The sequence below is a fragment of the Streptomyces sp. A18 genome, from assembly GCF_059026065.1.
In genome coordinates, this window is sequence record NZ_JBWLKL010000032.1 from 1 (window position 1) to 52,480 (window position 52,480).

Here is a 52,480-nt window from a genome sequence, read left to right on the forward strand (position 1 = left end):
GCGTGGGAGCCGCTGCGCGGTGACAGCAGGGCGGCGGCCGCGCTCTACATCACCGTCTACACCTTCCACATGCCCGCGTTCATCGTCATCTCCGGCTATTTTTCGCGGAGTTTCGACGCGAGCCCCGGCCGCCTCAAGCGCCTGGTGACGGGCATCGCGGTCCCCTACGTCCTCTTCGAGGTCGCGTACACCTTCTTCAAGCGCTGGGCGGACGACGACCCGACGTACCCGATCAGCCTGCTCGACCCCTGGTACCTCACCTGGTTCCTGGGCGCGTTGTTCGTCTGGCGGCTGACCACCCCGCTGTGGAAGGTCATGCGCCGGCCGCTGCCGATAGCGCTGGCCATCGCCGTGCTCGCGTCCGTGTCGCCGGACATCGGCGACGACCTGGACCTGCAGCGGGTGCTGCAGTTCCTGCCGTTCTTCGTCCTCGGCCTCGTCCTGAAGCCCGAGCACTTCCAGATCGTGCGCCGCAAGGAAGCCCGCATCCTGGCGCTGCCGGTCTTCGCGGGAGCCCTGCTGTTCGCGTACTGGGCGGCGCCACGCATGAACGCCGCCTGGTTCTACCGCCGGGACAGCGCACAGGAGTTGGCCGCGCCCGGCTGGTCCGGGGCCGTGATGACCCTCGCGATGTTCGGCTGCTCGGCGATCCTCGTCGCGTGCTTCTTCGCCTGGGTCCCCGGCCGCAGGCTCTGGTTCACCGCGCTGGGTGCGGGCACGCTCTACGGCTATCTGCTGCACGGGTTCATCGCCAAGGGCTCCCGCTTCTGGGACTGGTACGACCTCGACTGGCTGCACACACCGCTCGGTGAGATCACGGTCACCCTCGGCGCGGCGGCCCTCATCACCGCGCTCTGCACGCCGCCGGTGCAGCGCCTCTTCCGGTTCGCGATGGAGCCCGACATGGAGTGGGCCTTCAAGAAGGACGCGAAGGCGGTGGCACGAGGCCGAGGCATGCACCGGCGGCGCTGACAGGCCTGGATCAGGCTGACAGGCGTGGATCAGGCAGTGGTCAGCTCGTAGAAACCTCTGCCGAACGTCGCGGCCACCAGGCGGTGGTTCCCCGCGTCGTACTCGATGTCGTCCACCGGCACCGCGGGCATCCCGCTGCCCAGGCGCGCCCAGTGGCCTCCCTTCGAGCCGGAGGTGAACACCCCCTGGTCGGTGCCGATGTGGAGCTTGCCGCCCCGTGCGATGACGAGGTCGTTGACGGGCGCGTCCGGCAGGTCGCCCGACAGGTTCCTCCAGTGCGCGCCGCCGTCCGTGCTGCCGTAGACGTGCGGCGTGCCGGAGCCGGAACGGTAGGCGGAGTGGGTGGTGTACACGCGGTCGGCGTCACGCGGGTCGACGACGATGCGGGTCACCCAGGGGAGCCCCTCGGCGAGCTTCGTCCAGTGCGCGCCCCGGTCCTTCGTGACCCAGACGCGGCCGTCGTCCGTGCCGGCGTAGATGCTGCGGCCGTCCGCGGCCGGGGCGATCGAGGTGATCGTGCCGTAGTTGGTGTAGATCGGGTCGGGGCCGGGGCCGCCCGACAGGTCGGGGCTGATGGCCTGCCAGGTGGCACCGCCGTCCGTGGAGCGGTTGAGCACCTCGGAGCCGTAGTAGAGGATCTTCGGATCACGGGGGTCGAAGACGACCGGCGTGAACCAGTTCCTGCGCTGGAACGTCGTCTTGTCCGCGAAGTACGTGAGAGTGTCGCCGCCGTCGGTGGAGCTGAAGCAGTTGCCGTACTGGTAGCAGGCGTAGACGTTGTCCACGTCGGTCGGGTTGATCAGGTTCTCCTCGCCGTCACCGCCGAGGTATTCGTTGAAGCGGTCGCCGCCCCAGGAACGTATCGAGCCGTTGTCCTGTGAGCCGCCGGAGATCCGTGAGGTGTCCTGGGGAGATATCGCCGCGCTGTAGAGCTGGGTGTACGGCTCGTGGCGCGCCTTGACCCAGCCACCGTCGCCTTTCGCGTCGGAGCGGTAGACGCCGCCGTCGTTGCCCAGGTAGACGCGGCCGGGGTGGCGCGGGTCCCAGATCATCGCGTGCTGGTCGACGTGGATGCTGGTGTCGTCGGCCGTCCAGGTGGCGGCGCCGTCCTTCGACGTCATCAGCGGGACTCCGGCGACGTGCACGTGCTCGGCGTCGCGGGGGTCGGTCCAGATCTTGCCGAACCACCAGCCGAACGTGGACTGCGAGTCGGTGAGGTTCTTGTCGGCCGGGGTCCGCTTCCAGGTGTCGCCCGCGTCCGTCGAGGCGTAGAAGCCCTCGAAGGGGCCGTCCGTCTTGTTGACGATGGCGTAGGCGCGCTCCCCCGCGACGGCGAGACCGATCCGTCCCACGTCCGGACCCTGCGCGGGCAGGCCCCCGCCGAGCCGCTTCCACGTCTTGCCGTCGTCGCCGGAGCGGAAGATGCCGGAGCCCTCACCGCCGTAGGTACGGCGTTCCGGCGTGCGGCGGTGGTCCCACAGCACGGCGTACAGCTTCTTGCCCTGGACGACGATCTCGGTGGCGCCGGTGAACTCGTTCGCGCCGGTGAGGATGCGCTGCCAGGTCCTGCCGCCGTTCTCCGAGCGGTAGACGCCGCGGTCGCCGCCGCCGTTGTAGAGCGAACCGGCCGCGGCCACGTAGATGCGCCGGGGGTTGGCCGGGTCCACCGTGATGGCGCTGATCGCGCCCGAGTCGCGCAGCCCGGACCGCTTCCAGTGCTTGCCGCCGTCGGTGCTGCGGTAGAGGCCCGTTCCTTCGTACGTGATGCTGCCGCCGCCGGGGTTGGGCTCGCCGGTCCCCGCGTACAGGGTGCCGTCGGGTCCCGTGGCGAGCGCGCCCATCGACTGCGTCCAGCTGTCGGGCCACGCGGACTTGAAGGTCTGCCCGGCGTCCGTGCTGCGCCAGACGCCGCCGCTGGCCGCGGCTGCGTACAGGGTGTCAGCGCGCTTGGGGTCGAGGGCGAGGGAGACGACGCGCCCGCCGATGTTGGTCGGCCCCACTGACTTCCACCGGCCGCCGGTGGTGGGGAGTTCGCGGGCCTGCGCGGCGGCGTCCTCGTGCGCGTGGCGCGGAATCGACTCTCCCGGGACGGTCTTTTGCAGATAGCGGTACTCGGCGGGCGCGGCCGGGCCGCGTACGGGGCGGTACACGTCCCCCGGTGGCGGGGGCGCCGCGGAGGCCGGCGCCGTGACCAGCAGGACACCCGCGAGCGGGGCGAGGACCAGGTGAAGCAGGCGTCTGCGCATGGGCTCCCTCTTCTTCCTTCTTCGTCCTTAGTCATGGCCACTTCAAGCGGTGCTGACGTTAGGGGAGGGAAGGGAGGAGCAGTAGGTCGCAACCAGGCCGTTGTGGCTGAACTAGTCCGGTGCGGGCCCGAACCGGCGCCGGTACGCCGAGGGGGTAAGCCCTGTCTCGCGGCGCATGAGGGCGCGCAGATTGGCGGTGGTGCCGAGCCCGCTGCGCCGCGCGACCGTTTCGAAGGGCGCCACGCCCCGCTCGATCAACCGGCAGGCCAGCGCGAGACGTTCGCCGGTGAGCCAGGCCAGGGGAGTGGTGCCGAGCTGGGCCTGGAAGCGGCGGTGCAGGGTCGCGGGGCTGAGCGCGGCGCGTGCCGCGAGGTCCGGTACTGAGAGGGGTGAGTCGAGCCGTTCCTGGGCCCAGGCGAGGACCGGCGCAAGCGACTCGTCGGGCACATCCGGCACCGGCCGTTCCACGAACTGCCGCTGACCGCCGTCCCGGTGGGCGGCGAAGACGAGGCGCCGGCTCACCGCGTTGGCGACCTCGGCTCCGTGGTCGCGGCGGACCAGATGCAGCCCGAGGTCGAGGGCTGCGGCGCTGCCCGCGGCGGTGAGGATGTCGCCGTCGTCGACGAAGAGCACGTCCGGTTCGAGCTGTACGCCGGGGAAGCGGGCCCGGAAGTCGTCCGCCCACTGCCAGTGCGCGGTGGCCCGGCGCCCGTCGAGGACACCGGCCTCGGCGAGTGTGAAGGCACCGCTGCAGAACCCGACGAGCCGAGCCCCGCGGGCATGCGCCCGGCGAACCGTGTCTAGGACGGCAGGGCGCCGGGGAACCTCGATGTCGGGCCGATTGGGCACGATCAGGGTGTCCGCGGAGTCCGCCGCGTCCAGTCCCGAGACGCCGGTGAGCGTGAAGAAGCCGTCCCGCATCAGGGTGCGCGGCTCGGGCGAGCACAACGCGAACTCATAGATCTCACGCCCGAGTTCGGGCCTGCGTAGGCCGAATACTTCGGTGGCGCACCCGAGCTCGAAGGGATTGGAGTTGGCGTCGACGATCACGACGACGCGGTGCAGCTCCCCTTCCTCTGGGCCCTGAGAGGATTCTTGCGACATACGCCATTTCTACCACTCACGACAGTGGAGGCGACCGCCGGAAGCTGGACACATGAACAGCCAACCGAACGAACCGATCGCCCTCAGCAAGGCCCTGGCCTCTTTCGACGCCCTGTGGAGCCCCCGCATCGTCACCCGCGTCAACGACTACGACGTACGCGTGGCCAAGGTCGAGGGCGACCACCTCTGGCACGTCCACGACGACACCGACGAGTTCTTCCTGGTCCTGGAGGGCGAACTGCGCATCTCCCTGCGCGAGCCGACCGGCGAACGCACGGTCACCCTCCCCAAGGACGCCGTCTTCACGGTCCCGCACGGCACGGAACACAAGCCGTCCGCCCCGTCCGGCGCCAGGATCCTCGTCTTCGAACCCACAGGCACCCCGACGGTGGGCGACCGCCACGACGAGATCCCGGCCCACGTCGACGCGACGACGGGCCACAGCCTCGAACTCTGAGGGCGGCCCGCCGACCTTCTGGGCAGCGGCACAGATCAGCGGTATGCCAGGTGTTGACCCGTCAACGACGAGAGGGTGGGCCAGACATGTGGACCGCTGGATTCTGGAAGGCCACCGCGGAGCGTGCGCTCCGTACCTTCGCGCAGTCGCTCGCCGCCGTCCTGGTCGCCGGGGCGACCACCCTCCTGGACGTCGAGTGGAAGGCGGCGCTCGCCACCGCGGGGATGGCGACGCTGCTCGCGGTGCTCACGGCGGTCGGCGCCGCGAACGTCGGGGGGCGCGGGCCCGGCATCATGGAGACGCCGTCCGCCCGCGGGGGGCAGGCGGGAGTCTGACGACCGGTCCTAGGGGCTGACCACCCGGCCGGACTCCACCGAAAGCCGCTCGCCCCGGAACCGCTCCCGCAGCCTCCGGTCGTGCGACACCACGACCAGCGTGCCGCGATATCCCGCCAGTGCCTCGTCGAGCTCCTCGACCAGTGCGGGGGAGAGGTGGTTCGTCGGCTCGTCGAGGAGCAGGAGGTCGGCCGGGCGGGTCACCAGGCGGGCCAGCGCCAGGCGTCGGCGCTGGCCCACCGAGAGTCCCTTCACCGGGACCTCCAGGTCCTCCTCGCGGAAGAGGCCGAGGGAGAGGAGCCTCTGGGCGTGGTCCTCGGGCAGGCCCGCCAGGCCCGCCGCGAAGGCGTCGAGCAGGGGCCTCGTCGTGTCCTCGTCGGTGATGTACTCGATCTCCTGCGGCAAGTAGCCGATGCGGGCCGGTAGTTGGGCCTCGCCGTGGTCCGGTGGAAGGACCCCCGCCAGGACGGCGAGCAGTGTCGACTTGCCGGCGCCGTTCGTCCCGGTCACCAGCGTGCGCGAACCGGGATCGAGGAGCAGGCGGTCGACCGTGAGGCGTCCGTCGACCGCGACCTCCGTCAGCGCGACCGGGTGTACGAAGGGGTGGTCGCCGCCCTCGATGCCCTCACCGGGCGTGAAGTGCAGCGGGTCGGGCGGGCGCGGGACCGGATCCGCGTGCAGTCTGCGCAGCCGCTCGCGCGCGTTGCGGACGAGGCCGGAGATCTGCCCCTCCACCGATCGCTGATGGCCCGCGAAGCGGGGACTCTCGCTCATCCGCCAGCCCGTCGCGAGACGGTCGGAACCGCTCTCCGCGAGACGCTCCTGGCGCGCGACCTCCTCGCTCCACTCCCGGTAGCGCTCCTCCCAGCGGCGCCGGGCCGTGGCGCGCTGCTCCAGGTAGCCGTGCCAGCCGCCGCCGAAGCGGGCCACGGACCTGCGGTCGCCGTCGACCTCGACGATCACCTCGGCGACCCGGTCGAGGAAGACCCGGTCGTGGGTGACGGCGACGACCGTGCCCCGGTGGGCGCGCAGCCGCTCCTCCAGCCAGCCGAGCGCCTGATCGTCCAGGTGGTTCGTCGGCTCGTCCAGGAGGAGCAGTTCGGGCTGCGGGGCCAGGACGCAGGCGAGCGCGAGGCGCGCGGCCTCGCCGCCGGAGAGCGAGCCCAGGGGTCGGGAGCGCTCCAGATGCGGTACGCCGAGGCCGTGCAGGGCGGCTTCGAGGCGCGCGTCGGCGCGGTAGCCGTCACGTGCCTCGAAGGCGGCGATGAGGTCTCCGTACGCGGCAAGACCGTCCGGCCCAGCCGAGCCGAGCGAGTCCTCCGCCTCCCGGATCCGCCGCTCCAGGTCCCGCAGTTCGGCCAGCGCGTCGTCCACCGCGTCCTGCACGGTGGCGTGCGGAGGCAGGCGCAGGGTCTGCGCGAGATAGCCGGTGCCGCCCTCCGAGACGACGGCCACCTCGCCGTCGGCGGGCACGAACTCGCCCGCCGTCAGACGCAGGAGCGTCGACTTCCCCGAGCCGTTCTCACCGATGACGCAGGCCTTCTCGCCGGGCCGCACCGCCAGGGAGACCCGTTCCAGGACGGGCCGGTCCGGATAGCCGTACGACACGTCACGCAGGACGAGTTGACTCACGGCGCGCTTCCCCCTCGCTTCAGAACGGCAGCTTCAGTATCGCTTTCAGGCGGGCTGGCCGAACAGCTCCCGCAGTACGTCCTCCATCGTGACCATGCCGGCCAGCCTGCCGTCGGAGCCGAGCACCGCCGCCACGTGCGTGCGGCTGCCGCGCATCGCGGTCAGGACGTCGTCCAGCGGTGTGGTCTCGCGGACCTGGGCGATCTTCCGCATGTCCGGCACCCGGAACGGCAGGTCGCGCGGCATCCGGTCGAGCGCGTCCTTGACGTGCAGATAGCCCACGATGCGACGGCCGTCGTCCACGACGGGGAAGCGCGAGAAGCCGGACTCCGCAGAGAGCCGCTCCAGTTCCTCGGGCGTCACGCCCACCCGGGCGTAGACCACGCTCTCCAGCGGGAGCACCACATCCCTGACGGGACGGCGGCCCAGCTCCAGGGCGTCATGCAGCCGCTCCTGGGCCCGGTCGTCGATCAGACCCGCTTCGCTGGAGTCCCTGACCATCCGGGCCAGCTCGTCGTCCGAGAAGCTCGCGCTCACCTCGTCCTTCGTCTCGACCCTGAGCAGTTTCAGCAGGCCGTTGGCGAACGCGTTGATCGCGAAGATGACCGGGCGAAGCGCCCGCGCGATCGCGACCAGCGGCGGGCCGAGCAGCAGCGCCGTGCGCACTGGCTCGGCCAGCGAGATGTTCTTGGGGATCATCTCGCCGAGCAGCATGTGCAGATACGTCGCGAGCGCCAGGGCGATCACGAACGAGATCGGGTGGACCAGACCGTGCGGCACCCCTACTCCGTCGAACATCGGCTCGAGGAGATGCGCGATGGCCGGTTCGGCGACGATGCCGAGCACCAGCGTGCACAGCGTGATGCCGAGCTGCGCCGCGGCGAGCAGCGCGGAGACGTGCTGCAGACCCCACAGCACGCTCTTGGCCCGCCGGTCGCCGTCCTCGGCGTACGGCTCGATCTGGCTCCTTCGTACGGAGATGAGGGCGAACTCGGCGCCCACGAAGAAGGCGTTGACGACGAGGGTCGCCAGGCCGATCAGCAACTGGACGGCGATCATCGCTCCTCCTCCAGGTGGTCGTCGTGCAGGGGCGCGTGCAGCAGCACGCGGGCCGCGCGGCGGCCACGGGCGTCCACGACGTCGAGCCGCCAGCGGTCCACCTCGACGCTGTCGCCCTTGGCCGGGATGCGGCCCAGCTCGGTCGCGACGAGTCCGGCGAGCGTCTCGTACGGTCCGTCCGGCGCGCGCAGGCCGACGCGGGCCAGCTGGTCGGTGCGGGCCGAGCCGTCGGCGGAGTACGTGGTCCGGCCGTCCTCGTCCGTGCCGGCCGCGGCGATGTCGGGCGTCTCGTGCGGGTCGTGCTCGTCCCGCACCTCGCCGACGACCTCCTCGACGATGTCCTCCAGGGTCGCGACGCCGGCCGTGCCGCCGTACTCGTCGATGACCACGGCCATCGTGCGCTTCCCGGAGAGCCGGTCGAGCAGGCGGTCGACGGTCAGCGACTCCGGTACGAGGAGGGGCTCGCGCATCAGCTCCGCGACGGGGAAGCGGGCCCTGCGCTCGGCCGGGACGGCCAGGACGTCCTTGATGTGCGCGACACCGACGACGGAGTCGAGGTTGCCGCGGTAGACGGGGAAGCGGGACAGGCCCGTCGCCCGGGTGGCGTTCGCGACGTCCTCGCAGGTGGCCATCACGTCGAGCGCCATGACCTGGACGCGCGGCGTCATCACGTTCTCCGCACTGAGGTCGGCGAGGTTCAGGGTGCGGACGAACAGCTCGGCGGTGTCCGCCTCCAGGGAGCCCTCCTTGGCGGAGTGCCGGGCGAGCGCGACCAGCTCCTTGGGGCTGCGCGCGGAGGCCAGCTCCTCGGTGGGCTGGATGCCGAAGCGGCGTACGGAGCGGTTCGCGGTGTTGTTCAGATGCGCGATGAAGGGGCGGAACAGGGAGCTGAACAGGCGCTGCGGTGTCGCCACCCGCTTGGCGACGGCCAGCGGTGACGAGATCGCCCAGTTCTTGGGGACCAGCTCGCCGACGACCATCAGGAAGACGGTCGACAGGGCCGTGCCGATCACCAGGGCGATCGATGAGGCCGCAGAACTGGGGATGCCCATGGCGCGCAGCGGGCCCGAGATCAGCTTGGCGATGGAGGACTCGGAGAGCATGCCGACGACCAGGTTGGTGACGGTGATGCCCAGCTGGGCCCCGGAGAGCTGGAAGGTGAGGTTCTTGACGGCCTTGAGGGCGCCCGCGGCGCCGCGCTCGCCCCGTTCGGCGGCGCGCTCGAGCTCGCTGCGCTCGACCGTCGTGAGGGAGAACTCGGCCGCGACGAAGACCCCGCAGGCCAGCGAGAGCAGCACCGCCACGAGGAGCAGGAGCACTTCGGTCATCGGGTCACCTCCGTCCCATGATCGGGCAGGGACCGGGGGAATGCGCGATGGCGGGTACTGGGAGGCTCGCCCATGGGCGGACGCTCACACCTTTCGTTGACGTTCGAGTGGTCCATCCATATTAAAGGACCTGCAAAGTCCACTCCTGCGGGCTGTCCGCGGGTACCCGCGGCTCGGCCGTTCAGTCGGCGAGGTGCTTCACCCAGCGGCTCCACTGCGGCTGGGGAGCGTAGCCCGCAGCGTGCCACGTGTGGTGCGCCGGCTCATTGCGGTCCAGGACCATGGCGTCGCCGCGGCGCCCGCCGAGGTCCACGAAACGCTCCTCAGCCGCGGCGAGCAGCGCCGAGCCGATGCCCTGGCGGCGGTGGTCCGGGTGTACGGCGAGGCGGTAGAGGTGGCAGCGCCAGCCGTCGAAGCCGGCTATCACGGTCCCGGCGATCCGGCTGTCGCGCTCCGCCAGCAGCAGGGCCTCGGGGTCCCGTGCGACGAGACGGGCCACTCCGGCGTGGTCGTCGCTGATGCTGGTGCCCTCTGCGGCTTCGTGCCAGAAGCGCAGCACGGCGTCGATGTCGGACGGGGTCGCGCAGCGGATGTGGAGATCGCTCATGTGGTGGAGATCGCTCATGGGGAGATGCTGGCGCAAAGTCTGCGCCGAAAGAATTTCTAGAAAATGGCTCTAGAAACAGGGGTGCTTGGTTCAGAATCTGAATCATGGTCAATCCTGAGTCAGAGCCGGTGCACCGACCGGTGCCCGGCCACCCGTACGCCCAGCGACCGCCCTCCGCGGGCCCCAGGCGGAGGTTCGGCGTGGCCCTCGGTGCCGGCGCTGTCGCCCTGGTCCTGATCGGCGTGGGCCTCTACGCCGTCACGCGGGCGGACGGAGAGGGGAGCGGTTCCCGCGAACCCGTCGCGGCGGGGTCGAGCAAGGCGCCGGAGGGCAGGCGGGATTCGGCCCCTGGGGACATGGAGTCCGGCCGGAAGGGTGACGGGAAGGACGGCGGGGCGCCCGGCGACGCCCGGTGAGGCGCCCGGTGAGGCGCCCGGCGGGGTGCCTCAGATGCCATGCCCCCCATGCCCCCACCGCCGGTGACACCCCGGCCGAGCAGCAGACACCCCTACCCGCACCAGCAGTGGAGCCACGATGACGCAGCCCCCGCCGCCCCCTGGGCAGTCCCCGCAGCCCCCTCAGGGCCCCGTGCCTTCGCAGGGAGCCTTTGGCCCGCCCCCGCAAGGCGCCTTCGGCCCGCCTGAGCAGGGGCGGACACCGGGCTTCGGCCCTCCCGTCGGCCCGCCGCCCGGCGGCTTCGGCCCTCCCCACGCCCACCAGCCGATACCGGCGCCCCTCCCGCCGGCGGGCGGAGGAGGCGGACGGCCGGGCCGCCGCACCGCGATCGTCGTCTCTGTCGTCGCCGCGATCGCCCTGATCGTCGGCGGCGGAGTCTGGTACGCCGGCTCGTCCGGCGACGGGTCGAAGGGCAAGACCGCGGCCAGGCCTGGCGGCGACGGCGCGGGGCCCAAGTATGAGAAGCCCAAGGAGAAGGTGCCGAGGGACCCCAAGACCTTCTTCACGACCAAGGCCGTGCAGCCGAAGTTGCCGAAGGGGGAGACCACTTGGAAGGCAGAGGGGTCCTGGCTCACCGACCAGGTGTACGCGAAGGCCTCGGTCGAAGCGATCGTCGGCGTCGACGCCACGTCGGGAAAGGGGCTCTGGCGCCTGCCGAAGCCGGGGGAATCGTGCGCGGGCTCCCCGGACCTGGGCAAGGGCAACATCGCCGTCGTCGTCACGGGGGCGAAGGTGCACGACGACAAGGGCTTCAAGGACGCGTGCACCGAGGTCACCGCCTTCGACGTGGACACCGGCGAGAAGCTCTGGGCCAAGTCGATCACCATCGGCCACCAGAAGGAGAAGACCGTGTTCAACCAGGTCACCATCAGCGGTGACACGGTGGCGGTCGGTGGTCTGTACGGCGGCGCGGCGTTCGACCTGCGCAGCGGGAGGATCCTGTGGGAGCCGAAGCAGGGGGAGAAGTGCCACGATGTCGGCTACGGCGGCGGCGAGCGTCTCGTGGCGGTCCACTCTTGTGGTGATTTCGGCTCGGAGCGCTACCGGGTCGAGGTCTTGGACTCGCGGACGGGTGCGTCGAAGGTGAGCCACAAGCTCCCCGACGGCGTCACCTCACCCAGTGTGATCTCCGCCGATCCCCTGGTCGTCGCCGTCGACTCCGGAAAGATCAGCGGATCGGGTGCGACGGACGTCTTCGCCTTCGACGAGCGCACCAAGCGGCATACGAGGATCGCGCTGCCCGACGACAAGTACCTGCACGAGTGCGGCACCGCGTCCATCGTCCAGGACTGCCGGGGCATCACGGTGGGCAACGGCAAGCTGTACGCCGCTACCGAGGAACGCGACGGGACGAAGAAGTACTCCAGGACGAACGACGTCGTCGCCTTCTCCCTGGCCACGGGGAAGACCACGGGGGAGCGGGCCTCGTCGGGCGACAGCGCGCCGATCTTCCCGATCCGCATGGACGGCGGGGACGTCCTCGTCTACAGGAGCTCCCCGGGCACGCAGGTGGTCTCCCTCGACGGCAGGACCCTGAAGCAGGAGAAGGTGCTGTTGGAGTCCACGACCCGGCCCAGCACGCTGCCGGCCCTGCGGTCCGAAATCGTCTTCACCCACAACAAGCTGTTCGTCAGCTCCGATCTGCTCGCCCAGTACTCCGGGAGCAAGGAAACGATCATGATGTACGGCTTCGCCGCCAAGTAGTCCGCCGGACAGCTCCTACTCGCCGTGCAGCTCCTCGATGACCGGGCCGAACGCCTCGAAGTACGGTTCGAGGGCGGTGAGGTACGACAACCCGAACCGCTCCCGGGAAGGGGCGAGCCATGAACTCTCCTCACGCGTACAGCAGTTGCTGACGACCGCCCCAGTCCATCACTCGTGCGCGATGGCCGCCAGGACATTCATGCGCGATGCGCGCAGCGCGGGCAGCAGTGCCGCCGCGAGGCCGACGACCACCGACCCGATGAGCACCGCGATCACCGTCGTCCAGGGGATCGCGAACGCCGTCATGCCCTGCAGCGCGAGCACCTGCTGCGCGGCGACGCCCCACACCAGACCGAGGGCGAGCCCGAGCAGCGCGCCGAACACCGCGATCACCACCGATTCCAGGCGGATCATCCGGCGCAACTGCCGTCGTGCGAGCCCGATGGCGCGCAGCAGACCGATCTCGCGGGTGCGCTCGACGACCGACAGGGCAAGGGTGTTGATGACGCCGAGGACCGCGATGATGATCGCCAGGCCGAGGAGCGCGTAGACGAGGTAGAGCATCACGGCGATCTGCTCGCGGATCAGTTCCTTGTAGTCGGCCTGGTCGCGGACCTGCACCTGCGGATACGGGTCAAGGGTCTTTTCGAGCCGGTCGCGCAACGTGTCGGCTCCCGTGCCCGAGGCCGCGTTCACGTACACCGCGGAGTCCTGACCGCCCGGCACGAACTCCTCGACAGTCTCCATGCCGAAGAAGAGCCCGCCCTCGAGGCCGAAGCCCTCGGATCCCGGCTGGTCGGTGAGCGCGCCCACTGTCAGCTCGGTCTTGCGACCGCCGGGGAACTCCACCGGCAGCTTGGAACCCACGCGCGCCTTGTGGTCCCGCGCGAAGTCCCGCTGCATGGCGATGTTTCCGGGCGCGAGCGCTTCGGTGGTGCCGCCTTCGACGTACGTGACGCGGGCGACGTCGTCGAGGCGCTCGTCGTAGCCCGCCGCGGTCGTCTCCACGCTCTTGCCGTCCGGCATGGACACCTTCACGGGCGCGAAGCGCTGGCGCACGACGAGCCCGGCGCCCCCGGTGTCCCGCACCTTCTCGGTGATCTCCTGCGAGAACGGCATGAAGTTGCTGTTCTGTACGACGAAGTCGGCGCCCAGCGTCTTGTCGATCTGTTCGTCGAACGACTTGGTCATCGACGCGCTCGCCACCGACATGCCGCTCACCAGGGCCAGGCCCACCATCAGCGCGGCGGCCGTGGCGCCCGTGCGGCGCGGGTTGCGCAGCGCGTTGCGCTGGCTCATCCGGCCGATCGAGCCGAACAGGGCGGGGAACGCGCCGCCGAGCACCCGGATCACCGGGCGGACCAGGAGCGGTCCCGCGATCACGGTGGCGATGAGGGTGAGGACCAGGCCGAGGCCGAGCAGGGACGCGGCCGATGACGTCTTCTCCGCGGTGGCGCAGCCCACGAGAGCGGCGACCCCGGCGGCACCCACGACCAGGCCGATCGCGGCCCGGATCTTCAACGGCCGTCCCACACCCGCGATCTCGGCATCCGCGAGCGCGGCCATCGGCGAGACCTGGGCCGCGCGACGGGCCGGGAGGTACGCCGCGACGAACGTGACGCCGACCCCGACGACGTACGAGGCCACGGGAGTTCCCCACCCGATGACCATTTCGGTGGACTTCAGGTTCATCCCGAGCAGGCCCATCAGTTCGATGAGCCCGGCCGCGAGTCCGATGCCCGCCGCTAGGCCGACCGTCGAGCCGACCACGCCGAGCAGGACCGCCTCGGTGAGCACGGAGCGGCGCACCTGCCTGCGGTCGGCGCCGAGAGCGCGCAGCAGGCCCAGTTCGCGGGTGCGCTGCGCGATCAGCATCGAGAAGGTGTTGACGATCAGGAAGATGCCGACCAGGACGGCGATCCCGGCGAAGCCCAGCATCACGTACTTGATGACGTCGAGGAATCCGCCGAGTTCGGACGCCGCCGATTCGGCCTGTTCGTCGGCGGTCTTGAGGTCGTAGCCCGAGCCCAGTTCGGCGGTGATACGGCGCTTGAGCTCGGTGTCGCTCACTCCGGCCGCGGCGTCCACCGAGATGCCCGTCGCCGCGTCCTTGTCGCCCAGGAGTTCACGCTGGGCGGTCGGGGTGTCCAGGAAGACCAGGGCCGCGCCGGGGTTGGTGGTGGTGAAGGTGACGATGCCGACGATCTCGACCTTGAACGAGCCGGGCGCGGCGAGCACCGTGAGGGTGTCGCCGATCGCCACGTCCTTCTTGTCGGCCGTGTCCGCGTCGAGCAACGCCTGGTTCTCGCCGCGCGGGGGTTGTCCCGAGGTCAGCTCGACGGGGCTGCGGTCGGTCACGTACCAGTTGGTGGCGATGGTGGGGGCGCCGGTGGTGGGGCCCACCGGGTCGTTCTTGCTGTCGACGACCGTGATGTTCTCGACGGCCGTGTCGACACGGGTCCTCGCGACCCCGTTGATCTCGGCGATGCGGTCGGCGAGTTTCGCGGGGATCGTCGGGGTCTGCCCCGAAGGCACCGCCTCGTCGAGGTCCTCCTTCGGCTCGACGGTCACGTCGGCGGACGTCGAGGCGAAGAGCCGGTCGAACGTGCGGGACACGGTGTCCGAGAAGATGAGGCTGCCCGCGACGAACGCGACCGAGAGGATCACGGCGAGGGCGGAGAGCAGCAGCCTGCCCTTGTGTGCGAGGAAGCTCCTGAGCGTCGCCTTCAGCATGGCCGCGGACCGCCTAGTCCCGGCCCGGTGTGCTGTCGGCGTCCGGACCGGCGTCGGGTTCGGCCCGGCTCTCGTGCGGCAGTGCGTGGATCACGTCGAACCGCTTGAGGCGTTCGAGGACCGACTCCGCCGTCGGGCGCGGCATCTCGTCGACGATCCGGCCGTCGGCGAGGAAGAGCACCAGGTCGGCGTGGGCGGCGGCGCCCGGGTCGTGGGTCACCATGACGACGCTCTGCTCCAGCTTGTCGACGGCCTCGCGCAGGAAGCCGAGCACTTCCAGGCCCGCGCGCGAGTCGAGGTTGCCGGTCGGCTCGTCCGCGAAGATCAGCTCGGGGCGCGAGGCGAGCGCCCGCGCACAGGCCACGCGCTGCTGCTGGCCGCCGGAGAGCTGGGCGGGCCGGTGCTTGAGGCGGTCGCGCAGGCCGAGCGTGTCGATGACGTGCTCCAGCCACTTCCGGTCCGGTCGCTGGCCCGCGATGTCCATCGGGAGGGTGATGTTCTCGATGGCGTTGAGGGTGGGGATGAGGTTGAAGGACTGGAACATGAATCCGATGCGGTCCCGCCGCAGCTGCGTCAGCTCCCGCTCCTTGAGCCCGGTGATCTCGGTGTCGCCGAGCCAGACCTGCCCCGCGGAGACGGTGTCGAGGCCCGCGAGCAGATGCATGAGTGTGGACTTTCCGGAGCCGGACGGGCCCATGACCGCGGTGAATCGGCCGCGTGCGATGTCCACGTCGACCGAGTCGAGGGCGAGCACGGTGGTCTCGCCGGAGCCGTATGCCTTGGTCAGACCGCGTGCGCGCGCGGCGATCTTGGTGGGCTCCGCGAGACCGGTGACCGGTGCCGAAGCAGGTGTGGACAAGGCCGCCTCCTGGGTCGTGGCCGTTCCAACTCCCGTAATCCTGCCGAGAGTAGAGGGTCGGGACGGGCGCCGGTATCCCTCCAAGGTCGTGAACCGGATACGCATGTAAGGGGCACAGGACGGGCTCCTCTCCAGTGCGCCCCGCACGCTCCCATGCCCTCTTGCCGGTGCTAGCGCCGCAGCGCTAGCTTGAGGGCATGGCGAAGACCCAGCTGAACGTACGGGTGGACGAAGACACCGCTCGGGCCGCGCGCGAGCGCGCGCTGGCCCGCGGGATGAGCGTCAACCGCTACATCGAGGAACTGGTCAAACAGGACGCCGGCGAGGTCGGCCACACATTCGTCGAGGCCGCGGCCGACTTCATGAAGCAGTACGAATCCGTCTTCGCCGAAGAGTTCGGTGCCGAGCGCGAGGGTCGTCGTTGAGCCCTTGAACCTCAGAATCGATCTTGCCTGGCTGTTGATGATCGCCGAACACAAGACGCCCGGAGACCCGCAGGTCACCGACTGGGGTGCCCTGGTGGCCGCCGTCAGCCGGCACGAGGCGGAGATATTCGGCGTGCCCGTCTACGAAAGCCCGTACGACCGGGCCGCGGCCCTGCTCCAGGTCCTGCTGCACATCCCGGCCCTGGAGCGCTCCAACGCCCTCTTCGCCTCGTCCGTCGCGTACGCCTATCTGGTCGCAAGCGGCCTGAAGGTCGTCACCTCGCCCGAGCAGGTGCGCGAACTGGCACGCCTGGTGAAGGAGGACGGGGCGGGCGTGCGCGCCATCGCGGACGAGCTGCGCAAGTGGAGCCTGTAGCTCAAGTGGAGCCTGTAGCTACAGGTCGGTGGCCCGCGGGTGGCGCGGCTCGTACAGGCCGACCTCGCCGCCGCCCGGCAGCCGGAAGCGGGTGAGCAGGCCCCAGCCGGCGTCCGTGACCGGTTCGGTGAACTGCACGCCCTTGGCGGTCAGTTCACGCACCGTCCCCTCCACGTCGTCGCACATCAGATAGAGCTCGTGCGACCCAGGACCCGCCGTGGGATGGACCGCGGCCTCGGCCGGCGGCAGCTTGAAGATCAGCCAGCCGCCGCCCGCGTCGACGTGGGGGTACTCCAGTACGTCGCGGAAGAACGCTCGGTCGGCTTCGGCGTCGTTGCTGTAGATGATGAGGTGTGCGCCATTGATCATGCGGCGAGGATAAGTTCGGCAGGAGAGAGCCGCACGCCGGGCCGCACGCCGGGCCGCACCTCAGGAGGACGCCATGCCAGCCGCCATCCAGCCGATGATCATCACTCCTGATCTCGACCGCCTGCTGCGGTTCTACCAGGAACTGCTCGGCGCCAAGGAGGTGTCGAGGACCCCGGAGGACGGACCCGCGTTCTTCGTGGACCTGCGCATCGGTGACGCGGAGCTCGGCGTCGTCTCGGACACGAGTATCCCGCTCGGCACGCCGCAGCGGATTCTGCTGAGCGTGGCGGTGGAGGCGGTGGACGACCTCCTCGAGCGGGTCGAATCCCTGGGCGGCGAAGCGCTTGGCCCCGCCAACGACATGCCGTGGGGGCAGCGTGTCGCGCACATCAAGGACCCGGACGGCAACGCGGTCAACCTCACGCAGGTCATCTGACGTTCCTGCCCGCCGCTGTCGTCAGTCGCTCTTCGGCCGCCGGGCCGTGCCGAGCACGCAGTACGAGGTGGGCAGCTTCGGGCCCCTCGGAGGCACCAAAAGACGACGGTACGGGCCGAGTTCGAAGCCCGCGGCGCGCAGGGCGGCCACCGTGTCCCGTGCGACGTGACAGCCGCCGAAGAGCAGGGGCCAGACGGTGCGGTCCAGGGCGCGCTGCGCCCTTGCCATGCCCGCGCCCGGAGCCACGCCGTGCTCGAAGAACCGCAGCTCGCCGCCGGGCCGCAGGACGCGACGCAGCTCGCCCAGGGCGCGGGGCACGTCCCGCACGCTGCACAGCACCAGCGAGGCCACGGCGCCGTCGAAGGCCTCGCTCTTGACGGGCAGCGCCTCGGCGGCGCCGGGCACGACGTCGACCGGTACGTCGGCCCGCACGGCCGCGGACGCGGCCAACTGCCGCAGAGTGCGCTCGGGTTCGATGGCCACGACCTCGGAGACCGCTTCCGGGTAGTGCGCGAAGTTCAGCCCGTTCCCCGCGCCGACCTCGATCACGCGCCCGGAGAGACCGGCGAGGAGTTCCTTGCGGTACGCGGCGACAACGCGCTCGGCGGCCACGCTCTGACGGGCGTAGAAACGGGCGAATACGGGGTGGTGCACGGCGTCCCGGGACGCTGCCTTGGCGGAACGAGGTGACATGGGCCCTCCTCGACGGGGCGAGCGGATACCGCAATGGTGCCCCGGCACGGCGGTTTTTCCCCACGCCGACGCGAACGACTGGCGCCGGACGGCCCGGAACCGCCCCACCTACGGGGCGTTCGGCCTCCGCGAGTCCCGATCCGGAGCCCTCAGTGCGTCGATCCCACCCCAGACCCATCCGGCACCTCGCGCGCAGCGAACGCCGCTCCGTCCCACGTGCCGCCCAGTTCCGGGCCGAGCCAGCTTCCCGCCCGGGTGCGGAAGGCGGTGCGCGGCAGGGAGCCCGCCCCCTCTGGTACCGCCCCCAGCAGGGGTGCGCCCGCGGCCTCCGGGAGGTCCGCCAGGTTGCAGTGGGCTGCCAGGTCCGGTGTGGTGGGCCAGCTGCCGATCGTGACGCCGAGGGGGGTCAGGTCGCGGGCCCGTAGTGCTTCCGTGGTGAGTGCCGTCGCGTTCAGTGTGCCCAGGCCCGCCGGCGCCACCACCAGGACCGGCGCATCGAGGAGGCGCGCGGCGTCGGCGAGGGTGGCGCCCTCGTCGTCGTAGCGGACGAGCAGGCCGCCCGCGCCCTCGACGAGGACCAGGTCGTGCTCCGTCGCGAGTTTCTGCGCCGCCTCGGCCACCTCGTACGGGCGCACCGGCGCCATGCCCGCCCGCCGCGCCGCGGTGTTCGGCGCCAACGGCTCCGGAAAGCGGGCGAGTTCGAGGGTGGTGATCTCGTCGCCCGCCAGACGCGTCACCTCCTGCGCGTCGCCAGGCTCGCCGGGCGCCACCCCCGTCTGCGCGGGCTTGAGCACCGCGACGCTGCGCCCCGCGGCGAGCGCGAGGGCGGCCACGGCGGCCGTGGTCACCGTCTTGCCGATCTCGGTGCCCGTCCCGGACACCACGATGACCGTCATGTCTGCTCAGCCCTCCCTTGCCGCCGCGCACACCGCGCGCCCGATCCGTGCCACGTCGTCGTCGCTCGTGACGAACGGCGGCATCGTGTAGATGAGGTCGCGGAACGGCCGCACCCACACCCCCTCGCGTGTCGCGGCACGCGTGGCCGCCGCCATGTCCACGTCGTGGTCGAGCTGTACGACGCCGATCGCGCCGAGCACCCGTACGTCCCGCACGCCCGGCAGCCCCGCCGCCTCGGCGAGGGTGTCGCGCAGGCCCGTCTCGATGCGCTTGACCTCGGTCTGCCAGTCCTGCCCGATCAGCAGCTCGATGGAGGCGCAGGCCACCGCGGCGGCGAGCGGATTGCCCATGAACGTCGGGCCGTGGGCCAGGACGGGCACCTCGCCCCGCGAGATGCCGTCCGCGACCCGCGCCGTGCACAGCGTGGCCGCCAGCGTCATATAGCCGCCGGTCAGCGCCTTGCCCAGGCACATCACATCGGGCGTGACGCCCGCGTGGTCCGCGGCGAACAGCGTGCCGGTGCGGCCGAAGCCCGTGGCGATCTCGTCGAACACGAGCAGCACGTCGTGCTCGTCGCAGGCCTCCCGCAACACCCGCAGGTACGTGGGGGAGTGGAACCGCATGCCGCCGGCGCCCTGCACCACCGGCTCCACGATCACGGCGGCCAGCTCGTCGGCGTGGCGCCCGATCAGCTCCCGGAGGTGCTCGGCGTACGCGTCGTCGTACGCCTCATAACCCGTCGGCGGTGCCTGTGCGAACACCTGCACGGGCAGCGCCCCCTGCCACAGCTCGTGCATGCCGCCCTCGGGGTCGCACACCGACATGGGCTGCCAGGTGTCCCCGTGGTAGCCGCCCCGCCAGGTCAGCAGCCGCCGCTTGGCCGGGCGGCCCAGCGAGCGCCAGTGCTGCAGGCACATCTTGACCGCGACCTCGACCGACACCGAACCCGAGTCCGCGAGGAAGACGTGCTCGAGGCCCTCCGGCGACACGTCGACAAGGTGCTTCGCCAGGCGGACGGCGGGCTCATGGGTGAGCCCGCCGAACATGACGTGGCTCATCTTGTCCAGCTGACCGCGCACCGCGTCGTTGAGCACGGGGTGGTTGTAGCCGTGGATCGCCGACCACCAGGACGACATGCCGTCGACCAACTCGCCCGCGTCGCCCGCGAGTCGGAGCCGCACGCCGCTCGCCGACTCGACGACCAGAGGCTCCTGGCGGCCGGGCATGGGACCGTACGGGTGCCACACGTGACGGCGGTCGAGGTCGAGCAGTTCGGGCACGGAGAGGTCAGGCATTGGGCGCGAGATCCGTTCCCGCGCCCCGACGGCGTACCGCCACCAGGTCCGTGCGCGCCTCGGAAACCTCAACGACCTCCGAAACCTCAACAACCTCGGAAACCTCAGCCGTCTCAGCGGACGGCTCGGACGGCGTGGAAGAACCGCAAGGCCCGCACCCGCCACCGCTGTCCCCGTGGGATCCGCACCCCGCCGCGGCGAGCGCGTCCGCGCGGTGCTCCGGCAGCGTGACCGTGTCCGTGCCCTCGACCTCGAAACCGGCGTCAGCGATCATCTCCAGGTCGGTCTTGCCCGCCTGGCCCTCGCTGGTCAGGTAGTCGCCCAGGAAGATCGAGTTGGCGAGGTGCAGCGCCAGGGGTTGCATCGTGCGCAGGTGCACCTCGCGTCCGCCCGCGATGCGTACCTCCACGTCGGGGCAGACGAAGCGGACCATCGCCAGGATGCGCAGGCAGCGCTGCGGGGTGAGGTTCCACTCCTTGGCCAGCGGGGTGCCCTCGAAGGGGATCAGGAAGTTGACCGGCACCGAGTCGGGGTCGAGGTCGCGCAGCGCGTAGACCACGTCCACGAGGTCCTCGTCCGTCTCGCCCATGCCCGCGATCAGACCCGAACAGGCGGAGAGGCCCGCGGCCTGCGCCTGCTGCACGGTGTCCACGCGGTCGGCGTACGTGTGGGTCGTGGTGATCTCGCCGTACGTCGCCTCGGACGTGTTGAGGTTGTGGTTGTACGCGTCCGCGCCCGCCGTGCGCAGTTTGTCCGCCTGGCCCGCGGAGAGCAGGCCCAGGCATGCGCACACCTCGACGCCTTCGTTGCTCTCCTTGATCGCCTCGATGGTCTTCGAGACCCGGTCGACGTCGCGGTCGGTCGGCCCGCGTCCGCTGGCCACCAGACAGACCCGCTTGGCTCCGCCCGCCACCCCGGCCGCCGCGGCCTGCGAGGCCTCGTCGGGCTTCAGCCAGGTGTACTTGAGGATGCCGGCCGTCGAGCCCAGACGCTGCGAACAGTACGAACAGTCCTCCGGGCAGAGACCCGACTTGAGATTGACCAGATAGTTGAGTTTCACCCGCCGCCCGAACCACTGCCGCCGTACCTTCCCGGCGGCGGAGACCACGTCGAGAAGCTCGTCGTCGGAGGTGGCCAGCACGGCCAGCGCCTCGTCACGGGTCGGCAACTCGCGCCGAAGCCCCTTGTCCACCAGCGTGTTCAGCAGATCCATGGCGCTGATCCTTACGTAAGACAGCCTCCCTTTCCAAGGAGAGTTCGCACAACAGAAACGCTGAGAGGTGTGGGTATTGCCACATCCTGGCCCGGTGGCCCGACGGCTAGGGTCTGTGCACTGTCTACAAACCGGCCACCGATGACGCCCCGGAGGAACCCTCATGGCGAGCTCGCCGTTCGACTGGATCGACGAGCAGGCGAGCCTGCGCGCCAGGGCCGGGCTCGTCCGCACCCTGCGGCCCCGCCCCGCCGACGCCGGCGGCCTCCTCGACCTGGCGAGCAACGACTACTTGGGCCTGGCCAGGCACCCTGAGATCACCGCCGGCGCGGCGGACGCGGCCCGGCGCTGGGGCGGCGGGGCGACCGGCTCCCGCCTGGTGACGGGCTCCACCGAACTGCACGCGGAACTGGAACGCGAGCTCGCCGAGTTCTGCGGCTTCGAGGCCGCCCTCGTCCTCTCCTCCGGATACGCGGCGAACCTCGCCGCCGTCACCGCCCTCGCCCCGCACGGCTCGCTGATCGTCTCGGACGCGGGCAATCACGCCTCGCTGATCGACGGCTGCCGTCTCGCGCGCGGCACGACGCAGGTGGTGCCGCACGCCGACATCGAAGCGGTGCGCAAGAGCCTTGACGGGCACGCCGGTCCCGCGGTCGTGGTGTCGGACACGGTCTTCTCGGTCGACGGCGACGCGGCTTCACTGACCGAACTCTCTTCCGTTTGTGGGGAGTTCGGTGCCGGGCTCGTCGTCGACGACGCCCATGGCCTCGGTGTGCTCGGCGACGGCGGACGAGGCGCCCCGCAGGCGGCCGGGCTCGCCGGCTCCGCCCACACCGTGGCCACGGTCACCCTGTCGAAGTCCTTCGGCAGCCAGGGCGGCGCGGTCCTCGGCCCCGCCAAGGTCATCGACCACCTGGTCAACACGGCCCGAACGTTCATCTTTGACACCGGTCTCGCCCCCGCCGCCGCCGGCGCGGCACTGGCGGCCCTGCGGCTCCTTCGCAGGGAGCCCGAGCGCGCCGCACGGGCCCGCGCGGTCGCTGCCGAGCTGCAGATACGTCTCACGGCGGAAGGCCTCTCCGCCGTACGTCCCGACGCCGCCGTCGTCTCCGTGCGCGCGCCGTCACCGGAAGCCGCCGTGCGGTGGGCCGCCGACTGCCGGGGCGCGGGCCTCGCCGTCGGCTGCTTCCGTCCGCCGTCGGTGCCCGACGGCATCTCACGGCTGCGGCTGACCGCCCGTGCGGATCTCACCGACGCACAGATCGCCGATGCCGTACGAGTGATCAGCCGCAGCGCACCCCGACAGTCATCGGAGGCCGTGGACGAAGGCCCCCCATGTGACGGGTGAGAAGAGCAGGGCGGGCCCTGCGGTGTTCTTCGAATCGCGCACGGCGAGCAGCCCTTGCTTCGGCCCTGAAGCGAGCGGGGCTGTCTCCACACAGTTGTTCATGCCGTTGCTGCGGCTGCTGCGGTGCCACTGGGCGCCGTGCAGAGATGTGCTGGAAGGTACGTGTCGAGGCAGTGCAGGCATGGTGCCCCCTTACGCGCCGTCACCTATCCCGGCGATGTGATCCGTTGATTCCTCGGGCGAAAGTGCCTTTCCTTGAAGGGAGTTGAAGGCCTCCGTGTATGCCTGAAGGTCTTCTCTCCGTTCGAGGTAGAGGCTACTCGTCAAGTGGTCTAGAACAACCACATCCAGATCAGCAATGTTCGGAAATGAGAAAATAACGAAAGATCCGATGAGGCCGACATGCTCTCCGGCGGCGAATGGCAGCACCTGAAGTCGCACATGGGGCAGCTGCGAGGCCTCAAGTAACCGTTTCAACTGACCCGTGAGCACCTGACTGCCGCCCACCGGCCGGTGCAGCACCGCCTCGTCCAGGATCACGCTCAGTCGCAGCGGCGGCGCCGCGCGCAGCACGTCCTGACGCGCCAGACGCACCTCGACCAGTGTGTCCACCTGGTCGTCCGGCAGTCCGTCGAGCGCGGCCCGCGTCACCGCACGCGCGTAGTCCGGGGTCTGCAGCAGGCCGGGCACGACGTTGGTCTCCAGGGTGCGCATCCGACAGGCCTGTGATTCCAGGCTGATGAAGTCGCGGTAGGCCGGCGGCAGCAGCTCGCGATAAGCGTGCCACCAGTGGCGGCGTGCGCCGTCGTCGTCCGAGCCCGCCAACGCGACCAGTAACTGACGGAGTTGAGGGTCCTGCACCTCGTACGCCTCGAGCAGCAGGCGTACGTCGGCCGCCTTGACGCTGCTACGCCCCGTCTCGATCCGGCTCACCTTCGACTGGTGCCAGCCGACCCGGTCCGCCGCCTGGCCACTGGTGAGCCCGGCGAGCGTGCGCAGTGCACGCAGTTCGGCGCCGAGTTTCCTGCGGCGCACCGCGGGACCATACCGCATGTCCGTCTCCTTCCCGACGGAGCCTCCCTTTTCGGCCTCCCCCGGCCTTCTCACCGGCGACAGTAGAGGAAGCGGCAGCCTGCCGCCCAAATACGGTCTCTCGTAGCAGAGTTCACCGCTTCGAGCGACAGATATATGCACATCTTGGTGGATGACCCCCTGTGAGCACCCCAGGAGTGGCAGGCTGGCGCGAAGCACCAGTCCGGGACTGTCCTCGTGCCTTCCGCTACGAGTCGGAGCCGAGCCCCGGTGGGAAAGGGACAGCGTCGACATGGCAGACCTTCAGGAAGCATCCGTCACCCTGCCGAGCGATCCTGCCTCGGTCTCTGCGGCCCGGAAGTTCGTCTCGAACGTCCTTACCGAATGGGGCCTTTCGGGCGAGACCGAAGAGGCCGACACGGTCCGGCTCATCGTCTCCGAACTCGCGACGAACGCCGTCCAGCACACCCGGGGCCAGTCACCCACCTTCACGGTGGACGTCGAGCTCGACCGGGACGAGCAGCTGCGCATCGGCGTCACCGACAGCCACCCCCGCTACCCCAAGCGGCTGCCCGCCGCAGTCCAGCAGGACAACGGACGGGGCCTGGTGATCATCCGCTGGTTGACCATGGAGTGCGGCGGCAGGCTGTCGGTCACTCCTACTCCCCAGGGCGGCAAGACGGTCTGGATCGCGCTGCCGTGGACCGCGCCGGTCCGCGGCCTGAGAGAGGCTCCGTCGGCCTGGCCCTCACCCCGCTGAGAGCGCCGGGCCTGCCGAGCGTCCGAACGCGCCACGGAGCAGGGCCCGGAAGGTGTCCGCAGCGGGATGCTGCTTGTCCGTGCGGTGGACGACCGAGATCGTGCGGCGCAGATCCCCCGGCTCCAGTGGCCTGACCCCCACCGGGGTGGCCGCCGTCCGCGCCACCATCTCCGGTACGACGGCGACGCCGAGCCCGGCGCTGACCAGCGCGCACACCAGCGCGTAGCTCGGGGTCTCGACCAGGACGGAGGGCGCGGCCCCGGCCCGCACGAGCGCGGACTCCACGCCCTGCCGTGGCGGATGCGTCGGCGCCATGCTGATCAGCGGCTGACCGGCGAGCTCGGTCAGGGGCAGCCGCGACGAGGAGCTGCCGAGCGCGTGTCCGGGCGAGGTCACCAGGACCAGCTCCTCGACCAGGACGGGCTCCGCGGTCACGGACGCGGGCAGCGGCACCGGATCCTCCGGCTCGTACGTGTGCGTGAGGGCCAGGTCGACCTCGCCCGCCGCCACGGCCGCGACGCCGAGCGGCGGTTCATAGCCCCGTACCGTCAGATCGATGTCCGGATGGGCGCGGCGGAACGCGGTCAGCGCGGGCGGCACCAGATGGATCCCGGCGGTCGTGAAGGTCCCCACGCGCAGCCTGCCGCCGGACAGGCCCGCCAGCTGGGCCAGTTCGTGGCGGGCCTGCTCCATCTCGTCCAGGACCCGGCGCGCCCGCGCGAGGAGCAGCTCGCCCGCGCCCGTCAGCCGCGCCCCGCGATGGTGGCGGACCAGGAGCGCGGTGCCCGCCTCCCGTTCGAGCTTGGCCAGCTGCTGGGAGAGGGCGGGCACGGTGTAGCCGAGGCGCTCGGCCGCGCGGGTGATGGACCCGGCCTCGGAGACCGCCACCAGCGCGGCGAGCCGTGTCGGGTCGTACATGGTCTCTCCCGGTGCAGGAGCCGACGGGCGGGTCGTCCGACGGCATGGGGCTAAACGTCTGCTTAAGGCTGACCCAGGATATTCCACATACCTGCTGTAGGCAGAAGAACGGCAGGGTGGGGGCCATGGACGCAGAACTGGTCGCCTTCACCGGAGTCGCAGCGGGCATGGTCGCCATGCCGGGCGCCGACTTCGCCGTCGTGGTGCGCAACGCCCTCGCCTCCCGCCGCGCGGGGGTCGCCTGCGCGATCGGAGTCGCGGGCGGGCTCCTGGTGCACACGGCGCTCGCGGTGGCCGGGGTCGCGGCGGTCCTCGCGGCCGTTCCCACGCTGTTCCGGGCGCTGCAGATCCTGGGCGGCGGCTACGTGCTGTACCTCGGGTACCGCGCGTTGCGGTCGGCGGCGCGGCCGGTGGAGAGCTTCGGCGCGCCGGACGACGGGGAGCGGCCGGCCGCCGGGGGCAGCCTGCGCCAGGGCTTCCTCACCAACGCCCTCAACCCCAAGGCGCCCATCACCTTCCTCAGCGTGCTGCCACAGTTCGTGCCCGCGGGCACCCCGGCGATGCCCAGGACCCTGCTGCTCGCGTGCATCATCGTGGCGCTTGCCCTGGTGTGGTTCCCGGTCGTCGCGGTCCTGGTCGACCGGCTCGGACGCCGGCTGCGCGAGCCGCGTACGGCCCGTGCGATCGAGGGCGGCACAGGTGTCGCGCTCAGCGTCCTGGGCCTGGTGCTCCTCACCGAGGCCGTCCTGACCTGACGTCGTCCGACGCGTCGGTGTCCTGATCCCGGTCCTTGCCCGCGCCGCGCACCAGGACGGGAAGCAGGCCCCACAGGCCGGCGCACACCAGCGCCGTGCCCGCACTCGCGATGATCCCGGCGGTGCGGCTCACCGCCACGTCGACGACGAGCAGCACGGAACCGGCGAGCGCGAACACCAGGACCACCATGCCGATGCCGGCCAGCCGGGAGGACACCCGCACGATCCGCGGCTTGGAGTGCTGCCCGAACAGCGACCTGTGCACAGCGGCCGGCGCGGTGAACAGCGCGGCGGAGAGCACGGCCAGGAGCAGCGTGGTCACGTACGTGGCGCGCTGCACCGTATCGAGCGAGGGAAAGCGCTCGGTGAAGGCGAGCGTCAACAGGAACGCGAAGAGGATCTGCACCCCGGCCTGCGTGACGCGCAGCTCTTGGAGGATCTCGGAGAAATTGCGGTCGGCTCGTTCGAACGTGGTCTCGTTGCGGGCGTCGGAGTACTTGCCCGTGGAGTGGGAACCGTTGTTTTCGGACATGGCGCCCGAGTATCCGCGTCGACGTGCTCCACGCATGGCGGGCGCGCCGACCGCAGGGCCGGTCGAGCGGCGGCAGCAGCCGTACGGCCACCGCCACCGCCCTCCGACAGGTCTGTCCTCCGCGGTCAGTGATGGGCGGTCAGTGACGGCGGTCGGTGACGGGCGGTCAGCGCACCCGGCCGTACGAGACGTTCTTCGTCCAGATCTTCTCGAGGCGCACCACGGTGTTCGACTTGGGGGCGTGCCAGATGCGGCCCTTCCCGGCGTAGATGCCCACGTGGTAGATGTTCCGCCCGGAGCCGAAGAAGACCAGATCGCCGCGGGTGCGGTTCGACGCCGAGATGTGGCGGGTCTTGTTGTACTGCTGCGCGGCGGTGCGCGGGAGCTTCTTGCCCGCGCGCTTGAACGAGTAGAGCGTCAGACCCGAGCAGTCGAACCGGTTCGGCCCCGCCGCTCCGTAGCGGTACGGGGAGCCCTTCTTGGAAGCGGCGATCTTGAGCGCCTTCGTTCCGTGTGTCGCGGCCTCTGCTTCCGTCGTGAGCCCTGGGGCCACGAGCGTGCCGCCCACGAGGGCGAGCGTGAGGGCCGATGCGGAACCGGCCCTGGTGAGCAGCGACGGAACATGATTCAGCGCGGTCATGCGCAACCCTTCGTCAGCCGCCTGTGAAGGATGACCTGTCGGATTCGGGCTGACAAAGTTGCCCGGCCGCGGTGTGCGGCTTCACCCCAAGGGTCGGCGTCCGGACCTTCCGGACCGACCCGTCATGCCTGGGTCCTCCACTCCTGCCGATGCACCGATGTCGACCGGTCATCCGGGCGGCGGCAGGACTCGGCGTCCGCCCGGACCGCCCCGCCGCTGTGGCGGGGGCTTGTCGTCGGAAGGGATCTTGACCCGCCGAGGGCCCGAATTCCGAGCCGAAACGGCGTTTTATGAGGTTCCTCACGGCTGAACCGTTCGGGTGGACACGGTCGGATTCGGGGTCGGATCGAGGGACCCGACGATCGTTCGACCAGCACCGGAACGAGTAATTCCGGCCATCGCGTACACATCTGACGCAACTGAAGGCAGTCCAAAGAAGGAGGAATGTCTACGCCGAACGAGGTAGCCCGTTTGGTTCGTTTGAGATCCGCCCCGGACGGTGCGGAGTTGGGGAGCCGTGGTGATGGGCACTCAGGAAGCCGATGAGGGCGGCATGGTGACCCGTTCCGCGCGCCGCTCGCCGTCCAGCACACGCAGCGCACGGGCCAACGTCGGGGCGTGCACGGCGCTCTCGCCCCGCTGGTGCATGACCGCCAGCGCGTCCCGCAGGGCGGTCGCCTTGCCGACCAGGGCCTGGGCGGCACGCAGTCCGCCGTAGGTGTCCGAGGCGCGGGCCGGGTTGATCCGGCCCAGCAGATCGATCACTTCGAGGTACCGGTCGATCAACTCGCCCTCGGCGCGGGTGAGTGCGGGCAGCGGCGGAAGTTCGGGCGGCAGCATCGGCGGATCACCTCGCGTCCGGGGTGCGCGGGGACGACTTGCGGCTCGCGATGATCCCGTCCACCAGGCCGTATTCGACCGCCTCGGCGGCGGTGAGCATCTTGTCCCGCTCGATGTCGGCCGCGACGCGCTCGGGGCTCTGGCCCGTGTGTTGGGCGAGCAGCTTCTCCAGCTGCGCGCGCGTGCGCAGGAGTTCGTCGGCCTGGATCGCCAAGTCGGTCGCCTGGCCCTGGATCGGCTCGGCGACCGACGGCTGGTGGATCAGCACCCGGGCGCCGGGCAGCGCGAACCGCTTGCCGGGGGTGCCCGCCGCCAGCAGGACGGCGGCGGCCGACGCGGCCTGCCCCAGACAGGTCGTCTCGATGTCGCAGGAGACGAACTGGATCGTGTCGTAGATCGCGGTCATGGCGCTGAACGAGCCGCCGGGGGAGTTGATGTAGAGCGAGATGTCGCGGTCGGGCGCCAGGTATTCGAGGTGCATGAACTGCGCCATCACGTCGTTGGCCGAGGTGTCGTCGATCGGTGTGCCCAGGAAGACGATGCGCTCCTCGAGCAGCTTCGAGTACGGATCGAGGCTCCGCTGCCCCGTGCTGGTGCGCTCGGTGATCTCGGGCAGGACATAGCGGGCGAACGGTCGGTTCATGGCACGTCTCTCCTCGGTCGGGGGTCGGCTACTCCCCAAGGCTCCCTGTAAAAAATGTACAGGACGTACGGAACGTCGTCATGGTGAGCGTGCTCGGGTGATCCGCAGGAGTCAACCGATGCGCCGTGATTCAGCCGCCCGCTGAAAGCGGGGGCCACGGCGCCCGGGACCGGATGCCCGGCGCGGCGACGTGGGCATACTCCGCCTCGTCGCGATCTAGCCGCCCGAGCCGAAAGCGTCGTATGAGCCCTGAAGCCCACCGAGCCCACCGAGCCCACCAGGCCCACCGAACCGCCGGGCTCGTGCACCTCACCGCCCGCGAACTCGCCGCAAGGATCCGCAGCCGTGAGCTGTCCGCGCGCGAGGTCGTCCAGGCGCACCTGGACCGGATCGAGCAGGTCAACGGCGCGGTGAACGCCGTGGTGACCCTGGCGGCCGAGCGTGCCATGGACGAGGCGCGAGCCGCCGACGAACAGACCGTTCGCGGCGAGCCGTTGGGCTCGCTGCACGGGCTGCCCGTCGCCCACAAGGACACCCACGACACCCGCGGCATCCGCACCACCTACGGGACGCCGCTCCTCGCCGACAACGTCCCGGACCACGACGAGCTGATCGTCGAACGCATCCGTGGTGCCGGGGCGATCACCATCGGCAAGACCAACGTGCCCGAGTTCGCGGCTGGTTCGCACACCTTCAACCCTGTCTTCGGGGCCACCCGCAACCCGTACGACCTCGGGCGGTCGGCGGGCGGCAGCAGCGGGGGAGCGGCGGCAGCGCTCGCGTGCGGCATGCATCCCCTGGCCGACGGAAGCGACATGGGCGGTTCACTGCGCAACCCGGCGTCGTTCTGCAACGTGGTGGGTCTGCGCCCCTCGCCGGGCCGGGTGCCGAGCTGGCCGGACACCGCCCCCTGGGCAACGATGTCCGTGCAGGGGCCGATGGCGCGCACGGTCGCCGACGCGGCGCTGTTGTTGTCCGTCGTCGCCGGTCCCGACCCGCGCTCGCCGATCGCCCTGGAGACGCCGGGAAGCACCTTCGCCGGTCCGCTGGAACGGGACCTGACGGGCCTTCGGATCGCCTGGTCGCCGGACCTGGGGGGAGCGGTGCCGGTCGACCGCGAGGTCACCGATGTGCTCGCGCCCGCCGTGACGGTCTTCGCCGACCTGGGGTGCGCGGTCGAGGAGGCGTGCCCCGAACTGTCCGGCGCCGACGAGGTGTTCCGGACCTTCCGCGCCTGGCAGTTCCACCTGGCGCTCGGCGCGCTCCTGGAGACCGATCCGGACCGGATGAAGCCCAGCCTCGTCCGGAACGTACGGCAGGGACGCACGCTCACCGGCACCGATCTGGAACGGGCCACCGTGCTGCACGCCGAACTCTTCCACCGTGTGCGGGAGTTCTTCGAGCGGTACGACGCGCTGATCCTTCCGACCAGCCAAGTCACTCCCTTCCCCGTGGAGTTGGAGTACCCGGCCGAGGTCGACGGGGTGTCGATGAGTGACTATCTGGACTGGATGCGCTCGGCCTACCTGGTGTCCGCGACCGGCAGCCCGGCCCTGTCCGTGCCCGCCGGATTCACCCCGGGCGGACTGCCGGTCGGGCTGCAGATCGTCGGGCCGCACCGCGCCGACCTGCGGGTCCTGCAGATCGGCCACGCCTTCGAGCAGGCCACGCGGCACGGCGAGCGCAGGCCGGAGGCCCGCGTTACGCGTCCGGCGGCCGGCGTTACGCGTCCGGACGGCCGGGTACCCGGCCGCAATGAATCGCTTGGAGCATTTGGAGCATCTGGACAAGAGCCTCGTCGATGAACTGACCCGGGCCGCCCGCGAGGCCGTACGGGACGAACTGCGGGAGCAGACACGCAAACAGCGCCGCAAGGCCGCGCTGTACGCGGGGGCGGGGGCCGTGGGCCTCTACGCGGGTGCCGCGCTGGCGCTCGCCATCGGCCTCGCGCTGGCGCTTGGGCTGCCTGACTGGGTCGCCGCGCTGATCACCGCGGTGATCCTCGGTGTCGTGGCCTACTTGCTGCGGGGTGCGGCGCGTCCTTCCGTGGCCTCTCCGCCCGCGTCGTCGCCGACCCCTGAAAAGCCGGTGGTGCCGCCGACCGTGGGCGCGACGCGCTCGGGCGGCGTGGACCCTGAGGTCGCCCCTGAGGTGCCGCACCGCTGGGGCCAGTGAGCCGGTCGGCCCGTTGAGCGACCCGGCTCGAGTGACCTGGCTCACGAGGTTTGGCCGACGGCTTATGGGCCACTCGTCGGTGCGAGGTGGCCATATTGAACACATCGTCAGATCCAGAGAAGAAGCGGACGCGTTCACAGAACGCGAAGAGTTCAGCTGAACCCACGGACAGCGGACGGGCGAACCGCCGACCGGGCCCCATGGAGGTGCTGCGCACCGCGCGCGCCCAGCTCGCCGAGCTCACCGGGATGGCCGCCGAGTCCGTGTCGTCGTTCGAACAGACCGATGACGGATGGACATTGGAGATCGAGGTCCTGGAACTCACCCGGGTCCCGGACACGATGAGTCTCCTCGCGAGCTATCGGGTCGAGTGCGACCCACAGGGCGAGCTGCTGGGCTACCGGCGCATCCGTCGCTACGAACGCGGGCGCGCCGACTCCCACAAGGCCGGCGGCCGTTAGAGCCCGCTCCGTGCGGGATTCCGCGGTTCCGCCATCCGGTCATCCGCGGTCCGGTCAATCATCCGCAGTCCTGTCCATCACAGACTTCAAACACACAAGGAGGGCCGGTCGACATGACCGTCGTCCCTGCACAGCAGTCCGGCGGATCGGGTGGCTCCAGTGGCCTCTACGACGTCCTGGAGCTCGTACTCGACCGCGGTCTGGTGATCGACGCCTTCGTGCGCGTCTCGATCGTAGGCATCGAGATCCTGAAGATCGACGTACGCGTGGTCGTCGCCAGCGTCGACACCTATCTGCGCTTCGCCGAGGCCTGCAACCGCCTCGACCTGGAGTCGGGCCCGCACAAGGACCCCGGACTCCCCGACCTCGTGGGCGAGATCACCGAATCGGGCGCCCGCGGAAAGTCCAAGGGCGCGCTGTCCGGTGCCGCCGAGACCATCTCCGACGCGTTCAAGCAGTCCCGTGAAGAGAGCCAGTCGGAGCCCCGCCCGCGCGCCCGCAAGAGCACGTCCGCGCGGAGGAAGGAGGAGCAGGAATGAGTACGTACGTCTATGGCATCGCCGCCAGTTCGCACCCGTCGCTCCCCGAGGGCATGGACGGAGTGGGAAAGCCGGCACGCCCCGTGCGCGTCATCACGGAAGGCGACCTGGCGGCCATCGTCAGTGAAGCGCCCGAAGGGCTGCGCGCCAAGCGCAACGACCTGCTGGCCCATCAGAACGTCCTGAGCGAGGCGGGCGCGGCGGGGCCGGTCCTGCCCATGCGGTTCGGCAACGTGGCCCCGGACGACACGGCCGTCACGAGCGTCCTCGCGGAACGCGCCGCGCACTACCACGAGCGGCTCACGGCACTTGCGGGCAAGGTCGAGTACAACGTCAAGGCCAGCCACGACGAACAGGCCGCCCTGCACCGCGTGATGGCGGACAACCCCGAGGTGCAGGCGCTCGCCGAAGCTAACCGGCAGGCGGGCGGCGGCAGTTACGAGCAGAAGCTGCAACTCGGCGAGATGGTGGTGGCCGCGCTCCAGGCCCGCGAGGCCGAGGACGCGGTGGAACTGCACCGCGCCCTGGAGCCGACTGCGCACGCCGTCAGCGTGGGCCCCGAGTCCACGGGCTGGCTGGCCAACCTGTCGTTCCTGGTGGAGCGCGAGTCGGCGGAGGTGTTCCTTGCCGCCGTCGAAGAGGCACGCAAGAGCCATCCGCACGTCGAGCTGCGCGTCAACGGCCCGCTGCCGCCCTACAGCTTCGTGGAACCGGGGCCCTCCGAGCCGACGGGGGCCACGCAGGAGCCCACGGGTTCGCAAGCCTCGGGCTCGGATGCCATGGGTTCGGATGCCATGGGTTCGCGGACCGGCCGGGAGTGAGCCATGGGGCTGATCGGTGAAGTGCTGCTGCTGCCGTTCGCACCCGTGCGCGGCAGCCTCTGGGCGGTGAACCAGGTACTCGCCGAGGCCGAGCGCCTGTACTACGACCCGGCCACCGTCCGGACCGAACTCGCCCTGCTCGAGGAACGCCTCGAGTCGGGGGAGATCAGCGAGGAGGAATTCGACCGCCAGGAGGACGAGTTGCTCGACCGACTGGAAATTGGCCTGCGCACCGGCGCGGGAACCGACAACGGGACCACACGATGAATCGACTGGGACTTGGCCTCGCCGTAGGGGCCGGATACGTCCTCGGGCGTACGAAGAAGATGAAGCTGGCGTTCGCGGTCGGCACCATGGTCGCCGGCAAGAGGATGAAGCTGAGCCCGCGTGCCCTCGGGGACCTGGTCTCCCAACAGCTGCAGAACAACCCGCAGTTCAAGGAGATCGGTGACCAGTTGCGCGAGGACATGCGCGGGGTCGGCAAGGCCGCCACCGGAGTCCTTGTCGAGCGCCAGATATCGGGCCTCGCCGACCGGCTGCACGGGCGGACGGCGGATGTGCGCGACCAACTCGCGGGCGTGACACCGGACATATCGGGGCGCCGAAAGAAGGACGCGCAGGAGCCGGACGACGACGCGTACGAGGAGTACGACGACGACCGGGACGATGACCGGGACGACAGGCGCCGCGAAGAGCCCGCTGAGGCCGAGCCCGAGGCCGAATCCGAGCCCGAGGAGAGGCCCCGGACCAGGAAGAAGGCGCCCGAGCGCAAGGCCGCACCCAAGAAGGCCGCACCCAAGAAGGCGGCAGCCAAGCAGACCCCCGCCCGAAAGGCGGCGGCGGCACGCAAGAGCCCCGCGAAGAAGACGGCGAAGAAGGCTCCCGCCAGGGCCGCGGCGAAGACCTCAGCGCGTCGCACCACGGGGGCCAGGTTGCCGAAGGGGGGCGCCCGCGATGAGTGACACCTTGAAGTCCGCGACGGGCAAGGCGACGCAGAACCCGATCACGGGCGTCGTGCAGAGCGAGGCCGCCGACCGGCTCAAGGCCGAGGTCCAGGAATATCTCGCCGCCCAGGCCCAGCGCATGCTGGTCGGCGTGGGCCACAAGCTCGGCTCGACGACCGGCAAGCTCAACGACATCGCCGAGGGCAAGAGCCCGGGGTTCGCCAGGCTCGCCCTCGACGGCGGACGCAAGATGGCCGAGGGCAAGGGGCCGCTGCGGTCCGCACTCGAGGTCGGCGCGGGGCGGGCCAAGGACAGTGTGGTGGACGCCTTCAAGAACATGACCGGCGGCAAGGGCCGCCGCAAGGGCGGAGCCGGCAAGAAGCCGACGGTCATCATGGAGTTCGTCGACGTCGGCGTGCCGCTGCGCACCGCGTACGACCAGTGGACCCAGTACCAGGACTTCAGCAACTTCGCCAAGGGCGTCAAGAGCGCGAACCGCGCCGACGACACCACATCCGACTGGCAGGCCAAGGTCTTCTGGTCCAGCCGGAGTTGGAAGGCCCACACCACCGAACAGGTGGCGGACGACCGGATCTCGTGGACCTCGGAGGGCGCGAAGGGCACGACGAAGGGTGTCGTCTCCTTCCACTCGCTGGCCGAGAACCTCACGCGCGTCCTGCTGGTCCTGGAGTACTACCCCAAGGGCCTCTTCGAGAAGACCGGCAACATCTGGCGCGCGCAGGGCCGCCGGGCGCGGCTCGACCTGAAGAACTTCTCGCGGTTCATCACCATCAAGGGCGAGGCGGAGGACGGCTGGCGCGGTGAGATCCGCGACGGCGAGGTCGTCATCAGTCATGAGGACGCGCTCGCGGAGGAGCAGGACGAGGACGAGCCGCAGGACGTCGCCGAGGACGAGTACGAGCGCGACGAGGAAGCGCCGGAGGAGTCCTACGCGGACGAGGAGTACGAGGGCGAGGAAGAGGACGAGGAAGAGGCGAAGTACGCCGATGAGGACCAGGGAGACGAAGAAGGCGAGGAAGACGAGGAAGAGGAAGCGAAGTACGACGAAGACGCCGCAGTGAGCGGGAGTCGTCGATGACGATGGCCGGTCGGATGCCGGAACCGTATGGACAGGGCAGCGGGGCGAACCTGGCCGACATCCTGGAGCGCGTGCTCGACAAGGGCATCGTGATCGCGGGGGACATCAGGATCAACCTGCTCGACATCGAACTGCTCACCATCAAGCTGCGGCTCATCGTCTGCTCCGTCGACAAGGCGAAGGAGATGGGGATCGACTGGTGGGAGGACGACCCCGAGCTGTCCTCCCGCGCGCGCAGCAAGGAACTCACGCGTGAGAACGCCGAGTTGCGTGCCCATGTCGCTGAGCTCGAGCAACTGGAGCAAGCCGGTGCGGGGCGGGGCAGGGTGGAACGCGGCAAGGGGAAGCAGCAGAGCAGGACAGAGCGAGGCCAGGCGGAGCGTGCGGAGCGAGGCAAGGCGGAGCAAGGCGAGGCGGAGGAGAGCTCATGACCGGACTGCGGTACGTCTACGCGATCTGTCGGCCCTTCGACACGGCGCTCCAGGCCCAGGTGACCGGGGTGGACGGCGCGCCCCCCGGTCAGCTGTCGCACCACGGCCTGATCGCCGTGGTCGGCACCGTGCCGGAACGGGACTTCGCCGAGGAGCCGCTCAGGCGACACCTGGAGGACCTGGATTGGCTGAGCGCGACCGCGCGTGCCCACCAGGCGGTGATCGACGCGCTCACGGCGGTCACCACGCCGCTGCCGCTGCGGCTCGCCACCGTGTTCCGGGACGACGCGGGTGTGCGCATGATGATGGAGGAGCGGGAGGACTCGTTCCGCCGGACGCTCGACCGGCTCGACGGCCGCGTGGAATGGGGCGTCAAGGTCCATGCCGACGCGGAGGCCACCCGCCCGGCCGCGGAGCCGGCGAAGGCCGCGACGGGCCGTGACTACCTGCGCCAACGCCGGCAGCGCAGCCGGGCCCACGAAGAGATGTGGGAGAGCGCCGAGAAGTTCGCGCGCCGGCTGCACGACATGCTCTGCGGACGCGCCGAGGACGCCAGGCTGCACGCGCCCCAGAACTCGGCTCTCTCCGGGGGGTCGGGCCGCAACGTGCTCAACGCGGCCTATTTGGTGCCGCGTTCGGACTCGGAGGCCTTCGTCGAACTGGTGGAGAGCGTCAACGGTGAGGAGTCGGGCCTGCGCGTGGAACTCACCGGACCGTGGGCCGCGTACTCCTTCGCCCGCCTGGAAGCCGACGGGGCCGAGGGAGCCGACGGGGCCGACACGACCAAAGGGACCGACGGTGGCACGGCGGGGGAGGCGGGAGCGTGACGGTCGTCGAACGCAGAGAGATCGCCCTGGTCGACCTGCTCGACCGTCTCCTTGCGGGCGGGGTCGTCATCACCGGGGACCTCACCCTGCGCATCGCGGACGTCGATCTCGTACGCATCGACCTGAACGCACTCATCAGCTCGGTGAACGAGCAAGTCCCCTCACCCTTCGAGTCACCCTTCGAGGAGTTGCCGTGAGCGAGCGGACGGCGGGGAAGAACCGTCTGGAACTCGAACCGGACACCGTGGAACGCGACCTGATCAAACTCGTCCTGACCGTCGTGGAACTGCTGCGTCAGCTCATGGAGCGGCAAGCCGTGCGCCGATTCGACACCGGTGACCTGAGCGAGGACCAGGAGGAGCGCATCGGCCTGACGCTGATGCTCCTCGACGACCGCATGACCGAGTTGCGCGAGCGCTACGGCCTGCGGCCCGAGGACCTGAACCTGGACCTCGGACCACTGGGACCGCTGCTGCCGAGGGAGTGACTAAGGGACGAGCTTCGCGAACTCCGTCAGGAAGGCCTCGCAGAACGCCTTCAGGTCGTCCGGCTTGCGGCTGGTGATCAGCGTGTTGGGCCCGTCGTGGCAGATCTTCACCTGCTCGTCGACCCAGGTGCCGCCCGCGTTGCGGATGTCCGTACGGAGACTGGGGAACGAGGTGAGCCCCCGGCCCGAGACGACGTCCGCCTCGACCAGGATCCACGGGGCGTGGCAGATCGCGGCCACCGGACGGCCGCCGTCGAAGAAGCCGCGTACGAAGGACACGGCACCTTCGTCCAGGCGCAGGGCGTCCGGGTTGGCCACACCGCCCGGCAGGACGAGGCCGTCGAAGGAGTCGGCCGTCACCTCGCCGACCACCTCGTCCACGGGGAACGTGTCGGCTTTGTCGAGATGGTCGAAGGCCTGGATCCGGCCCGACTCCGTCGACACGAGGACGGGCTCGCCGCCCGCGTCCGTCACCGCCTTCCAGGGGTCGGTGAGTTCGATCTGCTCGACGCCCTCGGGCGCCATCAGGAATGCGACACGCATGGCTGCTCACTCTCCTCGCCGAGCCGTGGACGGGCACGTCCAGGGCCTCTTTCTTGTGCGGGTCTGCTGCACGGATCACGAGTTCCCTGGTCCCGCGAAGGTCAATCAGCTTGACTGACCCGTGGCCTGATGGGTACTCAGAGTCACATGCGAATGAGTGTGATGGACGTGGGGTCAAATGCGGTCCGGCTGGTCGTAGTGGACGCCGAGGACGGGGTGCCCTTGCCGGTTCACACCGCCAAATGGAAGCTGAGACTCTCCGAGGAGGTCGGGGAGAGCGGAGTGATCCCCGAAGAATCCGTGGGACAGCTCGTCACCGCGGTATCCGAGGCCGCCAGGACCGCCCGGCGGTGGGGCTCGGCCGAGCCGCTCGCCTTCGCCACGACGGTCGTACGCAGTGCACCCAACCGGCCGCACGTGCTGCGGACGGTGGGTGAGGAGACCGGCGTGGCGCTGTGCACCATGCCGGGAGAGGTGGAGGCCGAACTCACCTTTCTCGGGGCCCGTCGGTGGATGGGCTGGAGAGCCGGGCCCCTCGCGATGTTCGACATCGGCGGCGGCTCGCTCGAGGTGGCCTTCGGGCGCGGGCGGCTGCCGGACTACGTGGCCTCCCTGCCGCTCGGCGCGCGCCGCCTGACCAGGGAGTTCTTCGAGGGCGAGGATCCGCCGACCGAGCAGAGCGTGAAGGCGCTGCGGCGTAAGGTGCGGCATCAGCTGCGGGACGTCGCCGCGCGCATCCGCTGGGAGGGGCCGCGCACCGCCGTGGCGACCTCACGGACGTTCCAGCAGCTCGCGCGGCTCGCGGGCGCCGCTCCCGGCCGCCACGGGCCGTTCATGGCACGGCAGTTGAGCCGCGCGGACCTGCGCCACTGCCGCGATCGGCTCGCCGCGCTGCCGGCGGCCGAGCGCGCCCGGCTGCCGGGGGTCTCCGCTCCGCGGGCGGTGCAGAGCCTGGCCGGAGCGATCGTGGGGCACACGGCGCTGAAGCTGACGGACATCAAGACGGTCACCATCTGCCCCTGGGCCATCCGTGAAGGCGTACTCCTGCGGCACATGGAGGACGGCGAGGCGTGGTGGGCGGAGATCAGCCGGCGGGAGGCGGTGGCGGAGCCCGTCGCGCAGCCGGTGGCGCTGCGGTTCGCGGCCCTGCAGAACTGAGGTCCGTCCCTCATCGGGGGAGGGGGAGGCCCGATCATCGGAGGGGCAGGCACGATCCGGGGCCGGTGCCGGTCAGCAGCGGGCGGCGGGCCTCCTGACCTGCGGCGTATCCGTCGCGCGCGGACCGGATGGCCGTGCCCGGCGGCGGTTAAGCTGGGGGGCATGGCCTACGAGATTCCGGTGACGCAAGCCCGAGCAGAGCTCGCGGATCTGATCAACCGCGTCGTCTACGGCGGCGAGCGCGTGGTGGTCACCCGTCATGGCAAGCCGCTCGTGGCCCTCGTCTCCGCCGCCGACCTGGAGCGACTCGAGGCGTTGCCGGACGAGGACGAGGAGCAGGTGATCAGCTCCGTCTCGTCGCTGCGGTCCACTTCGTCCCCGTCGTCGTCCGGCGCGGGTGAACGGCAGCGGTTCGGTATCGCCGCCGAGCACCGAGGGCCCAACGCGACGTAGGCGTACGAGTTGTGAGCGCGGGAAGGGCCGTACGCCCCCGTCCGCTACAGCGGAGGCGTACGGCTGTCTCTGGGGGCTATCGGTGTCTCTCTGTGCCGCCGGTCAGGTGACCGGCACCGTTTCCCTCGCCGTCGGCGCCTCGTCGCGCGCCGGAGCGGGGCGGCGGAGCGCGCCGAGCAGCACGGCCGTCAGGCCGAGCAGGGCCCAGGCGGCGAGGGTGACGGCCGGGCCCGTGACGCGCGCGCCGTCGAAGAAGGACACCGAGCGCAGCAGGGTGCCCCCGGCGCCCGGCGGCAGCAACTGGCCGATGAATCCGACCGGTTCGGGCAGCAGCCGCGGCGCGGACGTGACGCCGGAGAACGGGTTGCCGAGCAGCACCATCGTCAGCGCGCCGACCCCGATGCCCGCCGGGCCGAGGAGCGCGGCACACCCGGCGACGGCGGCGCCCACCGCGAGCGTCGAGAGCCCCAACACCCCTGCTTCCGCCCACCAGTTGCCCGTCAGCACGCCAAGCCAGCTGTGCGTCACGGCGGCGGCGACCGCGCCGACCACCGCGGCGGCCAGGACGAGCGAGCCCACGGCGCGGATGCCGCGCAGGCCGAGCATGGTCACGATCGCACCCGCCGCGACCCCCGCGATCGCCAGCGGCAGGACGCTCGCCCCGAGGGCGGCCCCCCGTGGGTCGTTCGCGGGCGCGGCCACCACATCGGTGGTGGTCACATCGGCCCCCTGTGGAGCCTGACCGGCCACCGCCTGCTCCAGGAGCTGGGCGACCACGGGGCTCGCCGCCGTGGCGGTCAGGAGTTTCATGCCCTGCGGTGTGACGACGACCGCTCCGTAGACGGCGCGGTCCTCGATGGCGGCACGGGCCGCGGCCTCATCGGCGTACCGATGGAGCTCGAACGCGCCCTCGCGCTCCTTGAGTTGGGACTGGAGAGGTGCTGTCGCCGCGGCGGGCCCCGCGACGCCGAGCGGCAGGTCGCGGGGGGCCGTCCGTGCGGCGGGCCAGGCGAAGGCCCACAGGGCGAGGGCCACGAGCGCGGAGACCAGGAGGGCCACCGCCACCATGCGGCGGCCCTGCGGAGGCGGCGGAGGCGGGGTGGTGACCGACGTGGACATGAGCTGAGCTCCTTCGGGTCTCGACCGTTAAAGAGAAGGATCGTTCGTTTTACGGGATGCCCTCACTGTGCTTCCGGGTGCCGCGCTTGTCAAGAATGAATGTTCGTTTTAGTTTTGACGGTATGGCCCGCGTATCCCAGGAGCACCTCGACGCACGCCGCCGCCAGATCATTGACGGCGCCGCCCTCTGTTTCGCCCGCAACGGCTTCCACGCCACATCGATGCAGGACGTGCTCAAGGAGGTCGGCCTCTCGGCCGGGGCGGTCTACCGTTACTTCCGGGGCAAGGAGGAGCTGATCGGGGCGATCGTCGGCGAGGTCCTCGAGTGGCTCCAGGCGAACTTCGAGGAGGCCGCCAAGGAGACCCCGCCGCCCCCGCCGGACGTGCTGATCGGCCGCACGCTGACCCATGTGCTCGGCCGGAAGCCGGGCATGCGGGAGGGGGAGACCTCGTACTTCCCGCGCCTCATCGTCCAGGTGTGGGCGGAGACCCTGCGCAACGAAGAGCTCGCCGCCGTGATGAACCAGGGGTACGCCAGGGTGCGAGTGGCCTGGGTGAAGATCGTCGAGGGGTATCAGGCGGCGGGCATGATGCGTGCCGACGTCCCGGCCGACCATGTCGCACGGGTGATGGTCGCCGCGGCCCAGGGCTTCGCCGCCCAGCTTGCGCTGTTCGACGAGGTTCCGGTCGAGGCGCTGCAGGACGGTCTGCGCGGCCTGATGAGTATGGGGCAGCCCGGCTGACGGTCATGGGGCGGTCAAGCGCTGGTTAACCTCGTTGAAACTCCGCCCAACTAGCCTGCGTCGCCACGCCGTCAGGGGATTTTGTATCCGTAGTGCGCAAGTATCGGCGTACTGCGTGCGCATTGCATCCATTTACTGCATGTGTGTTACATCTATACCCGTCGCGGTGGCCGCGGCAGCCGGACCCCGCACGGTCCGGTGTGAGAACTGTGAGGTGGGACGCGTGCAACTGACCCCGCACGAGCAGGAAAGACTGCTCATACATGTGGCCGCTGACGTGGCCGAGAAGCGAAGGGCGCGGGGACTGCGGCTCAACCACCCCGAGGCGGTCGCTCTCATCACGTCCCACATCCTCGAAGGGGCCCGCGACGGCCGCACCGTCGCCGAACTCATGTCGTCGGGGCGCAAGGTGCTCACGCGTGACGACGTCATGAGCGGCATCCCGGAGATGATCCACGACGTGCAGGTCGAGGCCACCTTCCCGGACGGCACCAAGCTCGTCACCGTCCACGACCCGATCGTCTGAGGGGGGCCGGTCACATGAGTCCCGCGCAGCCCGTGGTCCCCGGCGAGATCCTCTTCGCCGACGAGCCCGTCGCCTACAACGTAGGCCGCGACGTCACCTCTCTCACTGTCCTCAACGCCGCCGACCGCCCCGTCCAGGTCGGCTCCCACTACCACTTCGCCGAGGCCAACCCCGGCCTCGACTTCGATCGCGGCGCAGCGCACGGCAAGCGGCTCAACATCGCCGCGGGCACCGCCGTGCGCTTCGAGCCCGGAATCCCCGTCGACGTCGAACTCGTCCCCCTGGCCGGCCTGCGCATCGTGCCCGGACTGCGCGGCGAGACCGGAGGTGCCCTCGATGCCTGAGTTGTCCCGCCCCGCGTACGCCGATCTGTTCGGCCCCACCACGGGCGACCGGATCCGGCTCGCGGACACCGACCTCCTCGTCGAGATCGAGGAGGACCGCTCCGGCGGCCCCGGACTCTCCGGCGACGAGTCGGTGTTCGGCGGCGGCAAGGTCATCCGTGAGTCGATGGGGCAGTCCCGCACGACGCGTGCCGAAGGCGCCCCCGACACCGTCATCACCGGCGCCCTGATCATCGATCACTGGGGCATCGTCAAGGCCGACGTCGGCATACGCGACGGCCGTATCACCGGCATCGGCAAGTCCGGCAACCCCGACACGATGGACGGCGTACACCCGGATCTCGTCATCGGCCCGGAGACCGAGATCCTCTCGGGCAACGGCAAGATCCTCACCGCCGGCGGCATCGACACCCACATCCACTTCATCTCGCCGACCATCGTCGACGAGGCGCTCGCCTCCGGCATCACCACCCTCATCGGCGGCGGCACCGGACCGGCCGAGGGCAGCAAGGCGACCACGATCACCCCCGGTTCGTGGCACCTGGCCCGGATGTTCGCCGCGATGGAGGCGAGCCCCGTCAACATCGGCTTCCTCGGCAAGGGCAACACGGTCTCCAGCGCGTCGATGCACGCCCAACTGCGCGCCGGAGCCGTCAGCTTCAAGATCCACGAGGACTGGGGCGCGACGCCCGCCACCATCGACGCGTGCCTGAACGTCTGTGAGGACACCGGAGCGCAGCTCGCCGTCCACACCGACACGCTCAACGAAGCGGGCTTCGTCGGCGACACCTTCGACGCCGTGGCGGGCCGCACCCTGCACGCCTTCCACGTCGAGGGCGCCGGCGGCGGGCACGCCCCGGACATGATCACGGCGGTGTCCCTGCCCAACATGCTGCCGAGCTCCACCAACCCGACCCGGCCGCACACCGTCAACACCATCGAGGAACACCTCGACATGCTGATGGTCTGCCACCACCTCAACCCGGCGGTCCCCGAGGATCTGGCCTTCGCCGAGTCGCGGATCCGGCCCACCACCATCGGGGCCGAGGACATCCTGCACGACCTCGGCGCCATCTCGATCATGTCGTCGGACTCGCAGGCCATGGGCCGCATCGGCGAGGTCGTCATGCGTACCTGGCAGACCGCGCACGTGATGAAGCGACGGCGCGGCTTCCTGCCGGGGGACGTCCGGGCGGACAACCGGCGCGCGCGCCGCTACGTCGCCAAGTACACGATCAACCCGGCGGTCGCGCAGGGCGTCGACCACGAGATCGGCTCGGTCGAGAGCGGTAAGCTCGCCGACCTGGTGCTGTGGGACCCGGTGTTCTTCGGGGTCAAGCCGCTCCTTGTCATCAAGGGCGGGCAGATCGCGTACGCGCAGATGGGCGACGCCAACGCCTCCATCCCCACGCCACAGCCGGTCCTTCCGCGACCCATGTTCGGCGCCCGCGGGACAGCGCCGGGGCTGGGCTCCTTCAACTTCGTGACCCAGTCGGCGCTCGACGACGGGCTGCCCGAACGCCTCGGCCTGGCCAAGCAGTTCATGGCGATCCGCTCGACGCGCGGGCGCACGAAGGCGGACATGCGCGAGAACGACGCCCTGCCGAGGGTGGAGGTCGCGCCCGACAGCTTCGCCGTGACCATCGACGGCGAACTCGTCGAGCCGTCGCCGGCCGCCGAACTACCGCTCGCGCAGCGGTACTTCCTGTTCTGACGGGCGCCGCCATGTCCAGAGCAGCACTACTCGTCCTGGCCGACGGCCGGTTTCCCGCCGGAGGGCACGCGCACTCCGGCGGGGCCGAGGAAGCCGTCAAGGCCAGGCGCATCACCGGCGGAGCCGACCTGGAGGAGTTCTGCCGGGGGCGCCTGCACACCACAGGGCTCGTGTCCGCCGCGCTGGCCGCTGCCGCCGCGCTCGGCATCGACCCCCTTGAGCTGGACGGGGCCGCCGACGCGCGGACTCCGTCAGCCGCGCTGCGAGGTGCCGGGCGGCGGCTCGGGCGGCAGATGATGCGGGCCGCGCGGGCGGCGTGGCCCGATCCCTCGCTGGACCTGCTGGCCGCCGCCCGGCCCAAGGGGGCGCACCAGCCCGTCGTCCTCGGGCTCGCCGCCCGCGCGGCGGGTCTGGGGGCACAGGACGCCGCGTACTGCTCGGCGTACGAGAGCGTCAGCGGGCCCGCGACGGCGACCGTGCGGTTGCTGAGCCTCGACCCGTTCGACGCGACGGGTGTGCTGGCCCGCCTTGCGCCTGAGCTCGACCTCGTGGCTCGGGCCGCGGCGGACGCGGCGCGGTGCGCCCTTGTCGACGGGGTGGACGCGCTGCCCGCGGCTTCCGCTCCGCTGTTGGAGGTCGGGGCCGAGGCGCATGCGGCCTGGCCCGCGCGGCTGTTCGCGTCGTAGGGGCGGTTTTCTCTCCCCATACCCGCCCCTTCCCGAAACCGGGGCTCCGCCCCGGACCCCGCTCCTCAAACGCCGGAGGGGCTGTCCATCCGTGAACCATTGGAGTCGCACATGCATCTCGATCACTCCCACGACGCATCCGCCGCCGTGAGCGCCGACGCCCACCGTCCCGACGGACGCCGCCGCGCCCTGCGGATCGGGCTCGGCGGTCCCGTCGGATCCGGCAAGACCGCCACCGTCGCCGCACTCTGCAAGGAGCTGCGGGACGAGCGCTCGCTGGCCGTCGTCACGAACGACATCTACACCCGCGAGGACGCCGAGTTCCTGCTGCGCGAGGCCGTGCTCCCGCCCGAGCGGATCACCGCCGTGGAGACCGGCGCCTGCCCGCACACCGCGATCCGCGACGACATCTCCGCCAACCTGGAGGCCGTGGAGGACCTGGAGGACGAGGTCGGGCCCCTGGACCTGATCCTCGTCGAGTCCGGCGGTGACAACCTCACCGCCACCTTCTCGAAGGGGCTCGTCGACGCGCAGATCTTCGTCATCGACGTCGCGGGCGGCGACGACATCCCGCGCAAGGGCGGACCCGGCGTCAGCACCGCTGACCTCCTGGTCGTCAACAAGACCGACCTCGCCCCGCACGTCGGCTCCGACCTCGCCCGTATGGCCGCCGACGCCAAGGCCCAGCGCGCCGAACTGCCCGTCGTCTTCCAGTCGTTGAGGTCGGGCGAGGGCATCGCGCCCGTCGCCGCCTGGGTGCGCGCGCAGTACGCCGCCTGGACCGCGTCCGCATGACCGTGCACGCCATGGCGGCGTCGGGGGTGCGCGGCACCGCCCGCATCACCGCGCGAGGGAACGGGCGGGGCGGCACCGTCCTGCCCGTACTCGACGGGGAGGGGCCGCTGGCCCCGCGCCGCACCCGGTCGGCAGGGCCAGGCGCCCAGGTCACCCTCGTCGGAGCGATGAGCGGTCCTCTCGGCGGCGATCACCTCACCGTGGAGGCCGCCGCCCACGACGGCGCCCGGCTGCACATCGGCTCGGCCGCCGCCACGCTCGCCCTGCCGGGGCAGTCGAAGGAGGCGGCACGGTACGACGTGCGGCTCACCGTCGGTGACGGCGCGGAACTGCACTGGCTGCCCGAGCAGTTGATCTCCGTACGCGACAGTGATCTGCGCGTCACCACGCGTGCGGAGCTCGCCGGCCGCGCGAGCCTCGTGCTGCGGGAGGAGCAGGTGCTCGGGCGCACCGGCGAGGCCCCGGGGCGCCTCACCAGCCGCCTCACCGTGCGCCGAGCCGGTCGGCTCCTTCTCGATCAGGAGCTCTCCTGCGGGGCCGGCGCTCCCGGCGGATGGGACGGTCCGGCTGTCCTGGCGGGGCATCGCGCGATCGGGCAACTCGTCATCGTACGACCGGAGTTCGAGCGGAATCGTCCCGAGCCCGCCCTCCTGGGCGACGGCGCCGCGCTGACTCCGCTCGCCGGTCCCGCGGTGCTCGTCACCGCCGTAGCGCCCGACGCGCTGCGCATCCGCCGCACCCTTGACGCGGCGCTGCGCACACTCACGTGAACAGGGGCATAACCGCTCAGCGGAGTTCCCTGCACCGTCTATCGGATTGGTAAAGAAACACCTGCTCCGTCTGTCGCACTGAACCCGATGACCGACAGGATCCTCCTACTGTTCGAAAATCGACAGGTAAATCGACAGGGGGAGGAACCAGTTGAGACGCACCACAGCATTCGGCGCCGCGGGCACGCTCATCACGGGCTCGCTCATAGCGGGCGCGATCATGGCGCCCGTCGCCAATGCCGACGCCGGCCGGGGCAACGCCGGCGCTGACGCCAAGCGCACCAGCGCCGAGGCGCGCGGTGTCGCGCTCGCGGCGCAGCGTGCCGCGAAGACAGGCATCGACTGGCGGGCGTGCCCCGCCGACTGGGGCCTGGAGAAGGGCGTCATGTGCGGCTGGGTCACCGTCCCGGTCGACTACGCCAAGCCCAACGGCAAGAAGATCAAGCTCGCCGTCGACCGCATGGGCAGCACGGGGACGAAGAAGGAGCGCCAGGGCGCGCTCCTCTACAACCCCGGCGGCCCCGGCGGTTCCGGGCTCCGCTTCCCCAACCGCGTGGCCACCAAGGCCAAGCTCTGGGAGAAGACGGCGAAGGCCTACGACTTCGTGGGCTTCGACCCGCGCGGTGTGGGCCACTCGGCGCCCATCTCCTGTGTGGACCCGCAGGAGTTCGTCAAGGCCCCCAAGCTCGACCCGGTGCCGGACTCCGAGGCGGACAAGCGCGCCCAGCGCAAGCTCGCCGCCGAGTACGCGGCCGGCTGCGCGGAGCGCAGCGGCGACATGCTGCCGCACATGACGACGCCGAACACCGCACGTGACCTGGACGTCATCCGGGCCGCGCTCGGCGAGAAGAAGCTGAACTTCCTCGGCGTCTCCTACGGCACCTACCTCGGCGCCGTCTACGGGACGCTCTTCCCGTCGCACGTGCGCCGCATGGTCGTCGACTCGGTGGTCAACCCGTCGAAGGAGAAGATCTGGTACCAGGCCAACCTGGACCAGGACGTCGCCTTCGAGATCCGTCTCAAGGACTGGATGAAGTGGGTCGCCAAGTACGACGCGACCTTCCACCTCGGGGACACCGCCGCGAAGGTCGGCAAGAACTGGGACAAGCTGCGTGCCGCGGCGAAGAAGGAGCCGCTGGGCGGAGTCGTCGGCCCCGCCGAGCTCATCTCCTACTTCCAGAGCGCTCCGTACTACGACTCCGCCTGGGTGGAGATCGCGACGAACTTCAGCAAGTACGTCGCCGGTGACGCCAAGCCGCTGATCGAGGCAGCCAGCCCCGACCTGTCGGACACCGCGGGCAACATCGTCTCGGAGAACGGCAACGCCGTGTACACGGCCGTCGAGTGCGCGGACGCCAAGTGGCCCACCAGCTGGAAGAAGTGGGACCGCGACAACACCCGCATCCACCGCGACAACCCGTTCATGACGTGGTCCAACGCCTGGATGAACCTGCCCTGCGCGACCTGGAAGAGCAAGCAGCACGAGCCCGTCGAGGTCAAGACCGGCAAGGGCCTGCCGCCCGTGCTGATCGCGCAGTCGACCCGCGACGCCGCCACGCCGTACGAGGGTGCCGTCGAGCTGCACAAGCGGTTCAAGGGCTCGCGTCTGATCACGGAGAAGGACGCCGGCTCGCACGGCATCACGAACCTGGTCAACCCGTGCCTGAACGACCGTGTCGACACCTACCTGCTGACCGGCAAGGTGGACAGCAAGGACGTGACGTGCGCACCGCACGCCACGCCCAAGCCGTGACGGTCTGCCGCTAGGCATGTGAGCAAGGGGCGGCCGGGGAAACCCGGTCGCCCCTTCGCCGTGCCGCCCCTCGCCGTGCCGTCGCTATACCGCGTCCTGCGCGATGGCGGCCCGGCGCGGCTCGGCGATCGCTTCGTAGTCCGCGGTCCGCAGCGCAAGCGAGCGGTCCAGGCGCGCCGCGTTGAAGAACAGCTCGTCGTGGTCGAACAGCGCCGGATCCACGACCAGTTCGAGCTCGGGGTCGAAGGAGAACGGCAGGATCGTGCCGCTCACGCTGCCCGCGAGCCGCTCGGCCGCCTCCTGCGTGGCGAACCCCGCGTACGTCCCGCCGAGGAGTTGCTTGACGGCGTTCAGGTCGACGCGGCGGTCACCGGGCACGACCGCGAGCACGTAACGCTTCGTCTTCTTGCCGATCTTCACCATCACCACGATGCACTTGGCGGCCTGCTGGAGGGTGTTGCCCCGCAGCGCGCTCACCGCCTCCGTGGCGCCCTGCGCCTCGTGCTCGATGACGCGGTACGCCGCGCCCCGCTCGTCGAGCAGCCCGATCAGCTTGGTGTACAGGTTGTGTTCGCTCATGTGCAGGACCGTACGTCAGGTCGTCAACTCAGCGGCAGCCGGGGGAATTTCCGCTTTGCCGCGGCGGCGCGCTCGGCCTCCTCCGCCTTCACGACCGCGGCGTACTTGTCGACGTACTCCTGTCCGGAGAGCCCGAGGATGGCGTACATGATCTCGTCGGTGACCGCGCGCAGGACCGCCTTCTCGTTCTCCATGCCCGCGTAGCGCGAGAAGTCCAGCGGTGCGCCGAAGCGGATGGACACCTTCTGGAAGTTCGGCACCTTCTGGCCCGGCGGCTGGGCCTCGAACGTGCCGATCATCGCGCACGGGATCACCGGCACCTGTGCCTTGAGCGCCATGGCGGCGACGCCGACCTTCCCCTTGTAGAGGCGCCCGTCGTGCGAGCGCGTGCCCTCCGGATAGATGCCGAGCAGCTCCCCCTTGCGCAGCACTCCGAGGCCCTCGCGGATGGCGGCCTGGCCCGCCTCCTTGCCGGTGCGGTCCACCGGGATCTGCCCGGCGCTGTGGAAGAACGCGGCCGTGAGGCGGCCTCTGATCCCCGGCCCCGTGAAGTACTCGGCCTTGGCGAGGAAGGTGATCCGCCGCTTGATGATCGCGGGCATCAGGAAGTGGTCCGAGAACGACAGATGGTTGCCCGCCACGATCGCCGCACCGGTCTCCGGGATGTGCTCGAGCCCCTCGATGCGCGGCCGGAACATGAGCCGCAGCAGCGGCCCCAGGACGACGTACTTGAGCAGGTAGTAGAACACCCGTTGCTCCTTGACGTAGGTGGACCGGCCTGGGTGCTGCGTCGTCGCAGGTCACGGGTCCTCGCGCAGCGGTCAGTTTAGGTGTGCCACCCCGACGGGAGAAGGGAGCGATGCCGCCGACCGGGTCCTTCGGCCGATGGGCCGGGAGTTCGTCTGCCGACGAGGCACCCATCCGGGCCCCGCGCCGGACCCGTAGGGGTGACCGACCGGCGTGTCGCCCGGGTGCGCGGCGGGTGCGGGGGTGGCCTGGCCTCTCTCCGACGCAGCACGTCACCGTCCCAGGAGGTTCCCATGAGGTCTCGTCCCACATCCCGCCTGCGCCCGGTCGCGGCCACCGCCGCCGCGCTGATCTCCCTCGCCGTGGCCGCGCCGGCCCACGCGGCGGACGCGACGGCCCCCAAGCCGTCGAAGGGCGTCTTTCTCACCGTCACCGGGCAGGACAACGTCTGGGTCCGCGGGGTACTGCTCGACTGCGCGACCCAGCGGACCAAGCACCATCCGCACGCGATCGAGGCCTGCGCGGCCATCGACAAGGCACGCGGCGACTTCGACGCGCTGCCGGCGAAGTCGGGGATCTGCACCAAGCAGTACGCCCCGGTCACCGTGAGCGCGACGGGGACCCATCGCGGCAAGCCGGTCAGCTGGAGCAAGACGTACGGCAACGCCTGCGAGATGGAGCACTCGACGGGCGCCGTCTTCCGCTTCTGACCGAGTCCGGTTCTGACGGAGTCCGCTGTCGCGCGGCGCCCCTCAGGGGGTGCTGCGCGACAGCACCATCGCCAGCGTGCACATCCCGATGACGACCCAGCCGAACCACAGCCAGCCGTTGCTCCCGAGCGCGACCGTGTACGCGGTCACCGCGACCAAGCCTCCGATGGTGAATACACCCATCGTCTTCGTCGAATCAGGCATCGCCCTGCCTCCTCCCGGCAGCCCCGACGCCTCGACGCCAAGACCGCGGCCTGAGACCATCCTGACCCGCGATGCCCCTCCGCCGCTAGCGCCCGCGCGCGGCCAGTGAGGCCAGATAGGCGTTGTACGCCTCCAGCTCCTTGTCGCCGTCACGGTCCGCGGCCCGGTCCGTACGCCGTGCCTGACGTTGTTCGGAGCGGTACCACTGGAAGAGCAGCGCGAGCAGTACGAGCACCGAAGGCACCTCGCTGAACGCCCACGCGATGCCGCCCGCGGCGGTCTGATCAGCGAGGGCGTCGATGCCCAGGGACGAGGGCGGGTTCTTGTATGTGCCGACCATCGGCTCGGATGCCATCATGAGCGCGATGCCGAAGAACGCGTGGAAGGGCATGCCCGCGAAGAGCTCCAGCATCCGCATGATGTAGCCGGGTCGGTGCGGCCCCGGGTCGACGCCCATGATCGGCCAGAAGAAGACCAGGCCGACGGCGAGGAAGTGCACCATCATCCCGATGTGGCCGACCTTGGACCCCATCAGGGTGTCGAAGATCGGGGTGAAGTACAGCGCGTACAGGCTCGCGATGAAGAGCGGGATGGTGAACGCGGGGTGCGTGATGATCTTCATGTAGCGGCTCTGCAGGATCCACAGCAGCCACTCACGCGGGCCCTTGTGTCCGCGGGCCGCGACCGGTAGCGCACGCAGAGCGAGGGTGATCGGGGCGCCCATCAGGATCAGGATCGGCGAGAGCATGCTGATGACCATGTGCTGCACCATGTGCACGCTGAACATGACCATGCCGTAGTCGTTCAGCTTGGTGCACATCACGAGCAGGATGGTCAGCACGCCCGCCACGAAGGAGATGCTGCGGCCGATCTGCCACTTGTCACCGCGTCGTACGAGCCGGACCACACCCCACCCGTAGAGGGCGAGGGCCACCAGGCAGCCGATGAGGAAGAAGGGGTCGGCCGAGAGCTCGAGCCCGCGCCCCAGCGTGAACGGCGGCAGATCCATGTTCATGCCGTGCCCGCTGTGATCCATCCACTGGCTCCTGATTCGTGCGGTTGTGCGCTGTGTGTCCGCACCAGACTAGAACGGCCCCCGGACGCCGATGCGTCCGGGGGCCGTTCGAAAAGACGTGGTTTCTACAACACGCACTCCGCCTCGGCGTACCGCTCGTCCGGCACCGTCTTCAGCGTCTCGACGGCCTCGGCGAGCGGGACCATGGTGATGTCCGTGCCACGCAGCGCCGTCATCTTGCCGAACTCGCCGCGGTGCACGGCCTCCACGGCGTGCCAGCCGAAGCGGGTGGCGAGCACGCGGTCGTACGCGGTGGGGGTGCCGCCCCGCTGGACGTGCCCGAGGATCACCGGGCGCGCCTCCTTGCCCAGGCGCTGCTCCAGTTCGCCGGAGAGCCGCGTGGCGATGCCCGCGAAGCGCTCGTGGCCGTACATGTCCTTGGTGCCCTCGTCGAACTCCATCGTGCCCGCACGGGGCTTGGCGCCCTCGGCGGCCACGACGATCGCGAACTTCTTGCCCGCGGAGAACCGTTCGCCGACCTTTTGCGCCAGTTCCTCGATGTCGAAGGGCCGCTCCGGCACGACGATCGCGTGCGCGCCCGCGGCCATGCCCGAGTGCAGGGCGATCCAGCCGGTGTGCCGGCCCATGACCTCGACGATCAGGACCCGCTGGTGCGACTCGGCTGTCGTCTTGAGGCGGTCGAGTGCTTCGGTCGCCACGCCGACCGCTGTGTCGAAGCCGAACGTCACGTCGGTGACCGCGATGTCGTTGTCGATCGTCTTGGGCACCCCGACGATCGGCAGACCGGCGTCCGACAGGAGCCGGGCCGCCTTCAGCGTGCCTTCGCCACCGATCGGGATGACCGCGTCGAGGCCCAGGTCGGCGAGGTGGCCCTTGGCTCGCTCGACGCCGTCGCGCAGATGCGCGGGCTGGACCCGCGATGAGCCGAGAATCGTTCCGCCACGGGCCAGGATGCCGCCCACCGCGTCCAGGTCGAGCTTGCGGTAGTCGCATTCGAGCAGTCCACGCCAGCCGTCGTGGAAGCCGATGACCTCGTCACCGTGGTCGACGACGGCACGGTGCACGACCGAGCGGATGACGGCGTTGAGACCGGGGCAGTCGCCGCCGGAGGTGAGGACACCAATGCGCATAGCCCGCCAACGTCTTTCATAAAGAGGGGCCCTTTGCTACGTGGGCCGAAGTCCGGACCACGTCGTCCGGCGGGAACCCCGCCACCCTATAGGCGTGAGGGGGCGGGGCCGCACCGGGCGTCCGACTGCTGGACGGTGCCGCTCACCTGTGCGGGCGGGGCTTCAGGCGGGCTGCTGCGCCGCGTTCATGCGCTCGGCGCGCAGCGCCTCGTACCAGCGGTCGTCCGTCGGCGGCAGCGCGTTCACGTCGAGGGCCAGCTTCAGGAGCAGGTCCGCGATCAGCGGGTTGCGGGCGAGGACGGGGCCGTGCATGTACGTGCCGAAGACGGTGCCGTTGTAGGCGCCCTCGGTGCCGTCACCCGTGCCGTTGCCCCGGCCCAGCGAGACGCGGGCGAAGGGGCGCGCGGAGGGGCCGATGTGCGTGATGCCCTGGTGGTTCTCGAAGCCGGTCAGCGGGGGCAGGCCCAGCTGCGGGTCGATGTCGCCCAGGACGTCGCCGACGCAGCGGTCGCCCTCGCCGCGGGTGGAGATCACGTCGAGCAGGCCGAGGCCCGGCTCGCGCTGGCCGAGGTCGTTGATGAACTCGTTGCCCAGGATCTGGTAGCCCGCGCAGACCGAGAAGACGATCGCGCCGTTGCCCACGGCACGCTGCAGACCGCCGTCGCGGCGCAGGCGCTCGGCGGCCAGACGCTGCGGGCGGTCCTCGCCGCCGCCGATCAGGTAGATGTCGCCGGAGGTGGGCACCGGCTGGTCGCTGCGCACGTCGTAGCGCTCGACCTGGAGGCCGCGCTGGTGGGCGCGGCGCTCCACGACCAGGGCGTTGCCCTGGTCTCCGTACGTGCTCAGCAGGTCGGGGTAGACCCACACCAGCCGCAGGCTGTTGTCGCTCATGCTCATTCGTCCCTACGAGGGTCTAGAGGGTCCGGTGGGGTCAGTTGCCGACGCGGCGGCGCAGGTCCTGGAACGCGGTGTAGTTCGCGATCGTCTCGATCCGTCCGGGCGGCGCGAGCTGCACGGCCTCG

At 70.4% G+C, this 52,480-nt stretch carries 63 protein-coding genes and 1 riboswitch (1 of these 64 cut by a window edge); of the genes, 34 read left to right on the top strand and 29 right to left on the bottom strand.

From position 1 onward, the window contains the following. Positions 1–972 (top strand): acyltransferase family protein (locus AC5P1C_RS33255; protein ID WP_493869683.1); only part of this gene is annotated, 972 nt, incomplete at its 5' end. A gap of 29 nt (positions 973–1,001) precedes the next feature. On the opposite strand, the gene AC5P1C_RS33260 is transcribed toward AC5P1C_RS33255, so the two are convergent. Together AC5P1C_RS33260 and AC5P1C_RS33265 are read right to left on the bottom strand one after the other, a co-directional pair. Beyond that, the gene (locus AC5P1C_RS33260; RefSeq protein WP_493869684.1) at positions 1,002–3,218 is read right to left on the bottom strand and encodes a WD40/YVTN/BNR-like repeat-containing protein; all 2,217 of its coding nucleotides are present in this window, start codon (positions 3,216–3,218) and stop codon (positions 1,002–1,004) included. Positions 3,219–3,329: 111 nt separating this feature from the next. Beyond that, a complete protein-coding gene (locus AC5P1C_RS33265; protein WP_493869685.1) occupies positions 3,330–4,322 on the bottom strand; it encodes a GlxA family transcriptional regulator in 993 nt (330 codons plus the stop codon). Between the two features lie 52 nt (positions 4,323–4,374). Here AC5P1C_RS33265 and AC5P1C_RS33270 point away from each other — a divergent pair, with 52 nt between their 5' ends. Further along, a complete protein-coding gene (locus AC5P1C_RS33270) occupies positions 4,375–4,779 on the top strand; it encodes a cupin domain-containing protein (RefSeq protein ID WP_493869686.1) in 405 nt (134 codons plus the stop codon). Between the two features lie 86 nt (positions 4,780–4,865). Next, on the top strand, positions 4,866–5,114 hold the full coding sequence (locus AC5P1C_RS33275) for a holin (protein WP_493869687.1): 249 nt from the start codon (positions 4,866–4,868) through the stop codon (positions 5,112–5,114). 9 nt (positions 5,115–5,123) lie between these two features. On the opposite strand, the gene abc-f is transcribed toward AC5P1C_RS33275, so the two are convergent. The 4 genes from abc-f to AC5P1C_RS33295 all read right to left on the bottom strand — a co-directional run bounded on the left by abc-f (position 5,124) and on the right by AC5P1C_RS33295 (position 9,740). Further along, positions 5,124–6,746 (bottom strand): ribosomal protection-like ABC-F family protein, encoded by a 1,623-nt coding sequence (abc-f, locus tag AC5P1C_RS33280; protein ID WP_493869688.1) that lies wholly within the window; start codon positions 6,744–6,746, stop codon positions 5,124–5,126. A gap of 45 nt (positions 6,747–6,791) precedes the next feature. Further along, positions 6,792–7,805 (bottom strand): hemolysin family protein, encoded by a 1,014-nt coding sequence (locus AC5P1C_RS33285; protein WP_493869689.1) that lies wholly within the window; start codon positions 7,803–7,805, stop codon positions 6,792–6,794. Further along, the gene (locus AC5P1C_RS33290) at positions 7,802–9,133 is read right to left on the bottom strand and encodes a hemolysin family protein (RefSeq protein ID WP_493869690.1); all 1,332 of its coding nucleotides are present in this window, start codon (positions 9,131–9,133) and stop codon (positions 7,802–7,804) included. Before AC5P1C_RS33290 ends, AC5P1C_RS33285 begins: the two co-directional genes overlap by 4 nt. A gap of 181 nt (positions 9,134–9,314) precedes the next feature. Further along, positions 9,315–9,740 (bottom strand): GNAT family N-acetyltransferase, encoded by a 426-nt coding sequence (locus AC5P1C_RS33295; protein ID WP_493869773.1) that lies wholly within the window; start codon positions 9,738–9,740, stop codon positions 9,315–9,317. A gap of 104 nt (positions 9,741–9,844) precedes the next feature. Between AC5P1C_RS33295 and AC5P1C_RS33300 the strand changes: the two genes are divergently transcribed. Together AC5P1C_RS33300 and AC5P1C_RS33305 are read left to right on the top strand one after the other, a co-directional pair. Further along, on the top strand, positions 9,845–10,156 hold the full coding sequence (locus AC5P1C_RS33300) for a hypothetical protein (RefSeq protein WP_493869691.1): 312 nt from the start codon (positions 9,845–9,847) through the stop codon (positions 10,154–10,156). Positions 10,157–10,274: 118 nt separating this feature from the next. Continuing rightward, positions 10,275–11,900: an outer membrane protein assembly factor BamB family protein gene (locus AC5P1C_RS33305; protein WP_493869692.1), complete on the top strand. Its 1,626-nt coding sequence runs from the start codon at positions 10,275–10,277 to the stop codon at positions 11,898–11,900. A 168-nt stretch (positions 11,901–12,068) separates the two neighbouring features. Here AC5P1C_RS33305 and AC5P1C_RS33310 read toward each other — a convergent pair whose 3' ends face one another. Together AC5P1C_RS33310 and AC5P1C_RS33315 are read right to left on the bottom strand one after the other, a co-directional pair. After that, the gene (locus AC5P1C_RS33310) at positions 12,069–14,633 is read right to left on the bottom strand and encodes an ABC transporter permease (RefSeq protein ID WP_493869693.1); all 2,565 of its coding nucleotides are present in this window, start codon (positions 14,631–14,633) and stop codon (positions 12,069–12,071) included. A gap of 13 nt (positions 14,634–14,646) precedes the next feature. Further along, positions 14,647–15,492: an ABC transporter ATP-binding protein gene (locus AC5P1C_RS33315; protein WP_493869694.1), complete on the bottom strand. Its 846-nt coding sequence runs from the start codon at positions 15,490–15,492 to the stop codon at positions 14,647–14,649. 197 nt (positions 15,493–15,689) lie between these two features. Between AC5P1C_RS33315 and AC5P1C_RS33320 the strand changes: the two genes are divergently transcribed. Continuing rightward, positions 15,690–15,917 (top strand): antitoxin, encoded by a 228-nt coding sequence (locus tag AC5P1C_RS33320; RefSeq protein ID WP_493869695.1) that lies wholly within the window; start codon positions 15,690–15,692, stop codon positions 15,915–15,917. A gap of 4 nt (positions 15,918–15,921) precedes the next feature. Next, a complete protein-coding gene (locus AC5P1C_RS33325) occupies positions 15,922–16,293 on the top strand; it encodes a fic family toxin-antitoxin system, toxin component (RefSeq protein WP_493869696.1) in 372 nt (123 codons plus the stop codon). Between the two features lie 18 nt (positions 16,294–16,311). Here AC5P1C_RS33325 and AC5P1C_RS33330 read toward each other — a convergent pair whose 3' ends face one another. Next, positions 16,312–16,662, bottom strand: a complete 351-nt coding sequence (locus AC5P1C_RS33330; RefSeq protein ID WP_493869697.1) for a VOC family protein — start codon at positions 16,660–16,662, stop codon at positions 16,312–16,314. Between the two features lie 73 nt (positions 16,663–16,735). On the opposite strand from AC5P1C_RS33330, the gene AC5P1C_RS33335 reads away from it, so the two are divergent. Continuing rightward, a complete protein-coding gene (locus AC5P1C_RS33335) occupies positions 16,736–17,098 on the top strand; it encodes a VOC family protein (protein ID WP_493869698.1) in 363 nt (120 codons plus the stop codon). A 21-nt stretch (positions 17,099–17,119) separates the two neighbouring features. Here the strand turns inward: AC5P1C_RS33335 and AC5P1C_RS33340 are convergent, their stop codons facing one another. From AC5P1C_RS33340 to bioB, 4 genes are all read right to left on the bottom strand, one after another. Next, complete coding sequence (locus tag AC5P1C_RS33340; RefSeq protein ID WP_493869699.1) at positions 17,120–17,791, bottom strand: class I SAM-dependent methyltransferase; 672 nt, start codon at positions 17,789–17,791, stop codon at positions 17,120–17,122. A 149-nt stretch (positions 17,792–17,940) separates the two neighbouring features. Further along, a complete protein-coding gene (gene bioD / locus AC5P1C_RS33345; protein WP_493869700.1) occupies positions 17,941–18,687 on the bottom strand; it encodes a dethiobiotin synthase in 747 nt (248 codons plus the stop codon). A 6-nt stretch (positions 18,688–18,693) separates the two neighbouring features. Further along, complete coding sequence (locus AC5P1C_RS33350; RefSeq protein ID WP_493869701.1) at positions 18,694–19,983, bottom strand: adenosylmethionine--8-amino-7-oxononanoate transaminase; 1,290 nt, start codon at positions 19,981–19,983, stop codon at positions 18,694–18,696. Further along, complete coding sequence (gene bioB / locus AC5P1C_RS33355; RefSeq protein WP_493869702.1) at positions 19,976–21,196, bottom strand: biotin synthase BioB; 1,221 nt, start codon at positions 21,194–21,196, stop codon at positions 19,976–19,978. The genes AC5P1C_RS33350 and bioB overlap by 8 nt, the downstream gene beginning before the upstream one ends. A 163-nt stretch (positions 21,197–21,359) precedes the next feature. On the opposite strand from bioB, the gene AC5P1C_RS33360 reads away from it, so the two are divergent. Then, positions 21,360–22,544, top strand: coding sequence for an 8-amino-7-oxononanoate synthase (locus AC5P1C_RS33360; RefSeq protein WP_493869703.1), 1,185 nt, complete (start codon positions 21,360–21,362; stop codon positions 22,542–22,544). Here the strand turns inward: AC5P1C_RS33360 and AC5P1C_RS33365 are convergent. Both AC5P1C_RS33365 and AC5P1C_RS33370 read right to left on the bottom strand, forming a co-directional pair. Further along, positions 22,503–22,727, bottom strand: coding sequence for a DUF397 domain-containing protein (locus tag AC5P1C_RS33365; RefSeq protein ID WP_493869704.1), 225 nt, complete (start codon positions 22,725–22,727; stop codon positions 22,503–22,505). The two genes, AC5P1C_RS33360 and AC5P1C_RS33365, sit on opposite strands and share 42 nt — an antisense overlap. Positions 22,728–22,736: 9 nt before the next feature. Beyond that, the gene (locus AC5P1C_RS33370) at positions 22,737–23,597 is read right to left on the bottom strand and encodes a helix-turn-helix domain-containing protein (protein ID WP_493869705.1); all 861 of its coding nucleotides are present in this window, start codon (positions 23,595–23,597) and stop codon (positions 22,737–22,739) included. Positions 23,598–23,868: 271 nt separating this feature from the next. On the opposite strand from AC5P1C_RS33370, the gene AC5P1C_RS33375 reads away from it, so the two are divergent. Further along, positions 23,869–24,336 carry an ATP-binding protein gene (locus tag AC5P1C_RS33375; protein ID WP_493869706.1) on the top strand — a complete coding sequence of 156 codons (468 nt, stop codon included), beginning with the start codon at positions 23,869–23,871 and terminating at the stop codon, positions 24,334–24,336. Here AC5P1C_RS33375 and AC5P1C_RS33380 read toward each other — a convergent pair. Then, a complete protein-coding gene (locus AC5P1C_RS33380; protein ID WP_493869707.1) occupies positions 24,325–25,254 on the bottom strand; it encodes a LysR family transcriptional regulator in 930 nt (309 codons plus the stop codon). The two genes, AC5P1C_RS33375 and AC5P1C_RS33380, sit on opposite strands and share 12 nt — an antisense overlap. Before the next feature lie 125 nt (positions 25,255–25,379). Here AC5P1C_RS33380 and AC5P1C_RS33385 point away from each other — a divergent pair, with 125 nt between their 5' ends. Beyond that, positions 25,380–26,009 carry a LysE family translocator gene (locus AC5P1C_RS33385; RefSeq protein ID WP_493869708.1) on the top strand — a complete coding sequence of 210 codons (630 nt, stop codon included), beginning with the start codon at positions 25,380–25,382 and terminating at the stop codon, positions 26,007–26,009. Here the strand turns inward: AC5P1C_RS33385 and AC5P1C_RS33390 are convergent. The 4 genes from AC5P1C_RS33390 to AC5P1C_RS33405 form a co-directional block, all read right to left on the bottom strand. Beyond that, a complete protein-coding gene (locus AC5P1C_RS33390; protein WP_493869709.1) occupies positions 25,987–26,541 on the bottom strand; it encodes a DUF6328 family protein in 555 nt (184 codons plus the stop codon). The two genes, AC5P1C_RS33385 and AC5P1C_RS33390, sit on opposite strands and share 23 nt — an antisense overlap. A gap of 166 nt (positions 26,542–26,707) precedes the next feature. Then, complete coding sequence (locus tag AC5P1C_RS33395) at positions 26,708–27,181, bottom strand: C40 family peptidase (protein WP_493869710.1); 474 nt, start codon at positions 27,179–27,181, stop codon at positions 26,708–26,710. A gap of 3 nt (positions 27,182–27,184) precedes the next feature. Beyond that, a riboswitch (cyclic di-AMP (ydaO/yuaA leader) is annotated at positions 27,185–27,348 on the bottom strand. Positions 27,349–27,712: 364 nt separating this feature from the next. After that, positions 27,713–28,021 (bottom strand): hypothetical protein, encoded by a 309-nt coding sequence (locus AC5P1C_RS33400; RefSeq protein WP_493869711.1) that lies wholly within the window; start codon positions 28,019–28,021, stop codon positions 27,713–27,715. A gap of 7 nt (positions 28,022–28,028) precedes the next feature. Beyond that, positions 28,029–28,664, bottom strand: coding sequence for an ATP-dependent Clp protease proteolytic subunit (locus tag AC5P1C_RS33405; protein WP_493869712.1), 636 nt, complete (start codon positions 28,662–28,664; stop codon positions 28,029–28,031). Between the two features lie 242 nt (positions 28,665–28,906). On the opposite strand from AC5P1C_RS33405, the gene AC5P1C_RS33410 reads away from it, so the two are divergent. The 12 genes from AC5P1C_RS33410 (at position 28,907) to AC5P1C_RS33465 (ending at position 36,448) form a co-directional block, all read left to right on the top strand. Then, positions 28,907–30,469: an amidase gene (locus AC5P1C_RS33410; protein WP_493869713.1), complete on the top strand. Its 1,563-nt coding sequence runs from the start codon at positions 28,907–28,909 to the stop codon at positions 30,467–30,469. Beyond that, on the top strand, positions 30,420–30,839 hold the full coding sequence (locus tag AC5P1C_RS33415) for a phage holin family protein (RefSeq protein WP_493869714.1): 420 nt from the start codon (positions 30,420–30,422) through the stop codon (positions 30,837–30,839). The genes AC5P1C_RS33410 and AC5P1C_RS33415 overlap by 50 nt, the downstream gene beginning before the upstream one ends. A 92-nt stretch (positions 30,840–30,931) precedes the next feature. Then, positions 30,932–31,300 (top strand): gas vesicle protein GvpO, encoded by a 369-nt coding sequence (locus tag AC5P1C_RS33420; RefSeq protein ID WP_493869774.1) that lies wholly within the window; start codon positions 30,932–30,934, stop codon positions 31,298–31,300. Between the two features lie 113 nt (positions 31,301–31,413). Beyond that, entirely contained in the window at positions 31,414–31,839 is a 426-nt protein-coding gene (locus tag AC5P1C_RS33425; protein WP_493869715.1) for a gas vesicle structural protein GvpA, read from the top strand. Further along, positions 31,836–32,660: a GvpL/GvpF family gas vesicle protein gene (locus tag AC5P1C_RS33430; RefSeq protein ID WP_493869716.1), complete on the top strand. Its 825-nt coding sequence runs from the start codon at positions 31,836–31,838 to the stop codon at positions 32,658–32,660. The genes AC5P1C_RS33425 and AC5P1C_RS33430 overlap by 4 nt, the downstream gene beginning before the upstream one ends. A 3-nt stretch (positions 32,661–32,663) precedes the next feature. Continuing rightward, on the top strand, positions 32,664–32,927 hold the full coding sequence (locus AC5P1C_RS33435; RefSeq protein ID WP_493869717.1) for a gas vesicle protein GvpG: 264 nt from the start codon (positions 32,664–32,666) through the stop codon (positions 32,925–32,927). Then, positions 32,924–33,622: a DNA primase gene (locus AC5P1C_RS33440; protein WP_493869718.1), complete on the top strand. Its 699-nt coding sequence runs from the start codon at positions 32,924–32,926 to the stop codon at positions 33,620–33,622. The genes AC5P1C_RS33435 and AC5P1C_RS33440 overlap by 4 nt, the downstream gene beginning before the upstream one ends. After that, positions 33,615–34,703, top strand: a complete 1,089-nt coding sequence (locus tag AC5P1C_RS33445) for an SRPBCC family protein (protein ID WP_493869719.1) — start codon at positions 33,615–33,617, stop codon at positions 34,701–34,703. Before AC5P1C_RS33440 ends, AC5P1C_RS33445 begins: the two co-directional genes overlap by 8 nt. Then, on the top strand, positions 34,700–35,134 hold the full coding sequence (locus AC5P1C_RS33450; RefSeq protein ID WP_493869720.1) for a gas vesicle protein: 435 nt from the start codon (positions 34,700–34,702) through the stop codon (positions 35,132–35,134). The genes AC5P1C_RS33445 and AC5P1C_RS33450 overlap by 4 nt, the downstream gene beginning before the upstream one ends. After that, positions 35,131–35,961 carry a GvpL/GvpF family gas vesicle protein gene (locus AC5P1C_RS33455; protein ID WP_493869721.1) on the top strand — a complete coding sequence of 277 codons (831 nt, stop codon included), beginning with the start codon at positions 35,131–35,133 and terminating at the stop codon, positions 35,959–35,961. Before AC5P1C_RS33450 ends, AC5P1C_RS33455 begins: the two co-directional genes overlap by 4 nt. Next, a complete protein-coding gene (locus tag AC5P1C_RS33460; RefSeq protein ID WP_493869722.1) occupies positions 35,958–36,158 on the top strand; it encodes a gas vesicle protein in 201 nt (66 codons plus the stop codon). The genes AC5P1C_RS33455 and AC5P1C_RS33460 overlap by 4 nt, the downstream gene beginning before the upstream one ends. Beyond that, positions 36,155–36,448: a gas vesicle protein K gene (locus AC5P1C_RS33465; RefSeq protein ID WP_493869723.1), complete on the top strand. Its 294-nt coding sequence runs from the start codon at positions 36,155–36,157 to the stop codon at positions 36,446–36,448. Before AC5P1C_RS33460 ends, AC5P1C_RS33465 begins: the two co-directional genes overlap by 4 nt. Here AC5P1C_RS33465 and AC5P1C_RS33470 read toward each other — a convergent pair whose 3' ends face one another. Further along, positions 36,449–36,991: a type 1 glutamine amidotransferase domain-containing protein gene (locus AC5P1C_RS33470; protein WP_493869724.1), complete on the bottom strand. Its 543-nt coding sequence runs from the start codon at positions 36,989–36,991 to the stop codon at positions 36,449–36,451. A gap of 147 nt (positions 36,992–37,138) precedes the next feature. Here AC5P1C_RS33470 and AC5P1C_RS33475 point away from each other — a divergent pair, with 147 nt between their 5' ends. Beyond that, positions 37,139–38,149, top strand: a complete 1,011-nt coding sequence (locus AC5P1C_RS33475; RefSeq protein WP_493869725.1) for a Ppx/GppA family phosphatase — start codon at positions 37,139–37,141, stop codon at positions 38,147–38,149. 162 nt (positions 38,150–38,311) lie between these two features. Beyond that, positions 38,312–38,602: a type II toxin-antitoxin system Phd/YefM family antitoxin gene (locus AC5P1C_RS33480; RefSeq protein ID WP_493869726.1), complete on the top strand. Its 291-nt coding sequence runs from the start codon at positions 38,312–38,314 to the stop codon at positions 38,600–38,602. 102 nt (positions 38,603–38,704) lie between these two features. Here the strand turns inward: AC5P1C_RS33480 and AC5P1C_RS33485 are convergent, their stop codons facing one another. Then, on the bottom strand, positions 38,705–39,721 hold the full coding sequence (locus tag AC5P1C_RS33485) for an ABC transporter permease (RefSeq protein WP_493869727.1): 1,017 nt from the start codon (positions 39,719–39,721) through the stop codon (positions 38,705–38,707). Between the two features lie 122 nt (positions 39,722–39,843). Between AC5P1C_RS33485 and AC5P1C_RS33490 the strand changes: the two genes are divergently transcribed. The 8 genes from AC5P1C_RS33490 to AC5P1C_RS33525 all read left to right on the top strand — a co-directional run bounded on the left by AC5P1C_RS33490 (position 39,844) and on the right by AC5P1C_RS33525 (position 47,052). Continuing rightward, positions 39,844–40,464, top strand: a complete 621-nt coding sequence (locus AC5P1C_RS33490) for a TetR/AcrR family transcriptional regulator (RefSeq protein ID WP_493869728.1) — start codon at positions 39,844–39,846, stop codon at positions 40,462–40,464. A 223-nt stretch (positions 40,465–40,687) separates the two neighbouring features. Beyond that, entirely contained in the window at positions 40,688–40,990 is a 303-nt protein-coding gene (locus tag AC5P1C_RS33495; protein ID WP_493869729.1) for an urease subunit gamma, read from the top strand. A gap of 32 nt (positions 40,991–41,022) precedes the next feature. Continuing rightward, on the top strand, positions 41,023–41,334 hold the full coding sequence (locus tag AC5P1C_RS33500; RefSeq protein ID WP_493869775.1) for an urease subunit beta: 312 nt from the start codon (positions 41,023–41,025) through the stop codon (positions 41,332–41,334). Next, positions 41,327–43,048, top strand: coding sequence for an urease subunit alpha (locus tag AC5P1C_RS33505; RefSeq protein ID WP_493869730.1), 1,722 nt, complete (start codon positions 41,327–41,329; stop codon positions 43,046–43,048). The genes AC5P1C_RS33500 and AC5P1C_RS33505 overlap by 8 nt, the downstream gene beginning before the upstream one ends. 11 nt (positions 43,049–43,059) lie before the next feature. Then, positions 43,060–43,734, top strand: coding sequence for an urease accessory protein UreF (locus tag AC5P1C_RS33510; protein WP_493869731.1), 675 nt, complete (start codon positions 43,060–43,062; stop codon positions 43,732–43,734). A 111-nt stretch (positions 43,735–43,845) separates the two neighbouring features. Continuing rightward, positions 43,846–44,529 (top strand): urease accessory protein UreG, encoded by a 684-nt coding sequence (ureG, locus tag AC5P1C_RS33515; protein WP_493869732.1) that lies wholly within the window; start codon positions 43,846–43,848, stop codon positions 44,527–44,529. Further along, positions 44,526–45,299 carry an urease accessory protein UreD gene (locus AC5P1C_RS33520; protein ID WP_493869733.1) on the top strand — a complete coding sequence of 258 codons (774 nt, stop codon included), beginning with the start codon at positions 44,526–44,528 and terminating at the stop codon, positions 45,297–45,299. The genes ureG and AC5P1C_RS33520 overlap by 4 nt, the downstream gene beginning before the upstream one ends. 151 nt (positions 45,300–45,450) lie before the next feature. Further along, on the top strand, positions 45,451–47,052 hold the full coding sequence (locus AC5P1C_RS33525) for an alpha/beta hydrolase (RefSeq protein ID WP_493869734.1): 1,602 nt from the start codon (positions 45,451–45,453) through the stop codon (positions 47,050–47,052). A gap of 84 nt (positions 47,053–47,136) precedes the next feature. On the opposite strand, the gene AC5P1C_RS33530 is transcribed toward AC5P1C_RS33525, so the two are convergent. Next, positions 47,137–47,631, bottom strand: coding sequence for a YbaK/EbsC family protein (locus AC5P1C_RS33530; RefSeq protein ID WP_493869735.1), 495 nt, complete (start codon positions 47,629–47,631; stop codon positions 47,137–47,139). A 23-nt stretch (positions 47,632–47,654) separates the two neighbouring features. Beyond that, positions 47,655–48,380 carry a lysophospholipid acyltransferase family protein gene (locus AC5P1C_RS33535; protein WP_493869736.1) on the bottom strand — a complete coding sequence of 242 codons (726 nt, stop codon included), beginning with the start codon at positions 48,378–48,380 and terminating at the stop codon, positions 47,655–47,657. Between the two features lie 291 nt (positions 48,381–48,671). On the opposite strand from AC5P1C_RS33535, the gene AC5P1C_RS33540 reads away from it, so the two are divergent. Continuing rightward, entirely contained in the window at positions 48,672–49,088 is a 417-nt protein-coding gene (locus AC5P1C_RS33540) for an SSI family serine proteinase inhibitor (RefSeq protein ID WP_493869737.1), read from the top strand. Positions 49,089–49,130: 42 nt separating this feature from the next. Here AC5P1C_RS33540 and AC5P1C_RS33545 read toward each other — a convergent pair whose 3' ends face one another. The 5 genes from AC5P1C_RS33545 to AC5P1C_RS33565 form a co-directional block, all read right to left on the bottom strand. Next, complete coding sequence (locus AC5P1C_RS33545; RefSeq protein ID WP_493869738.1) at positions 49,131–49,292, bottom strand: hypothetical protein; 162 nt, start codon at positions 49,290–49,292, stop codon at positions 49,131–49,133. Positions 49,293–49,377: 85 nt separating this feature from the next. Next, on the bottom strand, positions 49,378–50,328 hold the full coding sequence (locus tag AC5P1C_RS33550; RefSeq protein WP_493869739.1) for a cytochrome c oxidase assembly protein: 951 nt from the start codon (positions 50,326–50,328) through the stop codon (positions 49,378–49,380). A 104-nt stretch (positions 50,329–50,432) separates the two neighbouring features. Beyond that, complete coding sequence (locus AC5P1C_RS33555) at positions 50,433–51,458, bottom strand: 6-phosphofructokinase (RefSeq protein ID WP_493869740.1); 1,026 nt, start codon at positions 51,456–51,458, stop codon at positions 50,433–50,435. 162 nt (positions 51,459–51,620) lie between these two features. Then, a complete protein-coding gene (locus tag AC5P1C_RS33560) occupies positions 51,621–52,349 on the bottom strand; it encodes a type 1 glutamine amidotransferase (protein ID WP_493869741.1) in 729 nt (242 codons plus the stop codon). Between the two features lie 40 nt (positions 52,350–52,389). Then, positions 52,390–52,480, bottom strand: partial view of a MurT ligase domain-containing protein gene (locus AC5P1C_RS33565; protein WP_344519320.1) — the end only. The gene runs 1,148 nt beyond the window's last position; 91 of the gene's 1,239 nt are visible here — the last part of the coding sequence; the start codon falls outside the window, past its right edge; it ends in the stop codon at positions 52,390–52,392.

Bases quoted from the DNA above. Each gene is read 5' to 3' on its own strand.
- AC5P1C_RS33260 (WP_493869684.1), bottom strand. From the start codon at position 3,218: ATGCGCAGACGCCTGCTTCACCTGGTCCTCGCCCCGCTCGCGGGTGTC.
- AC5P1C_RS33265 (WP_493869685.1), bottom strand. From the start codon at position 4,322: ATGTCGCAAGAATCCTCTCAGGGCCCAGAGGAAGGGGAGCTGCACCGC.
- AC5P1C_RS33270 (WP_493869686.1), top strand. From the start codon at position 4,375: ATGAACAGCCAACCGAACGAACCGATCGCCCTCAGCAAGGCCCTGGCC.
- AC5P1C_RS33275 (WP_493869687.1), top strand. From the start codon at position 4,866: ATGTGGACCGCTGGATTCTGGAAGGCCACCGCGGAGCGTGCGCTCCGT.
- AC5P1C_RS33285 (WP_493869689.1), bottom strand. From the start codon at position 7,805: ATGATCGCCGTCCAGTTGCTGATCGGCCTGGCGACCCTCGTCGTCAAC.
- AC5P1C_RS33290 (WP_493869690.1), bottom strand. From the start codon at position 9,133: ATGACCGAAGTGCTCCTGCTCCTCGTGGCGGTGCTGCTCTCGCTGGCC.
- AC5P1C_RS33295 (WP_493869773.1), bottom strand. From the start codon at position 9,740: ATGAGCGATCTCCACATCCGCTGCGCGACCCCGTCCGACATCGACGCC.
- AC5P1C_RS33300 (WP_493869691.1), top strand. From the start codon at position 9,845: ATGGTCAATCCTGAGTCAGAGCCGGTGCACCGACCGGTGCCCGGCCAC.
- AC5P1C_RS33305 (WP_493869692.1), top strand. From the start codon at position 10,275: ATGACGCAGCCCCCGCCGCCCCCTGGGCAGTCCCCGCAGCCCCCTCAG.
- AC5P1C_RS33310 (WP_493869693.1), bottom strand. From the start codon at position 14,633: ATGCTGAAGGCGACGCTCAGGAGCTTCCTCGCACACAAGGGCAGGCTG.
- AC5P1C_RS33320 (WP_493869695.1), top strand. From the start codon at position 15,690: ATGGCGAAGACCCAGCTGAACGTACGGGTGGACGAAGACACCGCTCGG.
- AC5P1C_RS33330 (WP_493869697.1), bottom strand. From the start codon at position 16,662: ATGATCAATGGCGCACACCTCATCATCTACAGCAACGACGCCGAAGCC.
- AC5P1C_RS33335 (WP_493869698.1), top strand. From the start codon at position 16,736: ATGCCAGCCGCCATCCAGCCGATGATCATCACTCCTGATCTCGACCGC.
- AC5P1C_RS33340 (WP_493869699.1), bottom strand. From the start codon at position 17,791: ATGTCACCTCGTTCCGCCAAGGCAGCGTCCCGGGACGCCGTGCACCAC.
- bioD (WP_493869700.1), bottom strand. From the start codon at position 18,687: ATGACGGTCATCGTGGTGTCCGGGACGGGCACCGAGATCGGCAAGACG.
- AC5P1C_RS33350 (WP_493869701.1), bottom strand. From the start codon at position 19,983: ATGCCTGACCTCTCCGTGCCCGAACTGCTCGACCTCGACCGCCGTCAC.
- bioB (WP_493869702.1), bottom strand. From the start codon at position 21,196: ATGGATCTGCTGAACACGCTGGTGGACAAGGGGCTTCGGCGCGAGTTG.
- AC5P1C_RS33360 (WP_493869703.1), top strand. From the start codon at position 21,360: ATGGCGAGCTCGCCGTTCGACTGGATCGACGAGCAGGCGAGCCTGCGC.
- AC5P1C_RS33365 (WP_493869704.1), bottom strand. From the start codon at position 22,727: ATGCCTGCACTGCCTCGACACGTACCTTCCAGCACATCTCTGCACGGC.
- AC5P1C_RS33370 (WP_493869705.1), bottom strand. From the start codon at position 23,597: ATGCGGTATGGTCCCGCGGTGCGCCGCAGGAAACTCGGCGCCGAACTG.
- AC5P1C_RS33375 (WP_493869706.1), top strand. From the start codon at position 23,869: ATGGCAGACCTTCAGGAAGCATCCGTCACCCTGCCGAGCGATCCTGCC.
- AC5P1C_RS33380 (WP_493869707.1), bottom strand. From the start codon at position 25,254: ATGTACGACCCGACACGGCTCGCCGCGCTGGTGGCGGTCTCCGAGGCC.
- AC5P1C_RS33385 (WP_493869708.1), top strand. From the start codon at position 25,380: ATGGACGCAGAACTGGTCGCCTTCACCGGAGTCGCAGCGGGCATGGTC.
- AC5P1C_RS33390 (WP_493869709.1), bottom strand. From the start codon at position 26,541: ATGTCCGAAAACAACGGTTCCCACTCCACGGGCAAGTACTCCGACGCC.
- AC5P1C_RS33395 (WP_493869710.1), bottom strand. From the start codon at position 27,181: ATGACCGCGCTGAATCATGTTCCGTCGCTGCTCACCAGGGCCGGTTCC.
- AC5P1C_RS33400 (WP_493869711.1), bottom strand. From the start codon at position 28,021: ATGCTGCCGCCCGAACTTCCGCCGCTGCCCGCACTCACCCGCGCCGAG.
- AC5P1C_RS33405 (WP_493869712.1), bottom strand. From the start codon at position 28,664: ATGAACCGACCGTTCGCCCGCTATGTCCTGCCCGAGATCACCGAGCGC.
- AC5P1C_RS33410 (WP_493869713.1), top strand. From the start codon at position 28,907: ATGAGCCCTGAAGCCCACCGAGCCCACCGAGCCCACCAGGCCCACCGA.
- AC5P1C_RS33415 (WP_493869714.1), top strand. From the start codon at position 30,420: ATGAATCGCTTGGAGCATTTGGAGCATCTGGACAAGAGCCTCGTCGAT.
- AC5P1C_RS33425 (WP_493869715.1), top strand. From the start codon at position 31,414: ATGACCGTCGTCCCTGCACAGCAGTCCGGCGGATCGGGTGGCTCCAGT.
- AC5P1C_RS33430 (WP_493869716.1), top strand. From the start codon at position 31,836: ATGAGTACGTACGTCTATGGCATCGCCGCCAGTTCGCACCCGTCGCTC.
- AC5P1C_RS33435 (WP_493869717.1), top strand. From the start codon at position 32,664: ATGGGGCTGATCGGTGAAGTGCTGCTGCTGCCGTTCGCACCCGTGCGC.
- AC5P1C_RS33440 (WP_493869718.1), top strand. From the start codon at position 32,924: ATGAATCGACTGGGACTTGGCCTCGCCGTAGGGGCCGGATACGTCCTC.
- AC5P1C_RS33445 (WP_493869719.1), top strand. From the start codon at position 33,615: ATGAGTGACACCTTGAAGTCCGCGACGGGCAAGGCGACGCAGAACCCG.
- AC5P1C_RS33450 (WP_493869720.1), top strand. From the start codon at position 34,700: ATGACGATGGCCGGTCGGATGCCGGAACCGTATGGACAGGGCAGCGGG.
- AC5P1C_RS33455 (WP_493869721.1), top strand. From the start codon at position 35,131: ATGACCGGACTGCGGTACGTCTACGCGATCTGTCGGCCCTTCGACACG.
- AC5P1C_RS33470 (WP_493869724.1), bottom strand. From the start codon at position 36,991: ATGCGTGTCGCATTCCTGATGGCGCCCGAGGGCGTCGAGCAGATCGAA.
- AC5P1C_RS33475 (WP_493869725.1), top strand. From the start codon at position 37,139: ATGCGAATGAGTGTGATGGACGTGGGGTCAAATGCGGTCCGGCTGGTC.
- AC5P1C_RS33480 (WP_493869726.1), top strand. From the start codon at position 38,312: ATGGCCTACGAGATTCCGGTGACGCAAGCCCGAGCAGAGCTCGCGGAT.
- AC5P1C_RS33485 (WP_493869727.1), bottom strand. From the start codon at position 39,721: ATGTCCACGTCGGTCACCACCCCGCCTCCGCCGCCTCCGCAGGGCCGC.
- AC5P1C_RS33490 (WP_493869728.1), top strand. From the start codon at position 39,844: ATGGCCCGCGTATCCCAGGAGCACCTCGACGCACGCCGCCGCCAGATC.
- AC5P1C_RS33505 (WP_493869730.1), top strand. From the start codon at position 41,327: ATGCCTGAGTTGTCCCGCCCCGCGTACGCCGATCTGTTCGGCCCCACC.
- AC5P1C_RS33510 (WP_493869731.1), top strand. From the start codon at position 43,060: ATGTCCAGAGCAGCACTACTCGTCCTGGCCGACGGCCGGTTTCCCGCC.
- ureG (WP_493869732.1), top strand. From the start codon at position 43,846: ATGCATCTCGATCACTCCCACGACGCATCCGCCGCCGTGAGCGCCGAC.
- AC5P1C_RS33520 (WP_493869733.1), top strand. From the start codon at position 44,526: ATGACCGTGCACGCCATGGCGGCGTCGGGGGTGCGCGGCACCGCCCGC.
- AC5P1C_RS33530 (WP_493869735.1), bottom strand. From the start codon at position 47,631: ATGAGCGAACACAACCTGTACACCAAGCTGATCGGGCTGCTCGACGAG.
- AC5P1C_RS33540 (WP_493869737.1), top strand. From the start codon at position 48,672: ATGAGGTCTCGTCCCACATCCCGCCTGCGCCCGGTCGCGGCCACCGCC.
- AC5P1C_RS33545 (WP_493869738.1), bottom strand. From the start codon at position 49,292: ATGCCTGATTCGACGAAGACGATGGGTGTATTCACCATCGGAGGCTTG.
- AC5P1C_RS33550 (WP_493869739.1), bottom strand. From the start codon at position 50,328: ATGGATCACAGCGGGCACGGCATGAACATGGATCTGCCGCCGTTCACG.
- AC5P1C_RS33555 (WP_493869740.1), bottom strand. From the start codon at position 51,458: ATGCGCATTGGTGTCCTCACCTCCGGCGGCGACTGCCCCGGTCTCAAC.
- AC5P1C_RS33560 (WP_493869741.1), bottom strand. From the start codon at position 52,349: ATGAGCGACAACAGCCTGCGGCTGGTGTGGGTCTACCCCGACCTGCTG.